This is a genomic window from Streptacidiphilus monticola, from assembly GCF_042658505.1.
Classification (GTDB): Bacteria; Actinomycetota; Actinomycetes; order Streptomycetales; family Streptomycetaceae; genus Streptacidiphilus; species Streptacidiphilus monticola.
This window is the reverse complement of record NZ_JBHSQJ010000001.1, coordinates 1-55,741: the sequence shown is the minus strand read 5'-3', so window position 1 is coordinate 55,741 and position 55,741 is coordinate 1. Positions and strand designations below refer to the sequence as shown.

General features: G+C 71.8%; 51 protein-coding genes, 1 tRNA gene and 1 riboswitch (1 of these 53 cut by a window edge). Of the genes, 33 read left to right on the top strand and 19 right to left on the bottom strand.

Annotated elements, in window-relative coordinates:
- The 7 genes in view from nuoH to nuoN are tightly spaced (at most 28 nt apart) and all read left to right on the top strand, a layout consistent with a single transcriptional unit that may run on beyond the window.
- On the top strand, positions 1-842 hold the 3' portion of the coding sequence (nuoH, locus tag ACFP3V_RS00260) for an NADH-quinone oxidoreductase subunit NuoH (protein WP_380578299.1). It extends 487 nt beyond the left edge of the window; 842 of the gene's 1,329 nt are visible here — the last part of the coding sequence; its start codon lies off the left edge, out of view; it ends in the stop codon at positions 840-842.
- Positions 835-1,398 (top strand): NADH-quinone oxidoreductase subunit NuoI, encoded by a 564-nt coding sequence (nuoI, locus tag ACFP3V_RS00255; protein ID WP_380578297.1) that lies wholly within the window; start codon positions 835-837, stop codon positions 1,396-1,398. Before nuoH ends, nuoI begins: the two co-directional genes overlap by 8 nt.
- Positions 1,395-2,231: an NADH-quinone oxidoreductase subunit J gene (locus ACFP3V_RS00250; RefSeq protein WP_380578295.1), complete on the top strand. Its 837-nt coding sequence runs from the start codon at positions 1,395-1,397 to the stop codon at positions 2,229-2,231. Before nuoI ends, ACFP3V_RS00250 begins: the two co-directional genes overlap by 4 nt.
- A complete protein-coding gene (nuoK, locus tag ACFP3V_RS00245; RefSeq protein WP_380578293.1) occupies positions 2,228-2,527 on the top strand; it encodes an NADH-quinone oxidoreductase subunit NuoK in 300 nt (99 codons plus the stop codon). Before ACFP3V_RS00250 ends, nuoK begins: the two co-directional genes overlap by 4 nt.
- 28 nt (positions 2,528-2,555) lie before the next feature.
- A complete protein-coding gene (gene nuoL / locus ACFP3V_RS00240) occupies positions 2,556-4,445 on the top strand; it encodes an NADH-quinone oxidoreductase subunit L (RefSeq protein WP_380578363.1) in 1,890 nt (629 codons plus the stop codon).
- On the top strand, positions 4,442-6,043 hold the full coding sequence (locus tag ACFP3V_RS00235; protein ID WP_380578291.1) for an NADH-quinone oxidoreductase subunit M: 1,602 nt from the start codon (positions 4,442-4,444) through the stop codon (positions 6,041-6,043). The genes nuoL and ACFP3V_RS00235 overlap by 4 nt, the downstream gene beginning before the upstream one ends.
- A 14-nt stretch (positions 6,044-6,057) precedes the next feature.
- Complete coding sequence (gene nuoN / locus ACFP3V_RS00230) at positions 6,058-7,659, top strand: NADH-quinone oxidoreductase subunit NuoN (RefSeq protein WP_380578289.1); 1,602 nt, start codon at positions 6,058-6,060, stop codon at positions 7,657-7,659.
- 202 nt (positions 7,660-7,861) lie between these two features.
- Here nuoN and ACFP3V_RS00225 read toward each other — a convergent pair whose 3' ends face one another.
- Complete coding sequence (locus ACFP3V_RS00225) at positions 7,862-8,386, bottom strand: YceI family protein (RefSeq protein ID WP_380578287.1); 525 nt, start codon at positions 8,384-8,386, stop codon at positions 7,862-7,864.
- Between the two features lie 111 nt (positions 8,387-8,497).
- Here ACFP3V_RS00225 and ACFP3V_RS00220 point away from each other — a divergent pair, with 111 nt between their 5' ends.
- From ACFP3V_RS00220 to ACFP3V_RS00200, 5 genes are all read left to right on the top strand, one after another.
- A complete protein-coding gene (locus ACFP3V_RS00220) occupies positions 8,498-9,190 on the top strand; it encodes a TetR/AcrR family transcriptional regulator (protein ID WP_380578285.1) in 693 nt (230 codons plus the stop codon).
- A 121-nt stretch (positions 9,191-9,311) separates the two neighbouring features.
- A complete protein-coding gene (locus tag ACFP3V_RS00215; protein WP_380578282.1) occupies positions 9,312-10,322 on the top strand; it encodes a polyprenyl synthetase family protein in 1,011 nt (336 codons plus the stop codon).
- A 225-nt stretch (positions 10,323-10,547) separates the two neighbouring features.
- Positions 10,548-11,210, top strand: coding sequence for a LuxR C-terminal-related transcriptional regulator (locus tag ACFP3V_RS00210; protein ID WP_380578280.1), 663 nt, complete (start codon positions 10,548-10,550; stop codon positions 11,208-11,210).
- Between the two features lie 86 nt (positions 11,211-11,296).
- Positions 11,297-13,216, top strand: a complete 1,920-nt coding sequence (locus ACFP3V_RS00205; protein ID WP_380578278.1) for a 2-oxoacid:acceptor oxidoreductase subunit alpha — start codon at positions 11,297-11,299, stop codon at positions 13,214-13,216.
- Positions 13,206-14,219 (top strand): 2-oxoacid:ferredoxin oxidoreductase subunit beta, encoded by a 1,014-nt coding sequence (locus ACFP3V_RS00200; RefSeq protein ID WP_380578276.1) that lies wholly within the window; start codon positions 13,206-13,208, stop codon positions 14,217-14,219. Before ACFP3V_RS00205 ends, ACFP3V_RS00200 begins: the two co-directional genes overlap by 11 nt.
- Before the next feature lie 148 nt (positions 14,220-14,367).
- On the opposite strand, the gene ACFP3V_RS00195 is transcribed toward ACFP3V_RS00200, so the two are convergent.
- Positions 14,368-15,330: a winged helix-turn-helix transcriptional regulator gene (locus ACFP3V_RS00195; RefSeq protein WP_380578274.1), complete on the bottom strand. Its 963-nt coding sequence runs from the start codon at positions 15,328-15,330 to the stop codon at positions 14,368-14,370.
- A gap of 125 nt (positions 15,331-15,455) precedes the next feature.
- On the opposite strand from ACFP3V_RS00195, the gene ACFP3V_RS00190 reads away from it, so the two are divergent.
- Together ACFP3V_RS00190 and rarD are read left to right on the top strand one after the other, a co-directional pair.
- Entirely contained in the window at positions 15,456-17,441 is a 1,986-nt protein-coding gene (locus tag ACFP3V_RS00190) for an APC family permease (RefSeq protein ID WP_380578272.1), read from the top strand.
- A gap of 66 nt (positions 17,442-17,507) precedes the next feature.
- A complete protein-coding gene (gene rarD / locus ACFP3V_RS00185; protein ID WP_380578270.1) occupies positions 17,508-18,440 on the top strand; it encodes an EamA family transporter RarD in 933 nt (310 codons plus the stop codon).
- A 30-nt stretch (positions 18,441-18,470) separates the two neighbouring features.
- On the opposite strand, the gene ACFP3V_RS00180 is transcribed toward rarD, so the two are convergent.
- Positions 18,471-19,772: an ABC transporter substrate-binding protein gene (locus tag ACFP3V_RS00180; RefSeq protein ID WP_380578267.1), complete on the bottom strand. Its 1,302-nt coding sequence runs from the start codon at positions 19,770-19,772 to the stop codon at positions 18,471-18,473.
- A gap of 280 nt (positions 19,773-20,052) precedes the next feature.
- Positions 20,053-21,231, bottom strand: coding sequence for a LolA family protein (locus ACFP3V_RS00175; RefSeq protein ID WP_380578265.1), 1,179 nt, complete (start codon positions 21,229-21,231; stop codon positions 20,053-20,055).
- Between the two features lie 189 nt (positions 21,232-21,420).
- Between ACFP3V_RS00175 and ACFP3V_RS00170 the strand changes: the two genes are divergently transcribed.
- Positions 21,421-24,060, top strand: a complete 2,640-nt coding sequence (locus ACFP3V_RS00170; RefSeq protein ID WP_380578262.1) for a bifunctional FO biosynthesis protein CofGH — start codon at positions 21,421-21,423, stop codon at positions 24,058-24,060.
- 112 nt (positions 24,061-24,172) lie between these two features.
- Here the strand turns inward: ACFP3V_RS00170 and ACFP3V_RS00165 are convergent, their stop codons facing one another.
- From ACFP3V_RS00165 to ACFP3V_RS00150, 4 genes are all read right to left on the bottom strand, one after another.
- Positions 24,173-24,838, bottom strand: a complete 666-nt coding sequence (locus ACFP3V_RS00165) for an MSMEG_1061 family FMN-dependent PPOX-type flavoprotein (protein WP_380578260.1) — start codon at positions 24,836-24,838, stop codon at positions 24,173-24,175.
- A 123-nt stretch (positions 24,839-24,961) separates the two neighbouring features.
- Entirely contained in the window at positions 24,962-25,168 is a 207-nt protein-coding gene (locus ACFP3V_RS00160; RefSeq protein ID WP_380578258.1) for a DUF397 domain-containing protein, read from the bottom strand.
- Positions 25,165-26,043, bottom strand: coding sequence for a helix-turn-helix domain-containing protein (locus ACFP3V_RS00155; RefSeq protein WP_380578256.1), 879 nt, complete (start codon positions 26,041-26,043; stop codon positions 25,165-25,167). Before ACFP3V_RS00155 ends, ACFP3V_RS00160 begins: the two co-directional genes overlap by 4 nt.
- 492 nt (positions 26,044-26,535) lie before the next feature.
- On the bottom strand, positions 26,536-27,222 hold the full coding sequence (locus tag ACFP3V_RS00150) for a GOLPH3/VPS74 family protein (RefSeq protein WP_380578254.1): 687 nt from the start codon (positions 27,220-27,222) through the stop codon (positions 26,536-26,538).
- Positions 27,223-28,346: 1,124 nt separating this feature from the next.
- On the opposite strand from ACFP3V_RS00150, the gene ACFP3V_RS00145 reads away from it, so the two are divergent.
- Together ACFP3V_RS00145 and ACFP3V_RS00140 are read left to right on the top strand one after the other, a co-directional pair.
- Positions 28,347-29,513, top strand: coding sequence for a D-alanyl-D-alanine carboxypeptidase (locus ACFP3V_RS00145; protein ID WP_380578360.1), 1,167 nt, complete (start codon positions 28,347-28,349; stop codon positions 29,511-29,513).
- A gap of 239 nt (positions 29,514-29,752) precedes the next feature.
- Positions 29,753-29,908: riboswitch (cyclic di-AMP (ydaO/yuaA leader) on the top strand.
- Positions 29,909-29,914: 6 nt separating this feature from the next.
- On the top strand, positions 29,915-31,108 hold the full coding sequence (locus ACFP3V_RS00140) for a transglycosylase family protein (RefSeq protein ID WP_380578251.1): 1,194 nt from the start codon (positions 29,915-29,917) through the stop codon (positions 31,106-31,108).
- A gap of 141 nt (positions 31,109-31,249) precedes the next feature.
- On the opposite strand, the gene ACFP3V_RS00135 is transcribed toward ACFP3V_RS00140, so the two are convergent.
- Together ACFP3V_RS00135 and ACFP3V_RS00130 are read right to left on the bottom strand one after the other, a co-directional pair.
- Positions 31,250-31,582, bottom strand: coding sequence for a GNAT family N-acetyltransferase (locus ACFP3V_RS00135; RefSeq protein WP_380578249.1), 333 nt, complete (start codon positions 31,580-31,582; stop codon positions 31,250-31,252).
- A 106-nt stretch (positions 31,583-31,688) separates the two neighbouring features.
- Entirely contained in the window at positions 31,689-32,750 is a 1,062-nt protein-coding gene (locus tag ACFP3V_RS00130) for a hypothetical protein (RefSeq protein ID WP_380578247.1), read from the bottom strand.
- A 417-nt stretch (positions 32,751-33,167) separates the two neighbouring features.
- On the opposite strand from ACFP3V_RS00130, the gene ACFP3V_RS00125 reads away from it, so the two are divergent.
- Positions 33,168-33,240, top strand: a tRNA-Arg gene (locus ACFP3V_RS00125).
- Positions 33,241-33,582: 342 nt separating this feature from the next.
- Here the strand turns inward: ACFP3V_RS00125 and ACFP3V_RS00120 are convergent.
- Both ACFP3V_RS00120 and ACFP3V_RS00115 read right to left on the bottom strand, forming a co-directional pair.
- A complete protein-coding gene (locus tag ACFP3V_RS00120) occupies positions 33,583-33,864 on the bottom strand; it encodes a hypothetical protein (RefSeq protein ID WP_380578245.1) in 282 nt (93 codons plus the stop codon).
- Positions 33,865-33,983: 119 nt separating this feature from the next.
- Positions 33,984-34,175, bottom strand: a complete 192-nt coding sequence (locus tag ACFP3V_RS00115; RefSeq protein ID WP_380578242.1) for a hypothetical protein — start codon at positions 34,173-34,175, stop codon at positions 33,984-33,986.
- 277 nt (positions 34,176-34,452) lie between these two features.
- On the opposite strand from ACFP3V_RS00115, the gene ACFP3V_RS00110 reads away from it, so the two are divergent.
- Entirely contained in the window at positions 34,453-35,127 is a 675-nt protein-coding gene (locus ACFP3V_RS00110; RefSeq protein ID WP_380578240.1) for a DUF4241 domain-containing protein, read from the top strand.
- 351 nt (positions 35,128-35,478) lie between these two features.
- Here ACFP3V_RS00110 and ACFP3V_RS00105 read toward each other — a convergent pair whose 3' ends face one another.
- Both ACFP3V_RS00105 and ACFP3V_RS00100 read right to left on the bottom strand, forming a co-directional pair.
- Positions 35,479-35,880: a DUF4440 domain-containing protein gene (locus tag ACFP3V_RS00105; RefSeq protein ID WP_380578238.1), complete on the bottom strand. Its 402-nt coding sequence runs from the start codon at positions 35,878-35,880 to the stop codon at positions 35,479-35,481.
- A 29-nt stretch (positions 35,881-35,909) separates the two neighbouring features.
- Positions 35,910-36,692, bottom strand: coding sequence for an alpha/beta hydrolase (locus ACFP3V_RS00100; protein ID WP_380578236.1), 783 nt, complete (start codon positions 36,690-36,692; stop codon positions 35,910-35,912).
- A gap of 99 nt (positions 36,693-36,791) precedes the next feature.
- Between ACFP3V_RS00100 and ACFP3V_RS00095 the strand changes: the two genes are divergently transcribed.
- Entirely contained in the window at positions 36,792-37,325 is a 534-nt protein-coding gene (locus ACFP3V_RS00095; protein ID WP_380578233.1) for a PadR family transcriptional regulator, read from the top strand.
- 258 nt (positions 37,326-37,583) lie between these two features.
- On the opposite strand, the gene ACFP3V_RS00090 is transcribed toward ACFP3V_RS00095, so the two are convergent.
- The gene (locus tag ACFP3V_RS00090; RefSeq protein ID WP_380578231.1) at positions 37,584-38,363 is read right to left on the bottom strand and encodes a DsbA family protein; all 780 of its coding nucleotides are present in this window, start codon (positions 38,361-38,363) and stop codon (positions 37,584-37,586) included.
- A 41-nt stretch (positions 38,364-38,404) separates the two neighbouring features.
- The gene (locus ACFP3V_RS00085; protein WP_380578229.1) at positions 38,405-39,061 is read right to left on the bottom strand and encodes a hypothetical protein; all 657 of its coding nucleotides are present in this window, start codon (positions 39,059-39,061) and stop codon (positions 38,405-38,407) included.
- A gap of 229 nt (positions 39,062-39,290) precedes the next feature.
- Between ACFP3V_RS00085 and ACFP3V_RS00080 the strand changes: the two genes are divergently transcribed.
- The 4 genes from ACFP3V_RS00080 to ACFP3V_RS00065 all read left to right on the top strand — a co-directional run bounded on the left by ACFP3V_RS00080 (position 39,291) and on the right by ACFP3V_RS00065 (position 42,296).
- Positions 39,291-39,791 (top strand): DUF1990 family protein, encoded by a 501-nt coding sequence (locus ACFP3V_RS00080; RefSeq protein ID WP_380578227.1) that lies wholly within the window; start codon positions 39,291-39,293, stop codon positions 39,789-39,791.
- A complete protein-coding gene (locus ACFP3V_RS00075) occupies positions 39,788-40,546 on the top strand; it encodes a tyrosine-protein phosphatase (RefSeq protein ID WP_380578225.1) in 759 nt (252 codons plus the stop codon). Before ACFP3V_RS00080 ends, ACFP3V_RS00075 begins: the two co-directional genes overlap by 4 nt.
- A 4-nt stretch (positions 40,547-40,550) precedes the next feature.
- Positions 40,551-41,165 carry a GNAT family N-acetyltransferase gene (locus ACFP3V_RS00070; protein WP_380578223.1) on the top strand — a complete coding sequence of 205 codons (615 nt, stop codon included), beginning with the start codon at positions 40,551-40,553 and terminating at the stop codon, positions 41,163-41,165.
- Between the two features lie 81 nt (positions 41,166-41,246).
- Positions 41,247-42,296, top strand: coding sequence for a MerR family transcriptional regulator (locus ACFP3V_RS00065; RefSeq protein ID WP_380578220.1), 1,050 nt, complete (start codon positions 41,247-41,249; stop codon positions 42,294-42,296).
- A gap of 104 nt (positions 42,297-42,400) precedes the next feature.
- Here the strand turns inward: ACFP3V_RS00065 and ACFP3V_RS00060 are convergent, their stop codons facing one another.
- Positions 42,401-43,558, bottom strand: coding sequence for an acyl-CoA dehydrogenase family protein (locus ACFP3V_RS00060; protein ID WP_380578218.1), 1,158 nt, complete (start codon positions 43,556-43,558; stop codon positions 42,401-42,403).
- 175 nt (positions 43,559-43,733) lie between these two features.
- Here ACFP3V_RS00060 and ACFP3V_RS00055 point away from each other — a divergent pair, with 175 nt between their 5' ends.
- The 6 genes from ACFP3V_RS00055 (at position 43,734) to ACFP3V_RS00030 (ending at position 51,382) form a co-directional block, all read left to right on the top strand.
- The gene (locus ACFP3V_RS00055) at positions 43,734-44,678 is read left to right on the top strand and encodes an aldose 1-epimerase family protein (RefSeq protein WP_380578216.1); all 945 of its coding nucleotides are present in this window, start codon (positions 43,734-43,736) and stop codon (positions 44,676-44,678) included.
- A 179-nt stretch (positions 44,679-44,857) separates the two neighbouring features.
- Entirely contained in the window at positions 44,858-45,562 is a 705-nt protein-coding gene (locus tag ACFP3V_RS00050; protein WP_380578214.1) for a rhomboid family intramembrane serine protease, read from the top strand.
- A 124-nt stretch (positions 45,563-45,686) separates the two neighbouring features.
- Positions 45,687-46,445, top strand: a complete 759-nt coding sequence (locus tag ACFP3V_RS00045) for a response regulator transcription factor (protein ID WP_380578212.1) — start codon at positions 45,687-45,689, stop codon at positions 46,443-46,445.
- Positions 46,442-47,929: a sensor histidine kinase gene (locus ACFP3V_RS00040; RefSeq protein WP_380578210.1), complete on the top strand. Its 1,488-nt coding sequence runs from the start codon at positions 46,442-46,444 to the stop codon at positions 47,927-47,929. The genes ACFP3V_RS00045 and ACFP3V_RS00040 overlap by 4 nt, the downstream gene beginning before the upstream one ends.
- A 113-nt stretch (positions 47,930-48,042) precedes the next feature.
- Positions 48,043-50,202: an ArnT family glycosyltransferase gene (locus ACFP3V_RS00035; RefSeq protein ID WP_380578208.1), complete on the top strand. Its 2,160-nt coding sequence runs from the start codon at positions 48,043-48,045 to the stop codon at positions 50,200-50,202.
- A gap of 67 nt (positions 50,203-50,269) precedes the next feature.
- A complete protein-coding gene (locus ACFP3V_RS00030; protein ID WP_380578206.1) occupies positions 50,270-51,382 on the top strand; it encodes a S1C family serine protease in 1,113 nt (370 codons plus the stop codon).
- Between the two features lie 34 nt (positions 51,383-51,416).
- On the opposite strand, the gene ACFP3V_RS00025 is transcribed toward ACFP3V_RS00030, so the two are convergent.
- A complete protein-coding gene (locus tag ACFP3V_RS00025; RefSeq protein WP_380578204.1) occupies positions 51,417-52,157 on the bottom strand; it encodes a sensor domain-containing protein in 741 nt (246 codons plus the stop codon).
- 259 nt (positions 52,158-52,416) lie between these two features.
- Entirely contained in the window at positions 52,417-53,595 is a 1,179-nt protein-coding gene (locus ACFP3V_RS00020; RefSeq protein WP_380578202.1) for a sensor histidine kinase, read from the bottom strand.
- Between the two features lie 218 nt (positions 53,596-53,813).
- Between ACFP3V_RS00020 and ACFP3V_RS00015 the strand changes: the two genes are divergently transcribed.
- The 3 genes from ACFP3V_RS00015 to ACFP3V_RS00005 form a co-directional block, all read left to right on the top strand.
- Positions 53,814-54,206, top strand: a complete 393-nt coding sequence (locus tag ACFP3V_RS00015; protein WP_380578200.1) for an NADH-quinone oxidoreductase subunit A — start codon at positions 53,814-53,816, stop codon at positions 54,204-54,206.
- A complete protein-coding gene (locus tag ACFP3V_RS00010; protein WP_380578198.1) occupies positions 54,197-55,030 on the top strand; it encodes an NADH-quinone oxidoreductase subunit B in 834 nt (277 codons plus the stop codon). Before ACFP3V_RS00015 ends, ACFP3V_RS00010 begins: the two co-directional genes overlap by 10 nt.
- The coding region (locus ACFP3V_RS00005) for an NADH-quinone oxidoreductase subunit C (RefSeq protein ID WP_380578196.1) at positions 55,027-55,741 on the top strand (715 nt) is incomplete at its 3' end. The genes ACFP3V_RS00010 and ACFP3V_RS00005, both read left to right, overlap by 4 nt.

Genomic DNA, 55,741 nt, shown 5'->3' with positions numbered 1-55,741 from the left:
CGCTGCTGGGCGGCCTGCGCTCGGCGGCGCAGATGGTCTCCTACGAGATCGCGATGGGCCTGTCCTTCGCGGCGGTGTTCATCTACTCCGGCTCGATGTCCACCTCCGCGATCGTGGACGCGCAGCAGCACACCTGGTTCGCCTGCCTGCTGCCGGTCAGCTTCGTGATCTACCTGGTGTCGATGGTCGGCGAGACCAACCGCGCGCCGTTCGACCTCCCGGAGGCCGAGGGCGAGCTGGTCGGCGGCTTCAACACCGAGTACTCCTCGCTGAAGTTCGCGATGTTCATGCTGGCCGAGTACATCAACATGGTCACCGTCTCGGCCGTCGCCTCCACCCTGTTCCTGGGCGGCTGGCGGGCGCCCTGGCCGATCAGCGCCTTCTGGGCGGGGGCCAACCACGGCTGGTGGCCGATGGTGTGGATCGTCGTCAAGATCCAGCTGCTGCTCTTCGTCTTCATCTGGCTGCGCGGCACCCTGCCCCGGCTCCGCTACGACCAGTTCATGAAGCTGGGCTGGAAGGTGCTGATCCCGGTCTCGCTGGTGTGGCTGGTCCTGGTCGCCACGGTCCGGGCGCTGCGCAACGAGGGCAAGGACTTCTCGCAGATCGTCCTGTGGATCGGCGGCGCGGTCGTCGCGCTGCTGCTGCTCTCGCTGCTGGTGGACGCGGTGCGGCCGAAGAAGCAGGCCGAACCTGCCCCGGCCGCCGAGGAGTTCGATCCGATGGCGGGCGGCTTCCCGGTCCCGCCGCTGCCAGGCCAGCAGCTGCCGCCGGTGCCGCGCCGCTCGGCGCGGGTGCCCAGCGCAACCGCCGCCATCACGAAGGGAGATGACGATGCCTGACATCTTGGGCCCCGCCGCAGGCTTCGGCGTGACCTTCAAGGCCATGTTCAAGAAGCGGCTCACCGAGCAGTACCCGGAGGAGAAGAAGCCCACCGCACCCCGCTTCCACGGCCGCCACCAGCTCAACCGGCACCCGGACGGGCTGGAGAAGTGCGTCGGCTGCGAGCTGTGCGCCTGGGCCTGCCCCGCCGACGCCATCTACGTCGAGGGCGCCGACAACACCGACGAGGAGCGCTACTCGCCAGGCGAGCGCTACGGCCGCGTCTACCAGATCAACTACGCCCGCTGCATCCTCTGCGGACTCTGCATCGAGGCCTGCCCGACCCGGGCGCTCACCATGACCAACGAGTACGAACTCGCGGACAGTTCCAGGCAGTCGCTCATCTTCACCAAGGAGCAGCTCCTCGCCGGACTGACCGAGGGCATGGTGGACAGCCCGCACGCGATCTACCCCGGCGCCACCGAGCAGGACTACTACGAGGGCAGGATCCTTGAGGCCGCGCCGGGGACCGAGCGTCAGGTCGCGGTCAGCAAGGGGGAGGTGGCGGCGGAATGACCTCCACCGGAGAGGCCGTCCAGTTCTGGGTGCTGGCCGTGATCGCGGTCGGCGGGGCGCTGGGCATGGTGCTCTGCCGCAAGGCCGTGCACTCCGCGCTCTGCCTGGCGGCCACCATGGTCGCGCTGGCCATCTGCTACATGGCGCAGGGCGCGGTCTTCCTCGGCATCGTGCAGATCGTCGTCTACACCGGCGCGATCATGATGCTCTTCCTGTTCGTGGTGATGCTGGTCGGCGTCACCTCCGCGGACTCCGTCAAGGAGACGCTGAAGGGTCAGCGGATCTCCGCCGTCCTCGGCGGCCTCGGCTTCGGCATCCTGCTGGTGGCCGGACTGGCCAACGCCAAGCTTCGGCACTTCACCGGGCTGGCGGCGGCCAACAAGGGCGGCAACGTCCAGGGCCTGGCCGAGCTGATCTTCACCAAGTACGTCTGGGCCTTCGAGGTCACCGGCGCGCTGCTGATCACCGCCGCGCTCGGGGCGATGGTGCTCACCCACCGGGAGGCCACCGAGGTCCGGCAGACGCAGAGGGAACTCGCCGAGCAGCGGGTCCGGTTGGGCCAGCAGGTCACCCCGCTCCCGGCGCCGGGCGTCTACGCCCGGCACAACGCCGTGGACGTCCCCGGCCTGCTGCCGGACGGCACGCCCGCCGAGATCAGCGTCAACCCGACGCTGCGGGCGCGCGGCCAGATGCGCGAGGTCGGCACCGGACTGCTGCGCCGGATGGGCGAGTTGGAGGCGAACACGGCCCGGAGACTCGGCCGCCGGACGCCGAAGCCGCGGCCGTCCGGCAAGGACGTCGAGGTCCGCAAGGGCGAGGAGGTCTCGAAGTGAACCCGGCGAACTACCTCTACCTGGCGGCGATCCTGTTCACCATCGGCGCCGTCGGCGTCCTGGTCCGGCGCAACGCCATCGTGCTGTTCATGTGCGTCGAGCTCATGCTCAACGCCGCCAACCTGGCCCTGGTCACCTTCTCCCGGCTGCACGGCAACCTGGACGGGCAGATCATCGCCTTCTTCGTGATGGTGGTCGCGGCGGCCGAGGTGGTCGTCGGCCTGGCCGTCATCGTGAGCGTCTTCCGCACCCGTCACTCGGCCTCGGTCGACGACACCAACCTCATGAAGCTGTAGCGGCGGAGGCTGACTGACCGTGCAATCACTGATCCCCGTCCTGGTCGCACTGCCGCTCCTGGGAGCCGCGGTGCTGCTGCTCGGCGGCCGGAGGCTGGACGCCTTCGGCCACTGGCTGGGCACGCTGCTGGCCTTCGCCTCCTTCGGCGTCGGGCTCGCCCTCTTCTTCGACCTGCTGGGCCGCGCCGGCGACGACCGGACCCTGTACGAGCACCTGTTCACCTGGGTGCCGGCCGGGGGCTTCCAGGCCCAGGTGAGCTTCCAGCTCGACCAGCTGTCGATGACCTTCGTCCTGCTGATCACCGGCGTCGGCTCGCTGATCCACCTGTACTCGGTGGGCTACATGGCCCACGACGAGCGGCGGCGGCGCTTCTTCGGCTACCTCAACCTGTTCCTGGCGGCCATGCTGCTGCTGGTGCTGGCGGGCAACTACCTCCTGCTGTACGCGGGTTGGGAGGGCGTCGGCCTGGCATCCTACCTGCTGATCGGCTTCTGGCAGCACAAGCCGAGCGCGGCGACGGCGGCGAAGAAGGCCTTCATCGTCAACCGCGTCGGCGACGTCGGGCTGTCCGTCGCGATCATGCTGATGTTCTCCACCTTCGGCAGCTTCGACTTCGGTCCGGTCTTCTCCTCCGCGCACACCGCCTCGCAGGCGACGCTGACCGGCATCGGGCTGATGCTGCTGCTCGGCGCCTGCGGCAAGTCGGCCCAGGTGCCGCTGCAGTCCTGGCTGGGCGACGCGATGGAGGGCCCCACCCCGGTCTCCGCCCTGATCCACGCGGCCACCATGGTGACCGCGGGCGTCTACCTGATCACCCGCTCCTCGGTCATCTTCAACCTGGCGCCGACCGCCCAGCTGGCCACGGTGGTGGTCGGCACGGTGACGCTGCTCTTCGGTGCGATCGTCGGTTGCGCCAAGGACGACATCAAGAAGGCGCTGGCCGGTTCGACCATGTCGCAGATCGGCTACATGGTGCTGGCCGCGGGCCTGGGCCCGATCGGCTACGTCTTCGCGATCATGCACCTGGTCACCCACGGCTTCTTCAAGGCCGGGCTCTTCCTCGGCGCCGGATCGGTCATGCACGGCATGAACGACGAGGTGGACATGCGGAAGTACGGCGGTCTGCGCAGGTACATGCCGCTGACCTTCGTCACCTTCGGCCTCGGCTACCTCGCCATCATCGGCTTCCCCGGACTGTCCGGTTTCTTCTCCAAGGACAAGATCATCGAGGCGGCCTTCTCCAAGGGCGGCACCGAGGGCTGGATCCTCGGCACCGCCGCTCTGATCGGCGCCGCGGTCACCGCTTTCTACATGACCCGCGTGATGCTGATGACCTTCTTCGGTGAGAAGCGCTGGCAGCCGGACGCGGAAGGCCACGAGCCGCACCCGCACGAGTCCCCGTCCGTGATGGGCGTCCCGATGGTCGTGCTGGCCGTCGGCTCGGTGCTGGCGGGCGCGCTGTTCTCGTGGAACAGCGCGTTCGTGAAGTGGCTGGCCCCGGTGACCGGCCAGGAGGAGGGCCACTCCCCGGTCGGCGGTACCACGGTGACCGTGGTGACGTTCGTGGTCATGGTCCTCGGCGTCGGCCTCGCCTGGCTGATGTACGGACGCCGCCCGGTCCCGGCCGTCCCCCCGCTCGGCTCCGCGCTCACCCGCGCCGCCCGGCGCGACCTGCTCCAGGACGACTTCAACCACGTGGTCCTGGTCGGCGGCGGCACCCACCTGACCCGGGCCCTGGTCTACCTGGAGAACAAGGGCCTGGACGGCCTGGTCAACGGCATCGCCGCGCTCGTGGGCGGTACCAGCGGCCGGGTCCGCCGCCTGCAGAACGGCTACGTCCGCTCCTACGCGCTCAGCATGTTCGCCGGCGCCCTGGTCCTGGTCGCCACCACGCTCCTGATGAGGACGGTCTCATGAGCGCCTTCCCCCTGCTCACAGTGACGGCCGCACTGCCGGCCGTCGGCGCGGTCCTCACCGCCGCGCTGCCGGCGGCGACCGACGCGCGGCGCCGGGACCGCAACAAGGCGATTCCGCTCGCCTTCGCAGCCGGTGTGCTGGTCCTGGCCTGCGTCGTCGCGGCCCGCTTCCAACCCGGCAGCGCCCCGTTCCAGTTGACGGAGCATCAGAGCTGGATCCCGGCCTTCGGCATCGGCTACTCGCTCGGCGTCGACGGGATCGCCACCGTGCTGATCCTGCTGACGGCGGTGCTCGTGCCCATCGTCATGCTGGCCTCCTGGCACGACGCCGACCCCGTGGCGGACGACACCGGCACCTTCGAGCGCAGCCGCCGCACCCAGGGCTTCTTCGCCCTGATCCTGGCGGTCGAGGCGATGGTCGTCCTCTCCTTCGAGGCCACCGACGTCTTCCTGTTCTACGTCTTCTTCGAGGCCATGCTCATCCCGATGTACTTCCTCATCGGCGGCTTCGGCGACCGGACGGCGGGGGAGGACGCGAAGCAGCGCTCCTACGCGGCGGTCAAGTTCCTGCTCTACAACCTGCTCGGCGGACTGGTGATGCTGGCGGCCGTGATCGGCCTCTACACCATCACCCACACCTTCGACCTGCCCACCATCACCGGCCAACTGGCCTCCGGCAAGCTGCACTTCAGTGGCATCGCGGAGAACGCGCTGTTCCTCGGGTTCATGTTCGCCTTCGCGGTGAAGGCCCCGCTGTGGCCGCTGCACACCTGGCTCCCCAACGCCATGGGCGAGTCCACCGCCGGAGTGGCGGTGCTGATCACGGCGGTGGTCGACAAGGTCGGTACCTTCGCGATGCTCCGCTTCTGCCTGCAGCTGTTCCCGGACGCGTCGAAGACCTTCGCGCCCGCGATCATGGTGCTGTCGGTCATCGGCATCGTCTACGGCGCGCTGCTGGCGGTGGGCCAGAAGGACATCAAGCGCCTGGTGGCCTACGCCTCGCTGTCGCACTTCGGCTTCATCATCCTGGGCATCTTCGCGCTGACCACCCAGGGCCAGTCCGGCGCTGCCCTCTACATGGTCAACCACGGCGTCTCGACGGCGGCCTGGCTGCTGGTGGCGGGCTTCCTGATGTCGCGTCGCGGCAGCCGGCTCATCGCCGACTACGGGGGGGTGCAGAAGACCGCGCCGATCCTGGCCGGCACCTTCCTGGTCGGCGGACTGGCCATCCTGTCGTTGCCGGGCCTCGGCCCCTTCGTCAGCGAGTTCCTGGTCCTGGTCGGCACCTTCACCCGTAACCCGGCGCTCGGCATCGCGGCCACCACCGGCATCGTGCTCGCGGCGCTCTACACGCTGCTGCTCTACCAGCGCACGATGACCGGCCCGGTCAAGCCCGGCAACGAGGCCGTCCGGGATCTGAGGGCCCGTGAACTCGTCGTCGTCGCCCCGCTGTTGGCGCTGCTGCTGGCGCTGGGCGTCTACCCCAAGCCGATCGCGGACATCGTCAACCCGAGCGTGCGGCACACGCTCAGCCAGGTGCACCAGACCGATCCCGCGCCGGCCCACCCCGTCACGACCGCGCTGGGAGGCAACCAGTGAGCACGCTCGCCGCAGTGAGCACCATCCCCGCGCCGCACATCGAGTACGCGCAGCTGTCGCCGATGCTGGTGGTCTTCGGCGCGGCCCTCGCGGCCGTCCTGGTCGAGGCCTTCGTGCCCCGCCGGGGACGGTACCCGGCCCAGGTGGGCGTGGCCCTGCTGGGCCTGGTCGGGGCCTTCGTCGCGGTGGTCGTCCTGGCCGCCTCCGGCTACGGCGGCACCAAGGCGCACCTCGGCGCGATGGGCTCCGTGGCCGTGGACGGGCCCGCGCTGTTCCTGCAGGGCGTCATCCTGCTGGTGGCCGTCGTCTCCGTACTCTCGTTCGCGGAGCGGCGGTTGGAGCCCCGCTCCTCCGCGGGCGCGCCGGTCGACGCCTTCGCCCCGGAGGCGGCCGCGGTCCCCGGCAGCGACTACGAGAAGCGGGCCGCCAGCGCCGGACACGAGACCACCGAGGTCTACCCGCTGACGCTGTTCGCGGTGGCCGGCATGCTGCTCTTCCCGGCGGCGGCCGACCTGCTGACGATGTTCGTGGCCCTGGAGGTCTTCTCGCTGCCGCTGTACCTGCTCTGCGCGCTGGCCCGGCGGCGCCGGCTGCTGTCGCAGGAGGCGGCGGTCAAGTACTTCCTGCTGGGCGCGTTCTCCTCGGCCTTCTTCCTGTTCGGCCTGGCCCTGGTCTACGGCTACGCCGGGACGGTCTCGCTGTCGGGCATCGCGGACGTGGTCTCCGGCAAGGCCCCGCTGACCCCGGCCCTGGCCGACACCACGGCCAACGACGCGCTGCTGTTGATCGGCCTGGCCATGCTGGGCGTCGGCCTGCTCTTCAAGGTCGGCGCGGTGCCGTTCCACGCGTGGACCCCGGACGTCTACCAGGGCGCGCCGACACCGGTCACCGGCTTCATGGCGGCGGCGACGAAGGTGGCCGCGTTCGGCGCGCTGCTGCGACTGGTCTACGTGGCCTTCCCGGGCCTGAGTTGGGACTTCCGCCCGGTGCTGTGGGGCGTGGCGATTCTGACGATGGTGGCCGGCGCGATCATCGCGGTGACGCAGACGGACGTGAAGCGGCTGCTGGCCTACTCGTCCATCGCCCACGCGGGGTTCATCCTCACCGGCGTGATCGCGATCGACAGGGCGGGCCTGTCGGCGGTGCTGTTCTACCTGGCGGCGTACTCGTTCGTCACGCTGGGCGCCTTCGCGGTGGTGACGCTGGTGCGGGACGCGGACGGCGAGGCCACCCACCTGTCCCGCTGGGCCGGCCTCGGCCGGCGGTCGCCGCTGGTGGCGGCGGTGTTCGCACTCTTCCTGCTGGCCTTCGCGGGCATCCCGCTGACGTCGGGCTTCTCCGGCAAGTTCGCCGTCTTCCAGGCGGCGGCGGGCAGCGGGGCGACGCCGCTGGTGATCGTGGGTGTGCTGAGCTCGGCGGTGGCGGCGTTCTTCTACATCCGGGTCATCGTCCTGATGTTCTTCTCCGACCCCCGCCCGGACGGCCCCACGGTGGCGGTCCCGAGCGCGTTCACGGCGACGGCGATCGCGCTCGGCGTGGTGGTCACGGTGGTGCTGGGGATCCTGCCCCAGTACTTCCTGCATCTGGCCAACCAGGCCGCACTGTTCGCCCACTGAGCAACCCCGTCAGGGGCGCGAGGATCCCCCGCCCTGCGGGCGCGAGGAACCGCGCGAGCAGCCCACACCCCCGGGGTCCGGCCCCGATTGCCGGCCGGACCTCCGCGGGTGGTGGGCCGCTCGCGCTGGGGCCCCTCCCGCCCGCAGGGCGGGGATCCTCGCGCCCCTGCGGGCGGGGGGGCTCCCAGCCCCTCTGACGGGCTCAGGCCCGCCGGAAGACGGCCGTCACCGTCAGGACGTTGTCGTTGGCCATCATCCCGAGCTGGTTGAAGCTGACCCCGAACTGCCGCCGGTCCACCGGCACTTCCGCCGTCAGCGTGATGGCGTCGCTGCCCACGCCCTCCGCGGTCGCGGTGAAGGGCAGCGGGCCGGTCGTGTCGCGGACGGTCAGCGTGCCGCGGACGGAGAACAGGCCGTTGCCCGTGGGCGTGACGCCGTTGACCCGGTAGGTGATGGCGGGGTGGTTGGCCGTGTCGAAGAAGTGCGCGGAGCGCAAGTGCTCGTCCCGCTTCGCGTTCGCCGTGTCGATCGAGGCGGCGTCGACCACGAGCTCGCCCGTCACCGTGCCGTCCGGGGCGACCGTGCCGTGGCCGGAGGTCACGCCGAAGCGGCCGGTGACCTTGACCAGACCCCAGACGCTCTTGGTCCGCAGACCTATGGAGCTGGCGTCGGCGTCCAGCGTCCAGGTGCCGACGGCGGCCTCGACCGCCTGCTGCTGCGTCGTCATGGTGGTGCCCTCTTCCAATAAGGTGAGACTGCCCTCAGGTTTGTGTGTCCACCGTAGCAGAGAAAGATGAGGGCTGCCTCAGCTTCTTTGCGGTGCTCGTAGACTCGAACCATGGCCACTCCGCAGACCCACGCCGACGAGTCCTGCACCAAGCCGCTGCGCCGCGACGCACAGCGGAACCGGGACGCGCTGCTGGAGGCGGCCGCCACCCTCTTCGCGGAGTACGGCCTGGAGGCTCCGCTGGAGCAGGTGGCCAAGCGGGCGGGGCTGGCCATCGGCACCCTCTACCGGCACTTCCCGACCCGGCTCGACCTGGTGCAGGCGCTCTTCACGGCCAAGCTCCAGGCCTGGCAGGCGGCCGCCGAACAGGCCGCCGCCCTCGACGACGCCTGGGCGGGCTTCGTCCGCTACACCGAGGCGATGTGTGAACTCCAGGCGGAGGACCGGGGGTTCAACGAGCTGGCCTCGGTGCACCTGCCGCTCTCGCCCTGCCTCGCGGCCTCCCGCAGCCGGATCTTCGACCTCGGCTGCGAGATCGTCGAGCGGGCCCAGCGGCAGGGCAGCATGCGGTCCGACGTGACGGCGGAGGACCTGGCCTTCGTCATCTGGTCGCACGGCCGGATCAGCGAGGCCACCGCCGGTATCGCCCCCGATGCCTGGCGCCGTGCGCTGCACCTGATGCTCGACGCCTTCCGCGCCGAACGGGCCCATCCGCTCCCCGTCCCGCCCCTGACGCCGGATCAGGTGGGGCAGGCGATGGCTCGAATGGGCCAGGCGGGCTCGTGTGCCGTCCGGTCAGTCTGACCTGCGGCCTCGCCGGGCCGGGTGGGCGCGGTGATCCACTCGTGACCGGATACGCTGCCCTTGATGGCAAGCGGCTTCAGGGACGAGGAGCCGCGAGACCGACAGGACAGGAGTCATCCCGGTGACCGTCGTCGGGCCCTTCGGGCTGAGCGTGCAGGACCAGGCACTGGAGGCCGAGGTCCGAGTCGGCATGGCCGCTGTCGAGGAGGCGCTCGCGGAGGCCACCAAGAGCACGGTGCCTTTCATCACGGTGGCCGCCCAGCACCTCAACGAGGCAGGGGGCAAACGCTTCCGCCCGCTGCTGGTGCTGCTGGCCTCCCAGTTCGGCGACCCCAACGCGCCGGGCATCGTCCCCTCCGCGGTCGTCGTGGAGCTCACCCACCTGGCCACGCTGTACCACGACGACGTCATGGACGACGCCGAGATGCGGCGCGGCGCGGACACCGCGAACGCCCGCTGGGACAACTCGGTGGCCATCCTCACCGGAGACTTCATCTTCTCCCGCGCCTCCCAGATCCTGGCCGGCCTCGGCCCCGAGGCGGTCCGGCTGCAGGCCGAGGCGTTCGAGCGCCTGGTAACCGGCCAGATCATGGAGACGGCCGGCCCCGGCCCCAACGAGGACCCGGTGCGCCACTACCTCGAGGTGCTCAGCGGCAAGACGAGCTCGCTGATCGCCGTCTCCTGCCACCTCGGCGCGCTGATGGCGGGCGCCGACCCGCGGGTGATCGAGCTGCTCAAGGAGTTCGGCGAGCGGATCGGCCTGGCCTTCCAACTGGCCGACGACATCCTGGACATCGCCAGCGACAGCCACGTCTCCGGCAAGAAGCCCGGAACGGACCTGCGCGAGGGCGTGCCGACGCTCCCGGTCCTGCTGCTGAAGGCGAGCGAGCCCGACCCCGACGTCCCAGGGGACCTGCGGCTGCGCGAGCTGCTCACCGGCCCGATCGAGGACGACGCGCTGCACGCGGAGGCGCTGGAGCTGATGCGCCGTCACCCGGCGCTGGCACAGGCACGGGAGGACACCCTCCGCTACGCGGAGGAAGCCCGCACTCTCCTGGCCGCCCTCCCGGCCACCCCCGCGAGGTCGGCTCTCGAAGGCCTCTGCGACGCGGTCGCCCTGCGCACGATGTAACCCCGGGCCCCGTAGGGGCCCTTCAGGGCGCGGGGCTGCAGACACGTGCGGCTCCGCCGCGGGCGCGACCAGCCCGCCACTCGCGGAGGTCCGGCCCCGTCTGCGGGTCGAACCCCCGTGGGTGGTGTGTTGCTCGCGGTGGGGGCACTCCGGCCGAAGGCTGGGGAGGGTGGGGGATCCTCGCGCCCCTGAAGGTCCCCCTGCGGGGCCCGTAGCATTCAGCCCATGTTGCGTGTGGTGATCGCGGAGGACTCCGTCCTGCTGCGGGAAGGCCTGACCCGACTGCTCAGCGACCGCGGGATGGACGTCGTGGCCGCGGTCGCGGACGGGCAGTCCCTGCTCTCCGTCGTGGACGAACTCGCCGGAACAGGGGCTCTGCCCGATGTCGTCGTCGCGGACGTGCGCATGCCCCCCACCCACACCGACGAGGGCATCCGTGCCTGTGTCGCGCTCCGCGCCACCCACCCGTCCGTAGGCACGCTGGTCCTCTCCCAGTACGTGGAGGAGCGCTACGCCACCGAGCTGCTCACCGGTTCCACCTCCGGCGTGGGCTACCTGCTCAAGGACCGCGTCGCCGACGTCCGCGAGTTCGCCGACGCGGTGACCCGGGTGGCGCAGGGCGGGACCGCGCTCGACCCGGAGGTCGTGGCGCAGCTGCTCGGCCGCAGCCGCAGGCACGACACGCTGGCCGCGCTCACCCCGCGCGAGCGGGAGGTTCTGGGGCTGATGGCCGAGGGCCGCAGCAACACCGCCATCGCCCGGCAGCTGGTGGTCTCCGACGGGGCCGTGGAGAAGCACGTCGGCAACATCTTCCTCAAGCTCGGGCTGGACCGGGGCAGCGACGGCCACCGGCGCGTTCTCGCCGTCCTGAGCTACCTCAACGCCTGATTCGTGAGTTCCCCGTCAGCGTCTGGGCACCGTCATAGGATGCAAGAAGGTGCACCAAGGGATGGTGTCGAGGAGGTCCAGCGTCAGTGACCAGTCGGGTCGAGGAGACGGGATCGGCAGTCGGGGAACCTTCGGGGAGCCCGGGGAGCAAGCAGGTCAGAAGGCTCGACCGGGTGGTCATCCGCTTCGCGGGCGACTCCGGTGACGGCATGCAGCTCACGGGCGACCGGTTCACCTCGGAGACCGCGGGGTTCGGGAACGACCTGTCCACCCTGCCGAACTTCCCCGCGGAGATCCGCGCCCCCGCCGGGACGCTGCCGGGCGTGTCGTCGTTCCAGCTGCACTTCGCGGACCACGACATCCTGACCCCCGGCGACGCGCCCAACGTGCTGGTCGCGATGAACCCGGCCGCGCTCAAGGCGAACCTGGGGGACGTCCCGCGCGGGGCGGAGATCATCGTCAACACGGACGAGTTCACCAAGCGCGCGCTGGCCAAGGTCGGCTACCAGCGCGACCCGCTGGACGACGGGACGCTGGCCGGCTACCGCGTCCACTCGGTGCCGCTGACCACGCTCACCGTGGAGGCGCTCAAGGACTCCGGGCTGGCCCGGAAGGACGCCGAGCGGGCCAAGAACATGTTCGCGCTCGGCCTGCTGAGCTGGATGTACCACCGGCCCACCGAGGGCACGGAGAAGTTCCTGCGGACCAAGTTCGCCAAGAAGCCGGAGCTGGCGGAGGCGAACGTGACCGCCTTCCGGGCGGGCTGGAACTACGGCGAGACCACGGAGTCCTTCGCGGTCTCCTACGAGGTGGCCCCCGCCACGGCCGCGTTCCCGGCGGGCCGGTACCGGAACATCTCCGGCAACCTGGCGCTCGCCTACGGCCTGGTGACGGCGGGTCAGCGGCTCGGGCTGCCGCTCTTCCTCGGCTCCTACCCGATCACCCCGGCCTCGGACATCCTGCACGAGCTGTCCAAGCACAAGAACTTCGGCGTGCGGACCTTCCAGGCCGAGGACGAGATCGCCGGCATCGGGGCGGCCCTCGGCGCGGCCTTCGGCGGGGCGCTGGGCGTCACCACGACGTCCGGGCCGGGCATCGCGCTCAAGAGCGAGACGATCGGTCTCGCCGTCTCCCTCGAACTGCCGCTGGTCGTCGTCGACATCCAGCGCGGCGGCCCCTCCACCGGCCTGCCGACCAAGACCGAGCAGGCGGACCTGCTGCAGGCCATGTTCGGCCGCAACGGAGAGGCCCCGGTGCCGATCGTCGCCCCGGCCACCCCGGCCGGATGCTTCGAGGCGGCGGTCGAGGCCGCGCGGATCGCGGTCACCTACCGCACCCCGGTCTTCCTGCTCTCCGACGGCTACCTGGCCAACGGCTCCGAGCCCTGGCGGATCCCCGAGCCGGAGGAACTCACGCCGATCCCGGTCGAGTTCGCCACCGAGCCGAACCGCCCGGACGGCTCCTTCTGGCCCTACCTGCGCGACGAGGAGACGCTGGCCCGGCCCTGGGCGGTCCCCGGCACGCCCGGCCTCGAGCACCGCATCGGCGGCATCGAGAAGCAGGACGGCACCGGCAACATCTCCTACGACCCGGCCAACCACGACCGGATGGTGAGGCTGCGTCAGGCCAAGGTCGACGGCATCGCGGTGCCGGACCTGGAGGTGGACGACCCGAGCGGCGACGCCGACCTGCTGGTGCTGGGGTGGGGTTCCACCTACGGCCCGATCGCGGCCGGCGTGCGCCGGGTCCGCACCGCGGGTGGCGCGGTGGCGCAGGCGCACCTGACCAACCTCAACCCCTTCCCGGCCAACCTGGGCGACGTGCTGCGCCGCTACCGGCGGGTGCTGGTCCCCGAGATGAACCTGGGGCAGCTCGCCCTGCTGCTGCGGGCGAAGTACCTGGTGGACGCGCGCTCGTTCACCCAGGTGAGCGGGATGCCGTTCAAGGCGGAGCAGTTGGCGACCGCCCTCACGGAGGAGCTGAAGGAGCTGACCGGTGGCCACTGAACTCACGCTCACCACCAAGGACTTCAAGTCCGACCAGGAGGTGCGCTGGTGCCCGGGCTGCGGCGACTACGCCATCCTGGCCGCGGTGCAGTCCTTCCTGCCGGAGCTGGGCATCCCGCGCGAGGACATCGTCTTCGTCTCGGGCATCGGCTGCTCGTCCCGGTTCCCGTACTACCTCAACACCTACGGGATGCACTCCATCCACGGCCGCGCCCCGGCGATCGCGACCGGCCTCGCGTCGTCGCGGCCGGAGCTGAGCGTCTGGGTGGTCACGGGTGACGGCGACGCGCTCTCGATCGGCGGCAACCACCTGATCCACGCGCTGCGGCGGAACGTGAACCTGAAGATCCTGCTGTTCAACAACCGCATCTACGGGTTGACGAAGGGTCAGTACTCGCCGACCAGCGAGGTCGGCAAGATCACCAAGTCCACGCCGATGGGGTCGCTGGACGCGCCGTTCAACCCGCTCTCGCTGGCGATCGGCGCGGAGGCGTCCTTCGTGGCGCGCACGATCGACTCGGACCGCAAGCACCTGCAGTCGGTGCTGCGGGCGGCGGCTGAGCACGAGGGCTCGGCGCTGGTGGAGATCTACCAGAACTGCAACATCTTCAACGACGGCGCGTTCGACGCCCTGAAGGACCCGAGCACGCGGGACCGGGCGCTGATCCCGCTGCAGCACGGCGAGCCGATCCGCTTCGCGGGCGACCAGGGCGTGTTCCGGGCGGAGGACGGCACGCTGTTCGTCGACGCGGTCACGGAGCGGAACGAGGACCGGGTCCTGGTCCACGACGCCCACGCGGCCGACCCGACGACGGCCTTCGCCCTGACCCGGCTGGCCGACCCGGACACCCTCCACCACACCCCGATCGGCGTCCTGCGGGACGTACGCCGCCCGGCCTACGACCGGCTGATGACCGAGCAGTTGGACCTCGCGGTCCAGCGCCAGGGCGCGGGCGACCTGTCCAGGCTGCTCGCAGGCGGGGACACCTGGGTCGTGGGCTGAGCCCGGCCTCTCGCATCTGCCCCGGCCGCGGCGGTCGCTGGTCACCGCGGCCGGGCATATGCCGTCGATGACCCCTACGTTTCCTGCCCCTTGCCTCTGAGGCAAGGGGCCCGGCCTTCGTCTTGGCGAAGCTTCCGACAGACGAAGCTCAGTGAGCGGCGGCGAGCGCGGCCCCCAGCTGGAAGAGGGTGCTCACGCCGTACTCCTTCTTGAGCGCGGAGATGTGCGCGTTGCAGGTCCGGCTGGTGATCCCGAGCCGCCGCGCGATCTGCCCCTGCTCCAGCCCCTCCCGGAGGAGGGTGACGATGGCCCGCCGGGTGCCGTCCGTGATCTCGCGGCCGGAGGGCCGGTCCATCGGCTCAGCCAGGTCCCATGTGTGCAGGAAGAGGTTGCGCACATAGGTGACGACCGGCCATGACGTCACCAGAGCCGCCGAGGGGACGGCTCCGGATGTGTCGGCGGGTACCGCCAGGAGGGCGGTGTTGTCGATGACGAAGGTGCGACTCCAGAGGTGGTCCGTGGTGCGGACCTGGGCCCCCGCGGCCGTGATCGCGTTGATGTATGCCCGGGTGCCCGGGTCATGGCGGGCGGGAGTCTGGTAGAGGGTCCGCCAGTCCACGCCGCGCTTGATGACCTCGGTGTCCTGAGCGAGGGCCGCTTCCAGGCCGTCGCGCGGACGCGCACCCCCCGGCTGGGCCAACAGTGCCTGCCGTGTGCAACTGGCCAGCAGCCGACTCACCTGCGCGTTGATCTGAGCCGGGTCACGCAGCAGCTCCACCCCCTCGGCGCCCTGCAGCCCTGGCAGGCTGAACTTCTGGAAGGCCCCTGCCAGCCGCTCGGCCGTCCGGGACACCCGTTCGGCCGCGGAGAGAGCGTCCAGCGCCTGCCGATAGAGAGCGTCGCCCCACCGGATCTGGGCGTGTCTGGGATCGACGGCGATCAGTGCCCGAGGGTCGTCGAAGGCGCCGCTCGCGTGGGTCAGCAAGCCGTAGGCGATCAGCTCGCGCAGGTGCGGCAGCTCCGGGTCGGCCTCCTCGGGTGGGAGCCGTCCGCCCCGTGCGCAGACGGCCAGGTACGCCTCCTCCGCCTCGCGGCTCAACGTCTCCTTCACCCATGCTCCCGGCCGTTAGGGACGCGCTAAGATCGCGCCCGGTTTGTGTGACAAGTCCGAATTGCCGTAAGGCGTGGCGGTATCCATGAGCTGGCTTACCACCTCGCCCCGATCGGACCCCCGTCATGCCCACCATCCTTCCGGAGAGCCTCGGCTACCGGATGAAGAAACGTCTCCTCGGAAAGCCCCTCGTCACCGAGCAGTTGAGCCACGAGAAGCTCTCCAACCCGATCGCCCTGGGCGTGCTCGCCTCCGACTGCATCTCCTCCATGGCGTACGGATCCGAGCAGATGCTCGTGGTGCTGGTCCCCTTCATCGGCCTCGCCGCGTTCACCGCGCTCATCCCGCTCACGCTGGCCATCCTCTGTGTCCTCGTGCTGCTGACCCTCTCCTACCGGGAGGTCGTCATGGCCTACACCCGGGCCGGGGGCTCCTACGTCGTGGCGCGGGAGAACTTCGGGCCGCGGGTGGCGCAGATCGCGGCCGTCGCGCTGCTGATCGACTACATCGTCACGGTCGCCGTCCAGGCGGCCGCCGGGACGGACGCGTTGGTGTCGCTGGTCCATCTGCTCTGGAGCAAGCAGGACTTCAGCCTGCTCGACGCCAACAAGCTGTGGCTCACCGTGGCCGTCGTGCTCCTCCTCTGCTGGGGCAACCTGCGCGGCATCCGCGAGGCCGGGCGGGCCTTCGCCCTGCCCGCCTACCTGTTCATGGGCGCCATGGGCCTGCTGATCGTCGTCGGCCTGGTCCGCTTCCTGGCCGGCGACCACACCCAGATCGACCCGCACCAGCCGGGCATGGTGCACCTGGGCACGCACACCGACGGCTTCTTCTACGGCGCCACCGTGCTGATCCTGCTGCGTGCCTTCGCCAACGGCGGCTCCTCGCTGACCGGTCTGGAGGCCATCTCCAACGGCGTCAGCGCCTTCCGCAACCCGCAGGGCCCGAACGCCCGCCGGACCATGGTGACGATGTCCTGCATCCTCGGCACCGGCGTGCTCGGCGTCTCCCTGCTGGCGCACATCACCCACGCCATGCCCTTCACCGGCGGCACCCCCACCGTGGTCTCGCAGGAGGCCAGTTGGGCCTTCGGCAGCAGCTGGTTCGGCACCGCCGGGCTGGTCTTCGTGCAGCTGTCGACCGCGCTGATCCTCTACACCGGGGCCAACACCTCCTTCAACGGCTTCCCCTTCCTCGCCAGCTTCGTCGCCGAGGACTCCTTCCTGCCCCGGCAGTTGACCAAGCGCGGCCACCGGCTCGCCTTCTCCAGCGGCATCGTCGTGCTGACCGTGATCTCGCTGCTGCTGCTGATCGCCACCGACGGCAGCCTGAACGCCCTGGTCGGCCTCTACGCCATCGGCGTCTTCACCGGGTTCACCATGGCCGGTGCCGGTCTGACGAAGCATCACTGGGTGCGCCGCGAGCCGAAGCGCGGGCTGAAGATCGCCATCAACGCGGCCGCCGCCGCGGTCTCCCTGCTCGTCGCGCTGATCTTCGCGGTCACCAAGTTCACCGAGGGCGCCTGGGTCGTCGTCGTGGTCTTCCCGATCGGCGTCTGGTCGCTGATCAAGGTCAACCAGCGCTACCGCGAGGAGGCCGCGGCCCTGGCCACCGCGCCCGTCTCGGCGACCCGGCCGCGCTACCGCCGCCAGATCATGTACATCCTGGTGGACCGGGTCGACCTGGCCGTGCTCAAGGCCATCGGCTACGCCCGCTCGCTGCGCCCGGCCGAGATCCGCGCCGTCCACTTCATGATCGACGAGGCGGAGGCGGACCGGCTGCGCCGCCAGTGGGAGCGCACGGAGGTGGTCGACCTGCCGCTGGAGATCGTCGCCTGCCCGGACCGGCGCATCGTCCGCTCGCTGCTGGAGCTGATCGCCCGGACGGGCGAGAACGACCCCTCGCAGATCACGCTGCTGATCCCGGAGCGCAACTACTCCCCGGTCCTCGGCCGGCTGCTGCACCGCCGCACCGCGGACACCATCGCCCGCGCGGTCGGCCGGCTGCCGAACGTGGTGGCGACGATCGTGCCGTTCGACGTCGTGGAGGCCGGCGAGGAACTCGAGGAGGCCGAGGCGGCCGGGCTGCGGCTGGAGAAGATCGACGGCTGAGCCATCATGACCGTAGTGCGATATGGGGCATGACAGCGACGGGCTGCGGTCGGTACCTTCCAGGGCATGAAGCAGCAGCGTGAGGGACTTGCCTACGGAGTGGCCGCGTACGCGATGTGGGGCTTCTTCCCGCTGTACTGGCCGCTGCTGGAACCCGCCAAGCCGGTGGAGATCCTGGCCAACCGGATGGCCTGGTCACTGCCCGCCGCGCTGCTGCTGCTGACGGCCGGACGCATCGGCTGGGGCTGGGCGCGGGAACTGCTGCGCGAACCGCGGCGGCTGCTGCTCTGCGGCGGCGCCGCCGCGGTCGTCTCGGTGAACTGGGGCGTCTACATCTGGGGCGTCAACTCCGGCCATGTCGTGGAGACCTCGCTCGGGTACTTCATCAACCCGCTGGTCACCATCGCCTTCGGCGTGCTGCTGCTGGGCGAGCGGCTGCGCCGCCCGCAGTGGGCCGCCGTGGGCGTCGGCCTGGCGGCCGTGGTGGTGCTGGCCGTCGGCTACGGGCGGCTGCCGTGGATCGCCCTCACGCTGGCCTTCAGCTTCGCCGTCTACGGGCTGATCAAGAAGCAGGTCGGACTCGGCGGTCTGGAGGGCTTCGCGGTCGAGACCCTGTTCCTGGCGCTGCCCGCGGTGGTCTACCTGCTGGCGACCGGCGGGGGCACCTTCACCGGGCACGGCACCGGGCACGGGCTGCTGCTGGCCCTGTGCGGTCCGGTCACCGCCGTGCCGCTGGTGGCCTTCGGCGCCGCCGCGGTCCGGGTGCCGCTGACGACGATGGGCCTGCTGCAGTACCTGGCTCCGGTCTTCCAGTTCCTGCTCGGCGTGGCGGTCTTCCACGAGCGGATGCCGGCGGCGCGCTGGATCGGCTTCGCCCTGGTGTGGGCGGCCCTGGTGCTGCTGACCCTGGACGGGCTGCGCCAGTCCCGCCGCGCCGTGCCCGTTTCTGGACCCGCCATGGCGGTGGCGGCGGTGCCCGCCGAGGAGGCCGCGCCCTGACGGCCTCCCCGGAGGCTTCCTGACGAATCGTTACTTCGCGTGCGCTTTGGCCGCCTTGGCCAGCGCGCCCTGCAGCTGGGCGACGTCCTGGCCGGCGACGAAGGCGGTGATCGCGGCGTCGATGGCGGAGTTCCACGCGGCCGAGGCGACGACGCCGTGGGTGAGCGAGCCGACCACCCGGTCCTTCCCCCACTCCTGCATCGACCATCGGGAGTAGGTGTCGAACAGGGTCACCTCGTCGGCGTCGAACTTCGCGCGGGGCGGGATCGCGCCCTTGACCGTGGTGAAGGAGTCCTGGCCGCGCTGGCTGCCGCACTCGGTCAGCCAGTCCACCGTGGCGTCCCGGTGCTTGGCCCCCTTGGGGAGGGTGAAGCAGTCCGAGGCGAAGACGAACAGGCCCTTGGTGCCCGGCGTCGCCGCCCAGTGGTACTGGCGCTTCGGCTGCAGCTGGAAGTCGACGGTGAACTTGGCCTCGGTCCAGTCGCCCATCACCTGGTAGGCCGCCTTGCCCTGGGCCACCAGGGCGCAGGCCTCGTCCCAGGTGTACGCGGAACCGGCCGGGACCAGGTCCAGGATCTGGCTCAGGTCGTGCAGGGCGTCGGTCACCCGGCTGTCCTCCCAGCCGTTGCCCGGACGCCACAGCGCGGCCCAGTCGTCGGCCTGCAGGTGGGCCACCAGCAGGGTCTCCATCAGGTGCTTGACCTGCCAGTTCTGATCCGGCGTCAGGCCGATGGCCAGCGGCGTCACCTGGTTGCCCTGGCGCACCCGCTTGAGCGAGGCGATGAACGCGGCGGGGTCGGCGGGCTCCAGGTCGGCCCTGTAGCGGTTGCAGACCGCGACGTTGGACCAGAGGACGTTGATGTGGTGGATGTCCACCGGCACCGAGTAGTAGCGGCCGTTGCGCTTGATCAGCTGGAGCACGGTGGGGTGGAACACCTTCTCCCAGCCCTGGCTCTCGTAGAGGAAGCCGAGGTCCTCCAGCTGGTCCGCGTCGACGTAGTCGGCGAGCATCGCGCCCGCCTGCGCCTGGAAGGTGTCCGGCGGGTTGCCCTCCTTCATCCGCTTGGCGAGCTCGGCCTTGGCGGCCGCTCCGGCGCCGCCGGCCACCGCGGCGTTGTCGAAGGCGATCTCCGGGTGCGTCAGGTGGAATTCGTTGACCAGGGAGTCCAGCGCGTCCTTCTCGCCGCCGGCGGTCCACCAGGAGAAGACCTCCAGGGTGGACGGTTTCGGCTGGTTCCCACCGGAACTGTCGCAGCCGGAGAGAAGCAGGCCCGCGCCCCCCGCTGCGGCCGCCCCGGAGGCGGCGAGGAAGGCGCGGCGGCTCAGTGTCATGGATGGATACTCCTGTCGACCCCGTACGGCGTTGCGCTCCGCCGCCCCCCGCACGAGGGCAGCAGCAGGCCGCGCCCCGGCGCCGCGCCCAATCCGGCACAGGGGCAACCCGTGTCACGCGCAATGTGTTGGAGCCACATCTGACAGTCGCATCGGCGGCACGTCAAGTGCCTTGCCACCAGGCGAGACAGGCCCGCGAGACGGCGCCGGGCGGCGGAGCTGACACCCCACTCAGGGGTGCAACTCCGCCGCCCGGAACGTCGGTTGGCGGCAGGCCCGGCTACTTCGCCAGGTTCTCCAGGAACGCCGGGGTGACCGCGCCCGCGTAGACCGTGCCCTGGTCGGTCACCAGCACATTGACGACCTTGGTGGAGACCAGGGTGCCGCCGGGGACCGCCTTGCCGAAGGACTTCACCAGCGACAGCGCGCTCGTGTCGTTCTTGCCCGCCGCGCCCGACTGCGGCGCCCACTTCACCACCGTCGTCCAGCCGCTGCCGAGCACCGTGGTGTCGTTCTGCTGCTTCAGCGTGGGGCCGGGGACCTTCTTAGCGGCGCCGGGCCTGCGGTCGGTGCCGGGCTTGTCCGCCGGGGCCTGACGCGTCGTCACCTTCGCGCCCGCCGGGGCGGTGTAGTCGAAGGTGCCCGGCGCCGGCGCCGAGAAGGAGATGCTGCTGAAGCGGACGTCCGCGATCGGGTCGCTGCCGTCCGCGGGGTTGACCTTCACCTCCAGCGGCATCCCGGTGCCGCTGTCGATGCCGATGCGCACGTCGCCGATGGTCGAGCCGTTCCCCTTGGGACGGACGATCAGCTCGTAGACCGAGCGGCCGGCCACCTTCGAGGTCCCCGACACCGAGACGTCGGAGTACTGGCCCAGCTGCTTGAGCACCTGGGCCGCCGCCTGCTGCGGCGTGGTCAGCTGCTTCTGCGCGTCGCTCTGCTGCCCGGTCCTGAGCCCGGTCAGGTGCAGCACGCTGTTCTGCTTGCTGTCGTAGGCCCAGGCCTGGGTGCCGTTGTGGATCAGGTCGACGGTGTCGCCGGAGACCGTCGTGCTGACCCGCTGACGCTCGTGCCCGTCCACGGCCACCGACACCGACTGCGGACCCGTCAGCAGCGCCAGCAGCGCCTGCTGCGCCTGGGCCGCGCCCTGCTGGTCCGCCTGGCTGCCGCCGCGCTTGGCGGCGCTGGCGGCGGCGGAAGGCAGCGCGCTCAGCGCCTGCGACGGGAGGCCGAGGTCGACGCTGGTCTTCACGGTGCCGGAGAACGTCTGCACGTCCGACTGGAGCGCCTTCTCCAGCAGCTGCTGCGCCGTCAGCGACGGCAGATCGGGACCGGCGGCCAGCGCGGGGACGCCCGCGGCCAGGCCGCCGATCACGACCACGGCGCCCGCGGCCGTCAGTATCCGGCGGCGCCGGACCTTGCGTCCGGTGTCCGGCGTCGGCGTCTCGGTGGTGTTCGACATGTGGTCCCTCCCGGCCCTGCTTCTTCCTGCAACGCCGCTTGCGCGACTCCTCTGACTGTTCCATTGAACGTCGTACAGACGTCTTCCCGCGTCGGCCGCACGGTGCAACTACGGGTACACCTCACGGAGCACACGAACCCTGAGGGGTTGTCAGGGTCTGCGCCGGTGGCTGCGGTTAGGGTTCGTTGCATGAGCAAGCAGCCGCAGCCCACCGCCACCGCCATGCGCCGGGCCCTGCACCGGGCCGAGACCGGGGCGGCCCTGGACCTCGCCGAGGCGGCGGTGCTGCTGCAGGCCAGAGGCGGTGACCTGGGCCGGCTCTGCGCGGTGGCCGCACGGCTGCGCGACGCCGGCCTGGAGGCCGCCGGGCGGCCGGGGGTGATCACCTACTCGAAGAAGGTGTTCGTCCCGCTCACCCGGCTGTGCCGGGACCGCTGCCACTACTGCACCTTCGTCACCGTGCCGGGCAGGCTGCGGGCCGCGGGGCAGGGCATGTTCCTCTCCCCTGACGAGGTGCTGGAGATCGCCCGCCAGGGCGCCGCCCTGGGCTGCAAGGAGGCCCTGTTCACGCTCGGGGACCGTCCGGAGGACCGCTGGCCGGAGGCCCGTGCCTGGCTGGACGCGCACGGCTACGACGACACCCTCGCCTACGTCCGCGCCATGTCGGTGCGGGTCCTGGAGGAGACCGGGCTGCTGCCCCACCTCAACCCCGGAGTCCTCTCCTGGACCGACTTCCAGCGGCTCAAGCCGGTGGCCCCCTCCATGGGGATGATGCTGGAGACCACCGCCGTACGCCTGTGGTCGGAGCCAGGCGGCCCCCACCACGGCTCCCCGGACAAGGAGCCGGCGGTCCGGCTCCGGGTGCTGGAGGACGCCGGCCGCTCCTCCGTCCCGTTCACCAGCGGCGTCCTCATCGGCATCGGCGAGACCTACGAGGAACGCGCCGACGCGCTGTTCGCCCTGCGCCGGGTGGCCCGGCAGTACCACGGGCTGCAGGAGGTCATCGTCCAGAACTTCCGGGCGAAGCCGGACACCGCGATGCGCGCCGTGCCGGACGCGGACCTGGAGGAGCTGGCCGCCGCCATCGCCGTCGCCCGCGTCGTGCTCGGCCCCTCCGCCCGGATCCAGGCTCCGCCGAACCTCGTGGACGGGCAGTACCGGCTGATCGTGGACGCGGGCATCGACGACTGGGGCGGCGTCTCCCCGCTGACCCCGGACCACGTCAACCCGGAGCGGCCCTGGCCAGAGATCGAGCGACTCTCCGCGCGCACCGCGGCCGCCGGGTTCGCCCTCCGCGAGCGGCTGACGGTCTACCCGGAGTACGTCCGCCAGGGCGAGCCCTGGCTCGACCCCCGGCTGCTGCCCCACGTCCGCGCCCTGGCCGACCCGGAGACCGGCTTGGCCCGCGAGGACGCCCGCCCGGTCGGCCTCCCCTGGCAGGAGCCCGAGGAGGTGTTCCACCCGAGCGGCCGCACCGAACTGCACCGCGAGATCGACACGGTCGGCCGGACCGGCGACCGGCGCGCCGACTTCGAGGACGTCTACGGCGACTGGGGCGCCCTCGCCGAGGCTGCCGAGGCCGCGCGGACGGCCCCGGTGGAACGGCTGGAGGGGGAGCTCAGGGACGCGCTGTCCGTGGCCGCGGACGACCCGCGGAAACTGACGGACGCTCAAGCCCTCGCCCTCTTCGAGGCGGACGGCCCCGCCCTCGACGCGCTGTGCGCGATCGCCGACGCCGTGCGGCGGGACACGGTGGGGGAGACGGTCACCTACTGCGTCACCCGGAACATCAACTTCACCAACGTCTGCTACACCGGCTGCCGCTTCTGCGCCTTCGCCCAGCGGCGCACCGACGCCGACGCCTACACCCTGTCGCTGGAGCAGGTGGCCGACCGGGCCGAACAGGCCTGGCAGGTGGGCGCCACCGAGGTCTGCATGCAGGGCGGCATCCACCCCGACCTGCCCGGCACGGCCTACTTCGACATCGCCCGGGAGGTGAAGCGGAGGGTCCCGGGGATCCACGTGCACGCCTTCTCGCCGATGGAGGTCGTCAACGGCGCCTCGCGGACCGGGCTGTCCGTCAGGGACTGGCTGCAGCAGGCGAAGGAGGCCGGACTCGACAGCATCCCGGGCACGGCGGCGGAGATCCTCGACGACGAGGTCCGCTGGATCCTCACCAAGGGCAAGCTGCCGGCGGCGACCTGGGTGGACGTCGTCACGACGGCGCACGAGCTGGGCATCCGCTCGTCCTCGACGATGATGTACGGCCACGTGGACCAGCCCCGGCACTGGCTGGGACACCTGCGGCTGCTCGCGGACATCCAGGAACGCACCGGCGGCTTCACGGAGTTCGTCACCCTGCCCTTCGTGCACACCAACGCCCCGGTGTACCTCGCGGGCATCTCCCGCCCCGGCCCCACCATGCGGGACAACCGCGCGGTGACGGCGATGGCGCGGCTGCTGCTGCACGGGCGGATCCCCAACATCCAGACCAGCTGGGTCAAGCTCGGCCCGGAGGGCGCGGCGGAGATGCTGCGCTCGGGGGCGAACGACCTCGGCGGCACGCTCATGGAGGAGACCATCTCCCGCATGGCGGGCAGCGCGTACGGGAGCTACCGCTCCATCCGCGACCTCGAGGCGATCGCCTCGGCGGCGGGCCGCCCGGCGGCCCAACGCACCACGCTCTACGCCGCAGTGCCCCCCGAACGCCGCGCCGCCGCCCTGGCCTCCGACGGCCACCTGCCCCAGCTCCTGCCCCTTGCGGGCCCCCCTCAGGGGCGCGAGGAACTGCGCGACCAGCCCATCACCCCGGGAGGTTCGACCCCTTGATCGGGCCCGACCTCCCCGGGCGGTGTGTCACTCGCGGCGGGGGCGCCTCCCGCCGCCCGGCCGAAGGCTGGGGGGAGGGTGGGGGAACCTCGCGCCCCTGAAGGGCCGCAAGTCACTCGTAGCGGTGCTTCAGGCTCTCCTCCTCCGCCTGGAGGACGTCCGCCAACGTCAGACCCGGCAGGTTCAGTTGGGCCAGGGTCACCTCCGCGGAGCTCGGCTGGGCGTCCGCCGCGAGCCACCGCTCCGGCTGCCAGGCCCCGCTCCGCATCAGGGACTTGGGGCAGTGCGGGTACACCTCCTCGATCTCCACCACGAGCGCGGTCACCGGGGGCTTGCCCACCGCGGTCAGCCCGCGCAGCAGTTCCGGTTTCGCCGTCACGCACGCGCGGCCGTTGACGCGCAGCGTCGTGGTCCGGCCCGGAACGATGAAGAGGAGTCCGGCGCGGCCGTTCTCCAGGATGTTGTGGACCGTGTCGAGCCGCTTGTTGCCCGTGGCGTCCGGGATCGCGAGCGTCCGCTCGTCGAGGACGGAGACGAAGCCGGCCGGGCCGCCACGCGGGGAGACGTCGCAGCGTCCGGCGGAGTCCGAGGTGGCCACCAGGACCAGGGAGGCGCAGCCGACCAGTCGCCTGGTCTGCTCGGTGAGCCGGTCGAGCTGCTTGCGGACCGCCGCCTCGCTCGGGGCGGCGTAGTGCTCCCGCAGGGTGGCCGGGTCGCGTATCGCGTCGGCGGCGAGAGCGTCGAAGAGGCTGGTCAGCGGCGTCGGCGGAGTGCTCATGCCGCTGAGGGTAGAGGAGAGCCCGCACGGGTCGCGGCCGAATTCCGGCGTGGGACCGCCGACTCCGCGAACCCGCACGGGCGTTGACGTCCTGTCAGTTCCCCCTGGACGAGCGGGCCTGCTTCAGGCGTGGATCTCGCCGGCGTTCACCGCGGCGACGAAGGCGGCCCAGGCGTCCGCCGAGAAGGACAGCGCGGGGCCCTGCGGGTCCTTGGAGTCGCGTACGGCGATCGCCTCGGGTCCGGGGACCGCGACCTCGACGCAGTTGCCGTTCGCGCCGCTGTAGCTGCTCTTGCGCCAGGCCAGAGCCGCGGTGTCGGTGTGCTTCATGAGCTGAACTCCTTCTTGGTCTTCTCCCGGATCCGAGCCCGGCTCTCGGCCGTGCTCAGCGCTGATGCCTGGAGATGTGTGTACAGCCCGGTATAGCGACGGACTTCGGCCTCCTTCTCGAGGTAGAGATCGCTCGTCACCCCTTCGAGGTAAACGACCGCCGTGTCCGCCGACTCGGGGAACTCGATGATGGAAAATGTGCCGGTCATGCCGGGATGCGCGCCCGCCTCGAAGGGCAGCACCTGGATGTTCACGTGCGGCCGTTCGGAGAGTTCAAGCAGGTGTTCCAGCTGCTCCCGCATGATCTCCTTGTTGCCGACGACGCGGGTGAGCGCCGCCTCGTCCATGACCACCCAGAGATCCAGCGGCTTGTCGCCGTCTATCCGCTCCTGCCGCCGCATCCGGACGTCGACCCGGCGGGCCACGGCCTCCGCGTCCCGGTCCGGCTCGATCCCGGCGACGGAGGCCGCCGCGTAGTCCCGGGTCTGCAGCAGACCCGGGATCAGCAGCGACTCGTAAGTCAGCATCCGGGATGCCTCGGCCTCCAAGCCGATGTACACGCTGTACGGCAGATCGCCGAAGGCGTGCCACCAACCCCGCTGCCGCGACTCCCGGGCCATCGCCATCAGGCCCTCGACCATGCCCTCGTCGGTGACCCCGTACACCGTGCACAGGTCACGCACGTCGCGCTGGCTGATGCTGCGGCGGCCGTTCTCCAGTCGGCTGATCTTCGACTGGGAGACCAGCAGCTGCTGCGCGACCTCCTCGGCCGTGAGGCCCTTCTGCTCGCGCAGCTTGCGTAGTTCGGCGCCGAGCCGGCGTCGCCGGACGGTGGGGTTGACGCTGGCGGTGGACACCGGTCCTCCGGGATTCATTCGGTATGTCCTTGCGGTCAGCAGAATGCCACTCGGACACGCCGTCATGTGATCCCAACCGGGCGGAACTTGACTAACTGGCCCGGAGGCGGAACGATTCGCCATCCCTCCCGTGGGACTGCCACCCGTCAGGCGTGACCGTCTTCCGCCAACCGTCCCATACTCGATCACCTTTTCGCAGGCGAAAGCGGTGCAGGGGCGCGGCGAACCGCGCGAGCAACACCCCACCCGAAGGGTCCGTCCCGGATCGACGGGGGTCGGACCTTCCCGGATGGGGTGTGTCGCTCGCGTGGTTCGCCGCGCCCCTGGGCGCTGATGTCGCGTCAGCTCGTGCCGCGTCAGGGACCCTTCGCCCCATGAGCCGCGTCGTCAGGCGCGGTCGGCTCCAGGGCGGCGGAGCGTCCTCGTACCGGATGTACTTGGACGTTCCACCAACGCAAGGAGATGGCGGTGCCTGGCGGCGCGGCGGGGCGAAGGTTCGTTGACGCGGAACTAGCTTGCGGCGGCGCGGAGTACAGGTCCGCGTGCCGGTGTGGGGCTGGTCCGCCGGGGGGCGGGAAGCCCGTTCTGCACATCCATCACCGCATGTGCCACCATCCCGCCGAGCGGGTCGTAGCGGATCAGGTCCCGCAGCCGGGACCGCGAGGAGCGGCCCTCGTTGCCGGGGTACAGGTGCTTGCCGAGGCCCACCGCGTGGGCCAGCGCCGCCAGCGCCGCGGTGCGCGGGTCCGGCGGCACGCCGGTCCGGATCGCGGTGTCCAGCCGTTCCTTGATGGCGGCGTTGGTGCAGTCGTCCGACGCCTGGTACCGCGTCGTCGGCAGCACTCCGCACACCTGCCCCGGCACCGCCTTCACCATGGCGCAGCGTTCCAGGTGCGCCAGGTAGGTCTGCCGGAGGCCGAGTCGCGGCCCGCCGATCCACTGCACCGCCCGCACCGCGCTGCCGCGCCTTCGCAGCAGTTCGAGTGCGTGGTCGAGGGTCGGGTCACCGGTCGGCCGTGGATTCACCACGGTGATCCGGTCCCCGTCCGGGACGATCCTTCCTGCCATGGCCAGCTCCACGAGCTGGGCCCCGGCGAGTCCGAGGTCGAGGGTCTGCGGCTGCGCCGTGGTACCCGTGGCCGGGTCCAGTGCGAGCAACAGCAGCTCCTCCGGAACTGTTCTGCGGCTCCTGCCCATCCAAGCCTCCCCGCGTGGATGCCAACAGAGTGACGCCTCTCACACCCTGCTGTCGAGAGTGCCTTGAGAGTGACACCTTGCCGTGATCTGACGCCCCGTCGGATCACCGGCCCCGGAACCGTTCTGTCGACGCCTCACGTCTGGCACTGGGGCGGCCGCCTGCGTTGGGGACGGACTGAGGAATCGCCGGTCAGCGCCGTGGTGGTCGGCCAGGCCCGGTCGGGTGCAGGACACTTGGGGCAGCGAGTTTCCACAGGCGTGCGAGGAGGTTGGGTTACGTGGGCGAGTCCCCCGAGAGGGCGGAGCGGACCGGGGACGCTCGGCAGGAGGAGACGGCCCCTGCGGCGCAGGCTCCGGCGAGGACCGGGACGGCCGAGACCGTGGAGCCGAAGCCGGAGTCCCGGGCCGGGTCGGACGGATCGGCGAAGGCGGCGGCACGGCCGTTGGCCGAGGCGGCGGCGGAGTCCGATACCGCGCCCGAGGCCGAGGCCGAGGCCGGCTCGGAGCACGAGCCCGAGCTCGGGACGGAACCCGCGGCCCCGGCGGAGTCCGACGCCGGCCGCGAACCCGGGATCGCCCGTGCCGCCGGGGCAGGGGCGGCCGCCGAGACCGCCCCCGACAACGACGCCGCGCCCGCCACCGGGGCCCGGTCCCGGGAACCGCGGTCGGCCGCGCCGCGCGTGGACTCCCCGACCACCGCGCTGCGCGTCCCGCGTGACGAGCCGACCCGCACCCTGCGCCACGTCCGGCCGTCCGAGGCGGCCGGGCAGGCCGTCGCCGAGGGCCGTGCCCATCCCGAGCCGGTGGCGACTGACCAGGCGTCAGTTCCGTCCCGGGCGGGTACCACTGCCCGTGATGAGCAGCACACCGTCGCCGTGCCGCGCCCGTCCGGCGCCTCGGTCGCCCCGCCTGCGCCCCAGGTCGCCCCGTCCGCCGCCGGCGCTGCCGCGCCACGCCCTGAGCTGGGTCCTGAGCCGGGCCCGGAACCGGGACCGGAGACCACCTCCGAGGCGATGGAGATCCTCGCGGGCCTGAGCGCCAGGCCGATGACGCCGGCGCGGATCGCGCTGCGCCGGATCCGGCTGTGGGGCACGCTGCTGCTGATCCTCGCGCTGATCGTCGCCGTGGTGCAGGTGCTGCGCCCGTTGCCGTCCCCGCAGCTCAAGCTGACGGCGGCGACCGGGTACGCCTTCGACGGCTCCGCACCGACGCTCGACTGGCCGGCCAAGGGCCAGGCCACCGCCGAGGTGGTCGGACTGGGCAGCCTCGGCCACAGCGGCTCGGACAACCCGGTGCCGATCGCCAGCGTCACCAAGGTGATGACGGCCTATCAGGTGCTCAAGGACCACCCGCTCAAGCTGGGCGAGCAGGGCCCGACCATCACCGTCGACCAGCAGGCCGTGGACGACTACACCAAGGGCGGCCCCCAGGGCGAGTCCGTGGTCAAGGTGGCGCTGAACGAGCAGATCACCGAGTACCAGGCGCTGCAGATGCTGCTGATCCCCTCGGCCAACAACATCGCCCGCCTGCTTGGCCGTTGGGATGCGGGCAGCGACGCCGCCTTCGTCCGCAAGATGCAGGCCTCGGCGCAGGCGCTGGGTATGGGCAAGACCACCTACACCGATCCGAGCGGCCTCGACGGCACCACCCGCAGCACCGCCAACGACCAGCTCAAGCTGGCCGAACAGGTGATGCAGGACCAGGTGTTCGCGCAGATCGTCGGGACCGCGTCGTTCACGCCGCCGCTGGCGTCCGGGGTCATCTACAACAACAACGCGCTGCTGCAGAAGAACGGCGTCATCGGCGTGAAGACCGGCTCCAGCACGGCCGCGCTGGGGTGCCTGATGTGGGCGGCGCAGCAGAAGGTCGGCGGTGTGACCAAGACCGTCCTCGGCGTGGTGCTCAGCCAGCCGGCGACCGCGGAGACCGGCGGCTATCTGCCGAGCGTGCTGACCAACAGCAAGAAGCTGGTCGTCAGCGCCGAGCAGGCCTTGCAGGCCCACCAGTTGGTGAAGAAGGGCCAGGTCGTCGGGTATGTCGACGACGGCCTGGGCGGGCGCGTCCCGGTCGTGGCCGACCAGGACCTGACGGTCGTCGGGTGGGGCGGGCTGTCCGTCTCCGTCGCGCTGGAGCCGGTCACGGGCGGCGTCCCGCACCGCGCCAAGGCGGGCGCCGTGGTCGGCACACTGGTGGTCGGGAACGGCGGCGCCGGTTCCCAGACGACGACCGTCTCGCTGCAGTCGGACCTCGCCGAGCCGTCGTACGGAGCGCGGCTGACCCGACTGGGCTGAGCCGCCGCGCTCGGCTGACACAGGGTTAGGTCACATAGCTGGCGACCTGATATGGGCTCTATGTCCGTATTGAGTCGCCAGCTATGTCCGTTTTCTGACCTCCCTTCAGATATGAAGGTGTGACAGATACGGTCAGCAGCTTGTGATCTTTCGGTCTGCCGACCTAGGGTCCTGGACGTTCGCTTCCAAGCGGAGCCAGCACCTCCGGAACGCCGAGTCCTGCCGTCGGGGGTGCCGGGAACTCGCACATGCACCACGGCAGGAGCGGGGGAACCAGGTAAGTCGCCGCTGCGCGCGCCTTCGTGCGCACGGCTTGGGGTGAAGACGCCATGCGCGTCCGGGCTACCTCACGGCCCGAATCCGACAGCTCACCTCGCAGGCGTGGGAGAGGAACTCCATACATGCTGTCCGGAAACGGGCGCCATCGCGCTCCCAAGTCCCGTCGCATCGCCACCCGCCTGCTCGCCACCGTCGGTGTCGCCGGCGCCGGCGTGGCCGTCCCCTTCGTCGCCGCCACCAGTGCGCACGCCGCCTCCGTGTCCACCTGGGACAAGGTCGCGCAGTGCGAGAGCACCGGCAACTGGTCCATCAACACCGGCAACGGCTACTACGGCGGCCTGCAGTTCTCGGCCTCCACCTGGGCGGCCTACGGCGGCACGCAGTACGCCTCCACCGCCGACCGGGCCACCAAGGCCCAGCAGATCGCCGTCGCCGAGAAGGTCCTGGCCTCCCAGGGTCCGGGCGCCTGGCCCGTCTGCGGCCCGCGCGCCGGCCTGTCCCAGAACAGCGGCTCGCCGGACCTGTCCAGCCTCGGCTCGTCCAGCAGCTCCACCGCGACGAAGAAGTCCACCTCCTCGTCGTCCTCGTCCTCGTCCTCGTCCTCCGCCGCCGGCTCGTCCTCGTCCTCCTCGGCGACGACCGCCGACAGCGGCCGGACCTACACCGTGAAGTCCGGCGACTGGCTGTCGACCATCGCCATCGACCAGCACGTGTCGGGGGGTTGGGAGCGTCTGTACGAGTTGAACCGCGCCACGCTGACGTCCGGTCCCGACCTGATCTACCCCGGCCAGGTCCTGAAGCTGGGCGGCACCGCCACCACCGCCACCAAGTCGTCCGCGACCTCCTCCCAGGAGTCGTCCGACTCCGAGTCGGGTTCCACCGCGAGCGCGACCACGACCTCGGCCCGGAGCACCGGTTCCACCGTGACCCAGGCTGCCAGCAGCACCGTCTCCGGCAGCATGGCCGCGGCCGTCTCCTTCGCCGAGGCCCAGGTGGGCGACGCCTACGTCTGGGGCGGCACCGGCCCGAACGGCTGGGACTGCTCCGGCCTGGTCCAGGCCGCGCTGGCCAAGGCGGGCATCTCCGCCCCCCGTACCAGCTACGCCCAGGCCGAGGCGTCCACCCAGGTCTCGCTGAGCAACCTGCAGCCGGGTGACCTGCTGTTCTGGTCCAGCAACGGTTCCGCCTCGGGCGCGTACCACGTCGCGATCTACGTCGGCAACGGCAAGTACGTCGAGGCCGCCAACCCGAGCTCGGGCGTGAAGTACATGAACATCAGCGACTGGGCCCCGGACTTCGCCGGCCGCCTCCGCTGAGGTTCCGGCCGCGTTTCCGGCTGGCATTCCGGCTGACGTCTCGTCCGACGTCCGCCTGACGTCCCGTCACCACGCGAGCGGGGAGCCCCCGTCCGTCCGATCCCTCCGGACGGGGGCTCCCCGCTCGCGCGCTGTCCGGTGTCAGCGCTTTCCGTCCCCCGTGCCGGCGGGGTCCGCCTCGCCGGTCTCCACGTCGGTGAACTCCTCGGGATGGCGGGCCATCCAGTCCTTGATGAAGGGGCAGGTCGCCTTGATCCGCAGGCCGCGCGCCCGGCCGTCCTCGATGGCGGCGCGGGCGAGCGTGCTGCCGATGCCCATGCCCTCGTAGGGCACACCCACGACGGTGTGCTGATAGATCACCCGCTGGTCGTCGCGGACATAGGAGGCGAAGCCGACCAGCTCGTCCCCGATCCGTGCCTCGAAGCGGTGGGCCTGGGGGACGTCCTGGATCGTCACGTCCGTCTCGACTGCCATCGGTGCGCCTCTTTCCTCGTTCGTCTCCTCCATGGCCCCTGCCCCATCATCGGCGTGCCCACCCGGGCCTGCCAGTGCGACAGGCCCGGGTGGGCAGGCCGATCCGTCAGTTGAGCGGAGCGGTGTCCGAGCCGCCGACGAGGCCGCTCATCATGTCCCCGAGCGAGGCGGGGTCGAACTCGACGGCACCCGCGGGCGCGCTGACCGCGGCGGCGGTGTCCTTGAAGCCGAGCACCAGCGGCAGGTGCGTGCCCGGGTGCTTGGTGTCGAACTGGCCCGCGTCCAGGGCGACGCTGCTGAGGGTGCCGCTGCTCGTGTCGATCCCCAGGGTGGCGACGGCCGGCGTCGTCGGCACCCCGGTCGGCGCCGAGGTGGGCAGGCCGCCAGGGAAGCCCGGGATCGACTTCAGCACCGGGAAGACCTGCTTCTGCACGTCAGCGAGCAGAGTGCGGGTGTTGCCGGCCTTGAGCTCGACGGTGTCGATGCCGTCCTTCGTCCCCTTGTCGGTCAGGTGGACGTCCTTCTCGAACACGCCGGTCAGCGCATCGGTCAGCTTCTTCTGCTGGGCGGCGTCCAGCGAGGGCGCTGCGCTCGGACGTGCGGCGTTGGTGCCGGAGCCGGATCCGGAGCTCTGGAGGGACTTGGAGAACGACGCGAACTTGGCGGGGTCGATGCTGACCCACTTCCCCTGGAGCAGGTTCTTCAGCGCCCCCATGCTCGGCGGCAGGGAGGCGCTCATCGACCGCAGGTCGGCCAGGTCCCCAGCCGATCCCTGGTCACTCGGCCCGATCTCGGAGAGGGCGGCGAAGTCCAGCTTCAGGTACTCCTTGCCCGACACCGCCCGCACCTCGGCCAGGACGGCCCCCGTGCCGCTGTGCACGGTGAGGTCCATGTTCAGGCTCGGGTCGAGCTTGCCGGTGTCGGCGGACGCGCTCTGCAGGGCGTCCTTCACCGGCTTGTCGGAGCTGACAGCGACGGTGATGCCGATGCCCGCCATCTGCTCGGCCTGAGCCCGCGTCAGCTTGGGGCCGCCCGAAGGGTCCTGGGCGTCCAGCGCCAGCAACTGGTCGGCGGTGGCCCTGAGCTGGAGGTCGACGGTGATGGCGTGCCCGGCTCCGAGCTTGTCGAAGGCATCGTGCACCTTCTCGGCGGTGGTCAGTTCCTTCACCGCCCCACAGGCGGTCACCGCCGCGGCGACCGCGGCGGCGAGGGTCCCTGCGGCGACGGCATGACGTGCGCGAATCGGAGGCTCCTAGGAGAGGGGGTACCAGAGGTACGAAGCAGAGCGCGCCCGCACGGATGTGCGAGCACGCTGGGGTGCCGCCTACCTTACGTAGCTCTTACCTGGGGCCGGAGTGGGGGGTGGGGGTGGGGGCGGCATCGGCGTTCGGCGTTCAGCGTCCGCGTTCGGCGTTTGCATTGCCGACCGACCCTGGGCCGGGACAGGGGCGACTCGGCCCCGATGCGCGCCGACCCGCCATGAGCAGCCACCGCCAGGGCCGCCCACGGATCCGACCGCGCCGGTGCACTGATCCGCTAGGCTGTCCCTGGCCGCCGGGCACTCCCGGACGGCACGGAACGCCCCGCCTCAGTAGCTCAGGGGATAGAGCACCGCTCTCCTAAAGCGGGTGTCGCAGGTTCGAATCCTGCCTGGGGCACAAGGCAAAACGCCCCCGGCCGCATCGGTCGGGGGCGTTTTGACGGCAGCAGTTGACGGCAAGGGTCGGTCAGTTCGAACGCTGACGGTGCTTCAACAGCCGGTCCATGCGGCTGATGGCTTCACGCTGGGTGTCCTGCGCGACGTGCGTGTAGATGTTCATCCCGGGTTCGGCGGTGTCCAGGTCCACGACGAGCAGGCGGGACGGGCCGGTGGCGAAGGCCCCTGCTTTGGTCGGTTGGCCCGCCTCCAGGCGAGATCACTGCCCTCGGCGGCGTGGACCACCCGCTCCCAGAGGGGCAGCGGCGCGACCGGCGGCTTCATGCGGCCCGCCGTAGCTCGATCACGGGAGCCAGGGCGCTCGGGCGCGGGACCTCGGTCGGGCCTGCTCGGCGGGGCCGGGGTGGCTGCTGCCGGGCGGCGGGCTGGGGACGAACTCGGTGCCGCCCTGTTCGCGCAGCCCCCTTTCGCGGGCGAGCAACCGCAGGACGGGCGGTGCTCTCGCGCTTCTCCTCGGCCATGCGGACGGCGAGCGGTCCGGCCGCGAGGACGGGGGACAGGGGGTGGAGCCGAGCAGGGCGAGGCGGTGTTCGATGCCGCGCCAGGACTCGGCGTCGATGGACATCAGGGCTCCGAGTGCTCGGGGAGGTGGCCGCGCTGGGCGGCGGTGAGGGCGTCGCGCAGGTGGGCGGCGGCCATGGGCCGGACCGCGAGCGGATCGGCGGTGCTCTGGGTCAACTCCGGTCAGTGGAGGGACGCGAGGGCGTGGGCGAGCGAGGTGACGAAGTCCGAGACGACGGGGGCGAGGCCGGACGCGGCGGCGTAGAAGCCGAAGAGGAACGCGACGATCGACCCGCCGACGGGGGCCATCCGGGCGCGGACCATGAACACGAGGGCGACGCCGAACAGCAGGGCGGCGGAGACGTTGAACACCACGGGGGAAACCTCCCGGGAGTGTGGCGGGGGGTGTCGGTGAGGGTGGCTAGGGTGTGCGCTGCGCGGTCGGCTTCCGGGGGTTCCAGCTCTGTAGGGATGTCGGCCTTCCCGGATCTGTCTGAGGGTGGCCCGGCTTCGAGCCGGGACCTAACCGACGTCCGGGCTTCGCTGAGGGGACCTGCGACACCTGCCAGCGCCGACCGCGCAGCCTGGCGATTTCGCCGCGCGGTTTGTCTGTCAGCACGATGCGATCTGTCGAGAATGCGAGTGAGGTCCGATGCCCCTTGTCGCGCCTGATGTGGAGCGCCTGTTCACCGCGGGCACTTGGTACGACTGCGGCCGGGGCCTGTCGGCCACGGTGACGAACCTTCCGGCGGCCGAACTGAGCTTGCCGACGGGGCAGGTCGCGGCCTGCGACCCGTTCGTCGGGCTCGGGGACGATGTCGAGCCGTTCGTGGAGGTGGTGGACCCGGGCACGTATCCGGTGGTTCTGTCGGTGGTCGAGGTGGCCCGGGAGGAAGACCCGTCCTTTGCGCACGAGCGCGTGGCAGCCGCCTGGTTGAAGGTCAGTGAGGAGCCCACGGTGAGGTGGTCCCTGGCTCTGACGGAGGGTCAGAGTGCCGAGTCCCTCGACGACAACGAGTTCTACGGCTATGGCGTGGACGCGGGAACCGGTTGCTTCGTGGATGCCGCCGGCACCATTCCGCTCGGTGACCTGCTGGACGAGTACGGGGAACCCCTTGCGGACGCGATGTACGGCGAGGAGTCCATGAACTGCCTGCCCGCGTCCATGACCGACGACGAAGGCCGGTACCAGTTCGTCGCGTTCCCGTCCGGGTGGGGTGACGGCTCCTATCCGACGTGGGTCGGCCATGACGAGAGCGGCGCCGTCACCGGCTTCGTCACCGAGTTCCTCATCGTTCCGCAGCCGGGCCGGGAATCGGCTGCCTAGACAGTCAGCGGGTGGCCCGGTGGCGGTTGCGTGGGCAGGCATTCCAGGCCGCGGCGGCCTGTCCGGAAACTGAGGCCGATGGTGCGGCAGCGGCGGCAGGGCTTGCCCGGCTTGGGCTTGCCGTTACGGGTCGTGCGGAGGGTCTGGCCGAGTCCGGCGCCCCTGCGGCAGGGGGCAAGCGCCTTCGAGTCCTGCCTGGCGCGCGAGCGACAGCAGCCACACAGCACCGAAGGGCGGCTCGGGGAAGCAGTCTCCTCGAGCCGGCCCTCCGCTTCCTCCGTGGCCCACTGTGTACGCCGCCCTGGGCCGATGCGCGTGCCTGCGCCAAGGCGTGCCATGTCCGCGCGGGGCTCAGGCCGGGTGGTCCTGCCAGGCCACGGCGGAGATGCGCCAGCCCTCCGGCGTGCGCACGAACTGCAGGGACTTGGTGCCGGTGCCCTCGTAGGGGCGGCCGTTGAGGAGGCCGGACTTGCGGTACTCGCTCAGGCGGGAGGCCAGGTCTCCGGAGAGCTCGGTGCGGGCGGAGGTCTCCCATTCGGAGAAGTCGACCAACCGGCCGTCCGTCAGCAGGCTTTCGCGCGGCTTGAGGAACTCGTCCACCGACAGGACGGTGAACTGAGGGCTCGTCACTACGATGACCGCCTGCGGGAGCAGCAGGCGGCGGAGGTGGGCGATGCCGGGGGCTTTGCCGCCGCGGTTGTCGAAGGCGCCGAAGAAGTCGGCGGTGACGGCGTCGATCTCGGTGAGGGACATGCGGCGGACGTTAGCGGCGGAGCGGGCCGTCAGGACAGGGACGCGGCCACCGCCGCCGCGAAGGCGTCCGGGGCGTCGAGCATCAGGTTGTGGCCGGCGTCCGGAATGGGGACCAGGTTCACGCCCGCAGCGGTGAGTTGGTCGGCTCCGATCACCGTCTCGGCGGCCGGGTGCAGGAAGGTGCGTGGCAGCGGCAGTTCGAGCAGCAGGGCGCGCAGGGGCTTCGGAAGGGTGCCGCGGGTGCGGTGGACCGCACTGCGGTGCAGGGCGGTGCGGTCGGCGAGGCGCATGGTGGACCACCAGTGCGGGCCCACCGCCTCGCGGACCTCGCGCCAGCCGCCGTCCAGGAACTCCTGCTCGCTGTAGCTCGCGATGCCGCTGCTGCCCGGGCCGGGGCGGCAGGGCTGGATCGGGTCGAGGACGGCGTCCGCGAGCACGAGCCGGGAGACCAGCCCGGGGTGACGGTGCGTCAGCGCGATGGCCACGGCACCGCCCAAGCTGTGCCCGATCACCTCCGCATCTGCGACGCCTGCGGCGGTCAGCGCGGCGGCGACGGCGTCCGCGTGGCTCTCCAGTGAGTAGTCGAAATCCTGCGGCCGGTCGCTGATCCCGTGGCCGAGCAGGTCGAGGAGGAGGGAGCGGGGACCGGCCAGCGCCGGGTGCACGGCGGTGGCGGCGAAGTAGGGGCCGGAGGAGGCGCCGAGCCCGTGCAGGTAGACGCGGGGCGGGCGGTCGCGGTCGCGGGCCGTATGGGCCGGCAGCTCGATCCAGCGGATCTGCGCGCCGGACGGCGTCACGGGGGCGTGCTGCATCAGGACTCCAAGGCGAGGGTGCGGTGGGCAGGGCAGTCATGCATCGGAAGGACTATATATCGGCATCGATGTATACGGCCAGTGCGGGAGGATGCAGGGGTGTTGGAAACGGCGATCCTGGGCTTCCTCTACGAGCAGCCCCTCCACGGCTACGAGCTCAAGCACCGCGTCGCGCAGCTGACCGGCCACGTCCGGCCGATCGCGGACGGCACGCTGTATCCCGCGATCAAGCGGCTCGAGCGGGCCGGCTGGATCGACCGGCGCACCGAGCCCGGCAGTCGGGCCGCTCCCCGGCACGTGCTGACGCTGACTCAGGAGGGGCGGGACGAGCTGCGCCGACGGCTGGCGGAGGCCGACGGGGTGGACGTCAGTGACGAGAACCGGTGGTTCACCGTGCTGGCCTTCCTCCGCCACCTCGACGACGCGGCGGCGCAGGCGGCCGTGCTGCGGCGGCGGCTGGACTTCCTGTCCCAGCCGAGCAGCTTCTTCTACGAGGGCGAACGCCCGCTGCGGGCCGAGGAGTTGACGGACCCGTTCCGGCAGGGGCTGCTACGGATCGCCCGGGCCACGACCAGGACCGAACTCGACTGGCTGCGCTCGACCTTGGCCCTGCTCGGCGCTGCCGCCGACTGACCCGCCGCTCAGGGCTCTGCTTCGCTCAGCAGGGAAACCTCGTGGGTTCTGCCTGTGCCGGACGGCACGCAGCCGCGGCGGCTTCGGGACCAGCCCCGCGCCGGTCCACGGCGGTCTCGGCCTCGCGCCGGCGGCCGCAGCCGGCCTCGGCGACAGTGAGGGGCGGACGGTCCGACGGGCCGGAGGGGCGCTGCCTGCCGGTCACCGGCCGGCACGGCGCGCATGGCCCGGGTGCGCCGGGCCATGCGCTGCAGGGCGTCAGCCGATGGTCTGCTTGACCAACTGCTCGAAGGCGGTGGGCGAGATCGGGCCCTGGTTCGAGAAGACGTTCAGCTGCTTGCCGTTGAGGGCCAGCGTCGGCGTCCCGGTGACGCCGCTGGAGTCGAAGGCGGCGGAGACGTCGGCGGCCCAGTTCTTGTAGGTGCCGGCCTTCACGGCTGCGGCGTAGGCCTGCTGGTTCAGGCCGGGGACCTTGGCGGCGAGCGCCGCCAGGGTGTTGGCGTCGGCGAAGGCGTCGGTGGTCTCCTCGGCCGGCTGGTTGGCGTAGAGGAGGTCGTGGAAGGCCTTGAACTGGGCGGTGCCCTGGTTCAGCACCGCGCCGGCCGCGGCGAGGGCGTCGGCGGAGCCGGAGCCGCCGAGGTTGCCGTCCAGGAAGGTGCCCATGTGGTACCGGATCTTGTAGGTGCCGTTGTCGGCGAGCTCCTGGATCTTCTTGCCGTCGGTGCGTTCGAGGGCGCCGCAGACGGGGCAGCGGAAGTCCTCGTACACGTCGAGGGTGGCGGTCGCCTTGGGGTTGCCGTAGACGATGACCGTCCCGTCGGCGTGGGCGGGCACGGCGGCGGCGGTGGCGCTGTTGTGCTTGGGCTTGTTGTGGTCGGTGACCAGGACGGCGATGCCGATGGCGGCGACCAGGCCGATGACGACGGTGACGACGGCGGCGATCACGCCGTTGCGGACGAGCCGGGAGCGCTGCTCGGCGGCGCGGGCGGCGGCGACGCGATCACGCGGGGAGGGCGGGGTGAACTGTTGCTGGGACATGGGTGAGGAAGCCTCTCAGGTGTGGTGGCACGGAACGGGCGTCAGGCGAACGCGAGTTGTTCCGGTGGGCCACGCCTGGAGACGGCCCGGGCGAGCAGGACGCCGGGCGCGGGCGTGTCGTCGGGGGACGGCAGCGGTGCGGCCGGGGCGACCGCGGGCTCGGCGGGGACGAGCGCCAGCAGGCTCAGAGCCGCGCGCAGCGGTGTGAGGGCCACGGCCCGGACGGCGCGGTGGACGAGGGCTTCGCCACGACGCAGCCAGAGGGAGACGACGAGCCCGGCGAGGACGTGGGCGGCGAGGAGAAGCAGGGCCTGAGTCGTCGTCAGGCCCCCGGTGGCGGCGGCGAGATGGTGGGTCGTGGTACCGCCGAGACCGCCGTTGCCGCAGAGGAGGAGCGTCGGGACGTTGCCCCCGTGGGCGGCGGGGGAGAAGCAGTCGGCCTGGCCGACGTTCCAGATGCTGTTGAGCGCGAGCTCCAGCGGGACGAGCGCCCCCGCGATCTGCCAGTAGCCGCGCTCGGCGGCGGTGGCGGCAAGGGCGAAGACGAACACCCCCGCGCCGGTGAGAGCCATGGCGCGGCCCGGGAGCGGGGTCTGCGCGTTGACGAGCAGGTGCGCGCCGGCGGAGAGGGCGAGTGTCAGCCCAGCGAACACCAGCGCGCGGAGCGCGCGCAGTGGCCACGACTGACGGATGCCCATGCCCCGAGTATGCCAGCGACCCCCGCCCTGTCAGGGGCGCGAGGATCCCACTCCCGCCCCCGGCCTTCGGCCGGGGTAGCCCCGCGGCGGGGGGTGCCCCCACCGCGACCAGCCCACCGCTCGGGAGGTCCGACCCCGTCTGCGGGACGAACCTCCCTGAGCGGTGTGCTGCTCAGGCAGTTCCTCGCGCGCCCCTGACGGGGCGTGGGGTCGCTGAGAGGATGCACGGGTGACGGTGTTCAGCTACGCGGACGTCGGGGCCACCGAGGGCGGCGCGCTTCCTCTTGGCTACCGGCATCTGCGGTACCGGGGTCGGGTCGGGAGCGGGGGCGGGGACTACCGCGCCGCCGCCGGCGCCCTGCTGTCGTGGCGGATGCACCGCCGCGTCCCCGTCCGGGTCAGGGCCGACGGCCCGGCCGTGCCCGGGCTGCGTGTGGTGGTGGGGCTCGGGCCGGTGACCGCGCCCTGCGCGGTGGTGTGGACGGTCGCGGACGCCACCCGCACGGGGTTCGCGTACGGCACCCTGACCGGCCATCCCGAGCAGGGTGAGGAGGCGTTCGTCGTGGAACTCGACGCCGACGGCTCCGTCTGGCTGTCCGTCACCGCGTTCAGTCGCCCCGCTCTTCGGTACATCCGCGCGATGGGTCCGCTGGTTCCGGCATTCCAGCGGCTGTACGTCCGTCGCTGCGCGCAGGCGCTCCGTGCGGAGGTCCGTAGGATCCGGACATGACGACCACTCAGCCGGTCCACGTCCGGGACATCCCCTTCGAGCGTCTGCACAACGTCCGTGACTTGGGCGGTTGGAGGGGCGCCGACGGTCGGGCCGTCGCCTTCGGGCTGTTGTACCGGGGCGACTCGCTCGGCAAGCTCGTGCCAGGCAGCGAGGACGAGCGGACCTTCCTCGGGCTCGGCGTGCGCACTGTCGTGGACCTGCGCTACCCCTGGGAGATCGAGCCCGCGGGGCGGGTGCCCGCCTACCCCGGGCTGGCGTACCACAACCTGAGCATCGAGCACCGTCCTTACGACCAGCCCGCGTTGGGGGCGGACGTCGATCCCGGGCCGTTCCTCGCCGAGCGGTACCGCGAGGTGGCCGAGGACGGCGTCGCCGAGATTCGGCAGGTGCTGGAGCTGGTGGCCGACCCCGGGTCCGGCCCGCTGCTCTTCCACTGCGCCTCGGGCAAGGACCGTACCGGACTGGTCGCCGCGCTCGTGCTGACGCTGCTCGGGGTCCCCGAGGCCGATGTCGTGGCCGAGTTCGCGCTGACCGAGCGGGCGCGGGAGGCGCTGATCGGCCAGTGGAGCGAGGGTCACGGCGGACAGGTGCCGGGCTGGCCCGGGTACGGGCGCACGCCCGCCGGGGTGATCACCAGGCTCTACGCGGGGCTGCGGGCGGACTACGGCTCGGTCGAGGGGTACGTCGCACAGCGCCTCGGCCTCGACGCGCAGTTCACTGCGGCGCTGCGGGAGCGACTGCTGGTGGAATGAGGCCATGGCGTTCGACGTGGTACCCGTGACGGCCGACCGGTGGGCCGAGCTGGCTGAGTTCTTCGGGCCCAGCGGGGCCTACTCCAACTGCTGGTGCGCCTTCTGGCGGTTGAGCGGAAAGGAGTTCTCGGCGGGCTGCGCCGAGCGCGGCGCCGGGAACCGTGCTCTGCTGGAGCGCCTGACCCGGGAGGGCCGGGAGCCGGGTCTGCTGGCCTACGAGGAGGGGCAGCCCGTCGGCTGGGCCGGCCTGGCCCCGCGCCCGGAGTACGCGCGGGTGCTGCGCTCGCCGACACTGAAGCCCGGTCCACAGCCTGTGGACGCCGACGACCCGGACCGGGGCGACGATCCGGACGACCCCGGAGTGTGGGCGGTGACGTGCTTCTGGATTCCGCGCCCGCAGCGCGGTCGGGGGGTCGCCACCGCGCTGCTGGCCGGGGCGGTGGCGCACGCGCGGGCGCGCGGGGCACGGGAGTTGGAGGCCTACCCGGTCGAGACGGGGGGTGCCAAAGGCGATCCGGCCTCGCTCTACACCGGCACCGCCGCCATGTTCCGGCGCGCGGGCTTCCGGGAGGTGCGCAAGCGCAAGGACACCCGCCCGGTCATGCGGCTGGCGCTGTGACCCCGGGCGCTTGACCTTCCCCCTGGGGCAGACCCGAGCGTTGCGGGTGCCGGGCGACGGGCCCGGCGGGGAGGGACCGGAATGGACGACGACGGACTGCTGACCATCGGCGCCTTCGCGCGGCTGAGCCGGCTGTCGCCGAAGGCGCTGCGGCTCTACGACGAGCTGGAGCTGCTGCGCCCCGCCCGGGTGGACCGCTGGAGCGGCTACCGGCACTACGCCCCCGAGCAGCTGCCGCAGGCCCGACTGGTGTCCTGGCTACGTCAGTTGGGCATGCCGTTGGCCCGGATCCGGGAGGTCGTGCGGCTGCCGCCGACCGCGGCGGCCGCCGAGGTGATGGTGTTCTGGGCCGAGCAGGAGCGGTCCCATCTGCACCGTCGGGATCTGGCGGATGCCCTCCTCGACGAGCTGACGGGAAGGGAGACAGCCATGAGCGCACATGAGTCGACTGTCCGATGGGCGGCCCTGTCCGACACCGGACTGGTGCGCCAGGCCAACCAGGACACGGCCTATGCGGGCCCGGGGCTGCTGGCCGTGGCGGACGGCTACGGTCCGGATGGCGGCGCGGCCGGCAGCGCGGTGGTGTCCGCGCTGCGCGAGGCGGTGGCGTCGGCCGGGGACGAGGGGCTGCCGGCCGCGCTGGCCGGCGCGGTGGCGCGGGCCGGCGCGACGGTTGCCGAACTCCCGGACTCCGGAACGACGGTGACCGCTCTGGCGTGGCGCGGTGCGCAGCTGGCTCTGGCGCACCTGGGCGACTCGCGGGCCTACCTGCTCCGGGACGGACAGCTGTTCCGGATCACCGAGGACCACTCGTACGTGCAGTCCCTCGTGGCGGAGGGCCGGCTCACGCCGGAGGAGGCGGAGGTCCACCCGCAGCGGGCGCTGCTGCTGCGCGCACTCGACGGCAGTTCCGGGACACGGGCGGAGTTGTCGTTGCGCCGCTCCGAGCCGGGCGACCGCTACCTGCTCGCCTCGGACGGCCTGGCCGCGGTCGCCGCCGAGGAGGCGATCGGCCGGGTGCTGGCCGCCGCCTCGGAGCCGGACGGGGCCGTCCGGGAGCTGGTCGCGCTCGCCCGGGCCGAGGGCGGCCCCGACAACATCGCCGTCGCCGCCGCGTTCGTGGCGGCGTAGCCGGGCGGCCGCGGTCGCGCGGACGGCGGAAGCCATCATGGAGGGCGGGGACGGCCGACCGCCGTCCCCGCCCTCCATGATGGGCCGTTCTACGTTTCTCGCCGCTACAGGCCGAGGCTCTTGGCGATCACGGTCTTCATGACCTCGCTGGTGCCGCCGTAGATCCGGAAGACCCGGTTGTCCGTGTAGAGGCGGGCGATCGGGTACTCCAGGATGTAGCCGTAGCCGCCGTGCAGCTGCAGGCAGCGGTCGACCACGCGGGAGCAGACCTCGGTGGTGAACAGCTTCGCCTTGGCGACGTCCGACGCCGTCAGGTCGCCGGTCTCGAACTGCTCCAGGGCCCGGTCGACGACCGCCTGCGCGGCGTCCACCTCGGCCTCGCAGGCGGCGAGTTCGAACTTGGTGTTCTGGAACGACGCCACCGACTGGCCGAAGACCTTGCGGTCCTTGGTGTAGGCGACGGCCAGGTCCACGGCGGCGCGGGCGGAGGCGTAGGCCCCGACGGCGATGGCCAGGCGCTCCTGGACCAGGTTGTGCGCGAGGTAGGAGAAGGCCTTGCCCTCCTCGCCGAGCAGGTTCTCCACCGGGACCTTGACGTCCACGAAGGACAGCTCGCCGGTGTCGGAGGTGCGCAGGCCGATCTTCTCCAGCTTGCGGCCGACGGAGAAGCCCTCGGAGGTGGTGTCCACGCAGAGGATGGACAGGCCGGCCCGGCGGTCCTCCGGGTTGAAGGGGGAGGTGCGGGCGATGACCAGGATCAGGTCGGCCTGGACGCCGCCGGTGATGAAGGTCTTGGCGCCGTTGAGGACGTAGTGGGTGCCGTCCTCGGAGAGTTCGGCGCGGGTGGTCATCCCGGCCAGGTCGGAGCCGGTGCCCGGCTCGGTCATGGCGATGGCGGTCATCATCTCGCCGGAGACGAACTTGGGCAGCCAGCGCTGCTTCTGCTCCTCGTTGCCGTACTCGAGCAGGTAGGGCAGGCACAGACCGGTGTGCACGCCCGCGGCCCCGAAGCTGACGCCGGCACGGGCGCACTCCTCGGTGACCACGGCCTGGTACTTGAAGCCGGTCATGCCGGCGCCGCCGTACTCCTCGGGCACCTCGATGCCGAAGACGCCCAGCTCGCCCAGCTTCAGATAGAAGTCCTTCGGGGCGTGCCCGGCCTGCTCCCACTCGGGGTAGACCGGCACGACCTCCTTGGCGATGAAGTCGCGGATGGTCTCCCGGAACGCCTCGTGGTCCTCGGTGAAAACGGTACGGCGCACGACGGCGCTCCCTCCGGCTCGGGGTCGAACGAACGTTAAGTTAATCGGCGGTAGCGATGCTGTCCAGGGCCGTGGCTGTGATGTCCGTCCGGTACGGGCCCGGGCTTCCGCTTCCGGTCCCCGAACGGTCGATAGGTCAGCGGTCCGCCTGCCTCCAGGGTGCGAGGATGCGGGCATGGCTGAAGCGAATGCGCTGTCGCCCAACGGGCCGCAGCACGTGATCGAGGCAGGCGACTACCGCGCGGTGATCAGCGGGGTGGGCGCCGGACTGCGCGGGTTGAGCCATCGGGGCCGGCCGCTGGTCGTCAAGTACCAGGCGGACCAGCCGCCTCCAGGTGGCGCCGGGCAGCTGCTCATCCCCTGGCCGAACCGGGTCCGCGACGGGCGTTACGACTGGGACGGCGAGCACCGGCAGCTGGACATCAGCGAACCGGCCACCGGCAACGCCAGCCACGGCTTCACCCGCTGGCTGCCCTGGCGGCTGGTCGCCGAGGACCACGGCGCGGGCGCCGCCTCGGTCCGCTTCGGCCTGCGGCTCTACCCGCAGCACGGGTACCCGCACATCCTGGAGCTCACGGCCCGGTACGCCCTGTCGGGAGACGGGCTGACCGTCGAGATCGCCGCGCGCAACGCCGGTGCCACGGCAGCGCCTTACGGCTTCGGCGCCCATCCGTACCTGACGCTCGGCCGGGGGCCGGGTTCGATCGGCGAGGCGGTGCTGGAGCTGCCCGCGGACAGCTGGCTCCCGGTGGACGAGCGCAAGATCCCGACCGGCAAGGAGTCCGTCGCCGGGACGCCGTACGACTTCCGCCAGCCCCGGCGGATCGCGGACGCCGTGCTGGACACGGCCTTCACCGGCCTGGGCCGGAACGCCGACGGGCGGGCCCGGGTGCGGCTGACCGAGGCCGACGGCAGCCGGGGCGTGGAGCTGTGGGTCGGTCCGGAGGTGGGCTGGCTGCAGGTGTACACCGGTGACACGCTCGACGCGGCGCACCGCAGGGGCGGGGTGGCGGTCGAGCCGATGAGCTGCCCGCCGAACGCCTTCGCCACAGGGGAGGACGTGGTGCGGCTGGAGCCGGGGGAGCGGATCGTGCACCACTGGGGCATCCGCGCGCTCTGACGGTCCGTCATCGCGTGCGTCCGGGCCGGACCGGTGGCCTGCGGCCCGGACGGTGGGCTTGCGGGCCGGCTTGGCCGCGGCCGGCCCGGTGCGGAGTTTTCCACAGGCTGCGGGCGATGAGCTTGCGCCGGCCGTCCGCGGCCGTACGCTGGGGCCGACCGCACAGGGAAGGGGGGAGCATGACGGGGAGTCAGTCCGCCGAGGAGCTGCTGGCCGAGGCACGCAAGGCCTTCTTCGTGATGTTCGGGTTCGTGGCGCTGGTCTGGGCGCTGCAGCTGGCCAACTGGGCCGACGGGTACGGGATGGACCGCTCCTTCGGCATCGTCCCGATGGAGCCCGCCCGGCTGCCGGACGTCTTCGTCGCGCCCTTCCTGCACCTCAACTGGCAGCATCTGGAGGCCAATTCGGGGCCGCTGTTCGTCTTCGGCTTCCTCGCCGCCCACCGCGGGGTCTACCGCTTCCTGGCGCTCACGGTGCTGGTCGCGGTCTGCAGCGGGCTCGCCGTCTGGTTCTTCCAGGGCTCGGGCTCGCTCACGGTCGGCGCCAGCGGCCTGGTCTTCGGGTACTTCGGCTACGTGGTGGTGCGCGGCCTGTTCGACCGGCGGCTGCTGGACATCCTGATAGGCGTGGTGATGGCCGCCTCGTTCGCCTACCTGCTGACGGTCGCCGTGCCCGGCACTCCCGGCGTCAGCTGGCTGGCGCACCTGGGCGGCCTGGTGGGCGGCGTGCTGGGCGCCTGGCTGTTGCGGGACCGGTCCGGTGGCGGCAGGAAGCGGGCGGTGGAGTCGGAGCCCGGTCCGGCCGGCGTCCCCGCGCTGCCGGAGCAGGGCGGCGGTCCGCGGGCGGACCTGCACAAGGAGTTGGGCGACCTCGGGCTGCTCTGAAAGCCTCCGCGCGGTAACCATCTGAAACCCTCGGCGCGGTACCCAGAGGAATCCCACAGGATCCACAGGGGCGTCACAGGCACGGTTCATAGATTTCTCATGGGTGCTGTGCACGGTGGTCCCCATGACTGCCACCCGCCCGATCCCCGAAGCGGCGCCCGCCGAGCTGCGCCGCCCCGACGGCAGCCCCGTGCGTGTGCTCGTCGTCGACGACGAGGCCCCTCTCGCCGATCTGCTGTCCATGGCCCTGCGCTACGAGGGCTGGAAGGCCCGGACCGCCGGCGACGGTGCCGCCGCCCTGCGGACCGCGCGGGAGTTCCGCCCCGATGCCGTGATTCTCGACGTGATGCTGCCCGACCTCAGCGGCCTCGAGGTGATGCGCCGGCTGCGGGCCGAACAGCCCGACGTCCCGGTCCTCTTCCTCACCGCGAAGGACGCGGTGGAGGACCGCATCGCCGGCCTGACGGCGGGCGGAGACGACTACGTCACCAAGCCGTTCAGCCTGGAGGAGGTCGTCGCCCGGCTGCGCGGCCTGCTGCGCCGCTCCGGGGCCGCGGCCGCCCGCAGCGAATCGCTGCTGGTCGTCGGCGATCTGACGCTGGATGAGGACAGCCGCGAGGTCCACCGCGGCGGTCAGTCCATCCGGCTCACCGCCACCGAGTTCGAGCTGCTGCGCTTCCTGATGCGCAACCCGCGCCGGGTGCTGAGCAAGCCGCAGATCCTGGACCGTGTCTGGAACTACGACTTCGGCGGCCAGGGCAATGTCGTGGAGCTCTACATCTCCTACCTCCGCCGCAAGATCGACGCGGGCCGGGCGCCGATGATCCACACCATGCGCGGCGCCGGCTACGTGCTCAAGCCGGCGGAGCCGGCCGAGGCGTGACCTCGCCCCGGGCATGGCTGCGTCGCTGGTCCACCTGGTCCCTGCGCACCCGGCTGCTGGTCACCACGACGGTGATGCTGGCGCTGGTCAGCGCCGTCATCGTGCTGGTGACCACGGTGGTCCTGCGGGCGCAGCTCAACGCGAACCTCACCGACAAGCTGGAGCAGGCCCGCTCGGCCCCGTTCATGCAGCAGGGCGCCGCCCTGGTGAACTTCCCGCAGATCAGCCCCGCGAAGGCGGTGGCCGTCGTGGTGACGGACGGTCAGGTCACCGACTCCGGGCGGACGTCGTCCGAGAACACCGGCGCGTTCAACCCGCGCAGTGCGCCCCCGACGCTGACGCAGGCCCAGCAGCAGGCGCTGCTGGCGGTCCCGGACGACGGGCGCGACCACTCCGTCTCCGTGCCTGGTCTCGGGGACTACCTGGTCACCGTGGCGCACGACCACGAGCCCAACGGCGGCGGCTCAGGCCGGTACGCGGTGATCGGCCTGTCCGAGCAGGAGACCCAGAGCATCACCAGCCAGCTGGTGCTGACCGAGACCGTGGTCGCCGTGCTCGGCGTGATCCTCACCGGCTTCCTCTCCGTCGCCGTCATCCGCATCTCGCTGCGCCCGCTGGACCGGGTGGCCGCCACCGCGGTCCGCATCTCCCGACTCCCGCTCGACAAGGGCGAGGTGGGCGAGCTGGCCCGCGTCCCCGAGGCCGACACCGACGCGCGCACCGAGTCCGGCCAGGTCGGCGCCTCGCTCAACCGCATGATCGACCACGTCTCGGCCGCACTGGCCGCCCGCCACGCCTCCGAGACGAGGGTCCGCCAGTTCGTCGCGGACGCGAGCCACGAGCTGCGCACCCCGCTGGCCTCCATCCGCGGCTACGCCGAACTCACCCGCCGCGGAAAGGAGGTCGTGCCGCCGGACACCGCCTACGCGCTCGGCCGCATCGAATCCGAGGCCGGCCGGATGACCGGCATGGTCGAGGACCTGCTGCTGCTCGCCCGCCTCGATGCCGGCCGTCCGCTGGAGCGCGAGCCGCTGGACCTGTCCCCGCTGGTCGTGGACGCGGTCCGGGACGCCCACGCGGCCGGCCCGGGGCATCGCTGGCAGGTGGACGTGCCGGACGACCCGGTCATCGTGCAGGGCGACGAGCACCGGCTGCACCAGATCCTGGTCAACCTACTGGCGAACGCCGGCAAGCACACCCCGGAGGGCACCGCGGTCACCGCCCGGGTGCGGAACCGCGCGGACGGCCGGCGGGAGATCACCGTCGCCGACAACGGCCCCGGCATCCCGGAGTCGCTGCTCCCCGTCGTCTTCGAGCGCTTCGCCCGCGGAGACGGATCGCGCTCGCGCGCGGCCGGCAGCACCGGCCTCGGTCTGGCCATCGTCTCCGCGGTGGTCCAGGCGCACGGCGGCCAGGTGAGTGTGGCGAGTTCGACGCAGGCGCCCAGCGGCACGACCTTCACGGTGCTGCTCCCAGGAGGCTGAGCACCACTCTGCGGTGGCTGTCAGGAAGCACACAGCCGCGGCACACAGAGGGGACAGACCCGCGCCCCAGGCTTTGCGGTGACTGCCTGTCCGCAGAGCAAGAAGGGTGCCCGATGACTGTCACCGTCCCCGCCCCGGCCGTGCAGGTGCCCGGCCGGCGCGAGGCATCGTGGGGGCGGCCGGCCCTCGTCGTGCTGCTGGTGCTGACCGCGGCGCTCTACCTGTGGGGCCTGAGCGCGTCCGGCTGGGCCAACTCCTTCTACTCGGCGGCCGTCCAGGCCGGGACGAAGAGCTGGAAGGCGTTCTTCTTCGGCTCCTCGGACGCCGCCAACTTCATCACCGTCGACAAGCCCCCGGCGTCACTGTGGGTGATGGAGCTGTCGACTCGCATCTTCGGCGTCAACTCCTGGGCCATCCTGGCTCCCCAGGCCCTGGAAGGGGTCGCCACCGTCGCGGTCGTCCACGCCGCGGTCCGCCGTCGGGCCGGCGAGGCGGCGGCCCTGGTCGCGGGCGCGGCCCTGGCGCTGACACCGGTCGCCACACTGATGTTCCGCTTCAACAATCCGGACGCCCTGCTGGCGCTGCTGCTCACCGCCGCCGCCTACGCCGTGCTGCGGGCGCAGGAGCGGGCGCAGACCCGCTGGCTGGTGCTGGCGGGCGCGGCGCTGGGGTTCGCCTTCCTCGCCAAGACCCTGCAGGCCTTCCTGGTGCTGCCGGCTTTCGGGCTGACCTACCTCTTCCTGGCACCAACCGGCTGGTGGCGGCGGATCCGCCAACTCCTGCTCGCGCTGGCGGTCATGGTCGTCAGCGGCGGCTGGTGGGTCGCAGCGGTGGAGCTGACACCTGCTCAGGACCGGCCCTACGTGGGCGGCAGCCAGCACAACAGCTTTCTGGAGCTGACCTTCGGCTACAACGGATTCGGCCGCCTCGACGGCTCGGAGACGGGCAGCGTCGGCGGCGGTGGCGGCCGCCTCGGAGGTGGTGGCGGCGGAATGTGGGGCCAGACCGGACTCACCCGGCTGTTCACCGGCGAGATGGGCGGCCAGATCGCCTGGCTGCTGCCGACAGCGGCGCTGCTGCTTCTCGCAGGCCTCTGGCTGACCCGGCGCGCCCCGCGCACCGACCCCTACCGGGCGGCGCTGCTGCTGTGGGGACTCGCCCTGATCGCCACGTTTCTGACGTTCAGTCTGATGAAGGGCATCTTCCACCCGTACTACAACATCGCGCTGGCGCCCTACGCCGCGGCGCTGATCGGCCTGGGCGGCGGGCTGCTCCGGCGCGAGCGGCACTCCTGGCTCAACTCCGGCCTGCTCGCCGCGGCGGTCGCGGTGACCGCCGTGACCTCCTTCGTCCTGCTGCGCCGCAGCCCCGACTTCGTCCCGTGGCTGCGCTACGCGGTGCTGGTGGTGGGCCTGTTGACGGCCCTCGCGCTGGTGGCGGCAGGACGGCTGCCGCGCCTGTTGGCGGGCGGCCTGGCCGTGCTGGGCGCCGTGGCGGGTCTCGCGGGGCCGGCGGCGTACAGCCTGCAGACGGCGTCCACCGGTCACAGCGGTTCGCTGCCTTCCGCCGGTCCCGCGGTCGCGGGCGGAGGCTTCGGCGGCCCTGGTGGCGGAGGCTTCCCCGGCGGCCGCGGCGGCTTCCCCGGCGGCGGTCAGGGCGGCTTCCCGGGTGGGGGCGCCACCGGCGGCGGCCAGGCCGGAGCCACCGGCGAGCAGCCCGGACAGGGCGTTCCGGGCGGAAACTCGGCCACGGCACCGGGTGCTCAGAACGGTCAGGCCGGCGGTGGCCGGACCGTCGGCGGTCTGAACGGTCAGGGCGGATTCCCTGGCGGCGCGGCCGAGTTCGGAGCGAACGGGGGCTTGCCGGGCGGCACCGGCCGGGGCGGTGCCGGCGGCCACCTCAACGGCAGCAACCCCGGCAGCGCGATCACCGCACTGCTCAAGGCGGACGCCTCGAAGTTCACCTGGGTCGCCGCAGCCGTCGGCTCGCAGAACGCCTCCGGCTACCAGCTGGCCACGGGGGATCCGGTGATGGCCCTCGGCGGCTTCAACGGCTCGGACCCGGCGCCCAGTCTGGCCCAGTTCCAGGCGTACGCGGCCGCCGGGAAGATCCACTACTTCATCGGCGGAGGTGGCATGGGCGGCGGGGCCGGCGGGCCCGGCGCGGGCGGCTCGACCACCTCGCAGATCTCCAGCTGGGTCGCGGCGCACTACACCGCCAAGACGGTGGACGGGGTGACGGTGTACGACCTCTCGGGCGTGGCGTCGAAGTAATCAAACCGACAAAAGTGACAATCCTTCATAAATCCCGGCACCGTGAGTTGATGGAGAAGGGCGCGTCATGGAGTCCCTGCGAAGCCGTCGTCGCTGGCTGCGACTGTCCGCGCTGGTCGCCACCCTGGGGAGTCTCCTCGGCGTGGCGGCCTGCACCTCGTCCAGCTCGAAATCCGCGTCGAGCAGCTCCAGTTCGGCGTCGAGCAGCGCCGAGTCGACCAACTCCGGCACCGTCACCGCGGGTGCCAACGACCTGCAGACCGCGTACGAGAACACCGTCAGGGCCGTGCTGCCGTCGGTCGTGCAGATCACCGCGGGCGACAGCCTCGGCTCCGGCATCGTCTACGACAACAAGGGCGACATCGTCACCAACGCGCACGTGGTCGGCAGTGCGACCAGCTTCCAGGTGACCCTGGCCAACAGCTCGACGACCGTGGACGCCTCCCTCGTCGCCAGCTATCCGGCCAACGACCTGGCCGTCATCAAGCTGAAGAGCGTGCCCTCCGGACTGAAGCCGGCCGCCTTCGGTGACAGCAGCAAGGTGGCCGTCGGCCAGATCGTCATGGCCATGGGCAACCCGCTCGGCCTCTCCAGCAGCGTCACCCAGGGCATCGTCTCGGCGGTGGGCCGGACCGTCTCCGAGTCCCGCAGCGCCGACAACCCGCAGGGCGCGACCATCCCGAACATGGTGCAGACGAGTGCGGCCATCAATCCCGGCAACAGCGGCGGCGCGCTGGTCAACCTGAACAACGAGGTCATCGGCATCAACACGCTGGCCGCGGTGGACAGCAGCCAGAGCGGTTCGTCCGCGCAGGCCCCCGGCATCGGCTTCGCGATCCCGGCGTCGTCGGTGACCCGGCTCGCCGATCAGATGATCAAGAGCGGCAAGGTCACCGACTCCGGCCGGGCCGCCCTCGGCGTCACCGTCCGCACCGTGCTGACCGGCACCAGCGCGGATCAGACCGGGGTCGGTGTGGTCAGCGTCACCAGCGGGGGCCCGGCGGCCAAGGCCGGACTTCAGGCCGGGGACATCATCACGAAGGTGGACGGCAAGGACACGCCGACCGTGAGCCAACTGTCCGAGGTGCTGGCGACACTGACGCCGGGTCAGCAGGTGCAGGTCAGCTACCTCCGCGGCGGCGCGACCAGGACGGCCACGGTGACCCTGGGCACGCTGTGAAGCGACAGCGCGGCGGGACCCGGCTCGCCCGGTGCTACGCCGAGAGCAGGCCGCGCGCCAGCGCCCGCTGGAGCGCGGCCAGCCCGCGCATCAACTGCGGTGTGAGCCACAGCAGGACGAGCCCCAGCAGGCAGGTGGCCGCGATCCGGAACGGCGAGTCGAGGTACACCGTGTGACCGCCGTTGGTGTAGAGCTGGAGCCCGGGCAGATGGGCGTAGCGGGTCAGGGTCCAGTGCCAGAGCGGGTAACTGCTGGCGGCGAGCGCGTAGCTCCAGAAGACCACGGCCACGGTGAAGCTGAGGATCCCGATCGGCAGCATGACCAGCTGGTAGAGGGCCGCCTTCCAACTGGCGGGCGAGCGCAGCATGGCCGCGATCCATGCGGGCGCACCCGGACGTCGCGGCTCCGGTGCCGCCGGGGCGGGCACCTCCGTCCCCAGCAGCGCCCGGACGCGCGCCCGCTCCATGGCGCCGAGCCCCCGCGCGCCCAGCACGGCGACGGCGAGCACGGGCAGGCCGACGACGGTGAGTACGCTGCCGATCCCGACGCTCACGGTCGCGGTGACCCAGACGAACCCGAGGATGCCGACGGGCAGGCTGAGCAGGTTGTGCAGGGTCTCTCGCCAGGTCCGCGCGGACCAGGGCGCGGCGAACGAGCCTCTCGTGGTCGGCGCGGTTGCCGTGGTCGCGGGGGTCGCGGGGGTCGCGGGGGTCGCGGGGGTCGCGGGGGTCGCGGGGGTCGCCGGGGTGGTGGGGGTGGTCGGAACGCTCGGCATGGTCGGGTTTGTCCCCTCGGTCTCTCGTGGCGTGGCGTGGCGTGGCGTGGCGCGGCGTGGCGAGGTGAGCAGCCTGCCGGACAGGTGGCAGCGATCACTGGGGCGGTTCGGTGTTCTCGGGGGTGGGTCCGGCCGGCGCCGCTGCGGCCCACCCGGCTGCTGGCCGGCGCCGCTGCGGCCTACCCGGCTGCCGAACGGCGTGGAGGCGCGGGCCCGGCCCTGGCCGCGCGGCACCGCCGAGGGTGCCTACCTCGTGTGCCTACCGCGTGTGCCAGGGCAGTTCGACGTTCACGGTCGTCGGGCCGCCGACGGGGCTGGTGATGTCGAAGACGCCGTCCACCGCCCGCACCCGCTCGGCCAGGCCGGCGATGCCGCCGCCAGGGGCCGCCGTGGCGCCGCCAACGCCGTCGTCCTGCACCTGGATCAGCACGCGGTCGCCGCTGCGCCAGACGTCCACCGTCGCCCGCTGGGCCCGGGCGTGCTTGGAGACGTTGGCCAGCAGTTCGCTGACCGTGAAGTAGGCGATGCCCTCGATGGCCGGGTCCGGCCGCTCGTCCAGATCGACGGTCACCCTGGCCCCGCCCGGGACCCGGACGCGGGCGGCCACCGCCGACAGCGCCGGGTCGAGCCCACGGTCCGTCAGGACGGCCGGGTGGATGCCCCGGGCGAGGTCGCGCAACTCCTGCAGGGCCACCTTCACCTCGCCGTGCGCGGTGTCCACCATCCGCGCCGCCGCCTCCGGATCCTCCGTCAGCTTCTCCTTCGCCAGGCCGAGATCCATGGCCACGGCCACCAGCCGCGCCTGCGCGCCGTCGTGCAGATCGCGCTCGATCCGGCGCAGGTCCGCTGCGGCGGTGTCGACGACCGAACCGCGGTCCTGCTCCAACTTCCGCACCCGCCGGGTCAGATCCCCCTGGGCGAGCAGGGTCGTGGCCAGCACCCGGTCCACCGTCGACAGGCCCCGGGTGATCCACGGCAGCAGCGGGAACAGCGTCACCAGCGCCACGAGCGTGAGCGTGAAGGTGAGCACGCCCCACGGGAGCATGAGGCAGAAGTAGAGCACCGTGCGCCAGGCGAGCCCGTCGCCCAGCACGGCGAGCGCCCGGCTCAGCACGTTGTCCCGGCGGGCGGCCACCGGCAGCGGGGCCGGGACCTCCTCGTCCAGCAGGGCCAGCAACCGCCGGCGTTCCAGGCTGCCGAGGCCGCTGCGCAGCACGAAGAGCGTGGGGGCGAGGACCCAGATGCCGACGATGGTGAAGAGCAGGCCGACGCCGGCGCTGATCCCCGCCACCGTGAGCGTGAAGCCGGCGATGCCTACGGCGAGGTTGCTCAGCAGATGACCCGCCTCGCGCAGCATCCGGCGGTCGAAGGCGGGACGGGTGCGCGGGACCGGACGGGAGCCGGTGAGCACGGGGGCGGCGGGCGTGGCTGAGGACATGCCGCAAGTCTGCCCGCCGGGCCCGGGCCGGGACATGGGGCCGGTCGGCCTCTTCGGGGTGGGGTTCTCCCTACCCCCGGGCGCCTCCGGGTGGAGGGGCCGTGCGCGGGGGTACGTCTCATGAGGTGGGTGTGGTTCACGGCTGACGTGTACGTGGACCTAGACTCACTGCCCGTACGGGAAGGTAAGAGATCCGTCCGGGACCGGAGGCGACCAGCATGGAGGCACTGGCGGGGCCTGCGCCGAGCTACTTCCACGGCTACGCCGTGGTGGGCCTGGCCGCGCTCATCGGCTGTCTCTTCGTGGGTACGGCCTTCGCGGCGAACCAGCTGCTGCGCCCCTACGCGCCCACCCAGGAGAAGCTGCTCGCCTACGAGTGCGGAGTCGATCCGGTGGGGGAGGGCTGGGCGCAGACCCAGATCCGGTACTACGTCTATGCCTTCCTCTATGTGATCTTCGCGGTCGACGCGATCTACCTGTTCCCCTGGGCCACCGTGTTCGCCCGTCCCGGCTTCGGGTCCGGGACGCTGGTGGAGATGTTCGTCTTCATCGGCTTCCTGGCGGTGGGCCTCCTCTACGCGTGGAAGAAGGGCGTCCTGGAATGGACGTGACCCCGCAGCAGCAGACGCCGTACGCGCACGGCCACGGATCCGCCGAGGGCGGGGTCGTGCCCCTCGGCATGCCCGCGGTGCGCGGCAGCGGCGAGGCGGGCGCCCCGACCGGCGCGGTCGCCGGCGGCGCCCTGGAGACACGCCGGCTCGGACCGCTGGCCCGCCTGGCACCGGACCCGATCAAGGTCGTGCTCAACTGGGGCCGCCGGTACAGCCTGTGGTGCTTCAACTTCGGTCTGGCCTGCTGCGCGATCGAGTTCATCGCGACGTCCATGGCCAAGCACGACTTCATCCGGCTCGGGGTCATCCCCTTCGCCCCCGGCCCGCGTCAGGCCGACCTGATGATCGTCTCCGGCACGGTGACGGACAAGATGGCCCCGGCCATCAAGCGGCTCTACGAGCAGATGCCGGAGCCGAAGTACGTCATCTCCTTCGGTGCGTGCTCGAACTCCGGTGGGCCGTACTGGGATTCGTATGCCGTGACCAAGGGCGTCGACCAGATCATCCCGGTCGACGTCTACGTTCCCGGCTGCCCGCCGCGGCCGGAGGCGCTGCTGCAGGGCATCCTCAAGCTCCAGGAGAAGATCGCCCGGGAGTCGCTGCCCGAGCAGTACCCCGCCGGTCGCCCGGCGGCCGACGACCGCGCCGCCGTCGCGGCGGGCGCCCTGCGGCGTGGGCTCGTCGCTGGCCCGGGCGATGGTGCGGGAGCGGCTTTGGGTGCGGGTTCGGGTGCAGGCCCGGCTCCGGGCTCGGGTGCGGCTCCGGCTCCTGGTGCGGCTCCGGGTTCGGGTGCGGCTCCGGGCGCGGGAGGTGACGCCTCGTGAGTGCGGACCCCCGTTCCGCCGAGGAGCTCGCGGCGGCGATCGGCCCTTGGGCGACCGCTGCGGAGGCCTACGACCTGGTGACGGTCGACGTCCCCGCCGAGCACTGGCTCGACGCGTTGACGGCCTGCCGTGACGGCCTCGGCCTGCGCTTCTTCGACTGGCTCAGCGCCGTGGACGAGTTGGCGGATGGTTTCTCCGTCGCCGCCCACCTCGCCGCCGTGGGCGGCGGCCCCGGCGTCCCGGTGCTGCGGCTGCTGCTGCGCACGCGGGTGCCGCGTGACGCGGCGTCACTCCCCAGCGCGGTCGACATCTTCCCGGGCGCGGCCTGGCACGAGCGGGAGACGCACGAGATGTTCGGCGTCGCCTTCACCGGCCACCCGCACCTGGTGCCGCTGCTGCTGCCTGAGGGCTTCGAGGGCCATCCGCTGCGCAAGGAGTTCGTCCTGGCCGCACGGGTCGCGAAGGCCTGGCCCGGGGCCAAGGAGCCGGGTGAGAGCGACCACGGCCCCGCCGAGGGCACGGCGCGCCGCCGCATGCTGCCGCCGGGCGTGCCGGACCCGAACGAGTGGGGTCCGCTCAAAGGCACGCTTCCGCCCGCGCCGGAGCGTCCGGCCCGGGCCGGCGCTGCCGACCGCCCGCGCCGCGCGCGGAGCGCGGCGACGGGCTCGGCGACTCAGGCGGCCGCGGATACCCCCGCCGAGGCCCCGGTCC

Excerpts from the sequence above, each read along its gene's own strand:
- nuoI (WP_380578297.1), top strand. The coding sequence starts at position 835 with ATGCCTGACATCTTGGGCCCCGCCGCAGGCTTCGGCGTGACCTTCAAG.
- ACFP3V_RS00250 (WP_380578295.1), top strand. The coding sequence starts at position 1,395 with ATGACCTCCACCGGAGAGGCCGTCCAGTTCTGGGTGCTGGCCGTGATC.
- ACFP3V_RS00235 (WP_380578291.1), top strand. The coding sequence starts at position 4,442 with ATGAGCGCCTTCCCCCTGCTCACAGTGACGGCCGCACTGCCGGCCGTC.
- ACFP3V_RS00225 (WP_380578287.1), bottom strand. The coding sequence starts at position 8,386 with ATGACGACGCAGCAGCAGGCGGTCGAGGCCGCCGTCGGCACCTGGACG.
- ACFP3V_RS00220 (WP_380578285.1), top strand. The coding sequence starts at position 8,498 with ATGGCCACTCCGCAGACCCACGCCGACGAGTCCTGCACCAAGCCGCTG.
- ACFP3V_RS00210 (WP_380578280.1), top strand. The coding sequence starts at position 10,548 with ATGTTGCGTGTGGTGATCGCGGAGGACTCCGTCCTGCTGCGGGAAGGC.
- ACFP3V_RS00190 (WP_380578272.1), top strand. The coding sequence starts at position 15,456 with ATGCCCACCATCCTTCCGGAGAGCCTCGGCTACCGGATGAAGAAACGT.
- rarD (WP_380578270.1), top strand. The coding sequence starts at position 17,508 with ATGAAGCAGCAGCGTGAGGGACTTGCCTACGGAGTGGCCGCGTACGCG.
- ACFP3V_RS00180 (WP_380578267.1), bottom strand. The coding sequence starts at position 19,772 with ATGACACTGAGCCGCCGCGCCTTCCTCGCCGCCTCCGGGGCGGCCGCA.
- ACFP3V_RS00175 (WP_380578265.1), bottom strand. The coding sequence starts at position 21,231 with ATGTCGAACACCACCGAGACGCCGACGCCGGACACCGGACGCAAGGTC.
- ACFP3V_RS00170 (WP_380578262.1), top strand. The coding sequence starts at position 21,421 with ATGAGCAAGCAGCCGCAGCCCACCGCCACCGCCATGCGCCGGGCCCTG.
- ACFP3V_RS00165 (WP_380578260.1), bottom strand. The coding sequence starts at position 24,838 with ATGAGCACTCCGCCGACGCCGCTGACCAGCCTCTTCGACGCTCTCGCC.
- ACFP3V_RS00160 (WP_380578258.1), bottom strand. The coding sequence starts at position 25,168 with ATGAAGCACACCGACACCGCGGCTCTGGCCTGGCGCAAGAGCAGCTAC.
- ACFP3V_RS00155 (WP_380578256.1), bottom strand. The coding sequence starts at position 26,043 with ATGAATCCCGGAGGACCGGTGTCCACCGCCAGCGTCAACCCCACCGTC.
- ACFP3V_RS00150 (WP_380578254.1), bottom strand. The coding sequence starts at position 27,222 with ATGGGCAGGAGCCGCAGAACAGTTCCGGAGGAGCTGCTGTTGCTCGCA.
- ACFP3V_RS00140 (WP_380578251.1), top strand. The coding sequence starts at position 29,915 with ATGCTGTCCGGAAACGGGCGCCATCGCGCTCCCAAGTCCCGTCGCATC.
- ACFP3V_RS00135 (WP_380578249.1), bottom strand. The coding sequence starts at position 31,582 with ATGGCAGTCGAGACGGACGTGACGATCCAGGACGTCCCCCAGGCCCAC.
- ACFP3V_RS00120 (WP_380578245.1), bottom strand. The coding sequence starts at position 33,864 with ATGTCCATCGACGCCGAGTCCTGGCGCGGCATCGAACACCGCCTCGCC.
- ACFP3V_RS00110 (WP_380578240.1), top strand. The coding sequence starts at position 34,453 with ATGCCCCTTGTCGCGCCTGATGTGGAGCGCCTGTTCACCGCGGGCACT.
- ACFP3V_RS00105 (WP_380578238.1), bottom strand. The coding sequence starts at position 35,880 with ATGTCCCTCACCGAGATCGACGCCGTCACCGCCGACTTCTTCGGCGCC.
- ACFP3V_RS00100 (WP_380578236.1), bottom strand. The coding sequence starts at position 36,692 with ATGCAGCACGCCCCCGTGACGCCGTCCGGCGCGCAGATCCGCTGGATC.
- ACFP3V_RS00090 (WP_380578231.1), bottom strand. The coding sequence starts at position 38,363 with ATGTCCCAGCAACAGTTCACCCCGCCCTCCCCGCGTGATCGCGTCGCC.
- ACFP3V_RS00085 (WP_380578229.1), bottom strand. The coding sequence starts at position 39,061 with ATGGGCATCCGTCAGTCGTGGCCACTGCGCGCGCTCCGCGCGCTGGTG.
- ACFP3V_RS00075 (WP_380578225.1), top strand. The coding sequence starts at position 39,788 with ATGACGACCACTCAGCCGGTCCACGTCCGGGACATCCCCTTCGAGCGT.
- ACFP3V_RS00070 (WP_380578223.1), top strand. The coding sequence starts at position 40,551 with ATGGCGTTCGACGTGGTACCCGTGACGGCCGACCGGTGGGCCGAGCTG.
- ACFP3V_RS00065 (WP_380578220.1), top strand. The coding sequence starts at position 41,247 with ATGGACGACGACGGACTGCTGACCATCGGCGCCTTCGCGCGGCTGAGC.
- ACFP3V_RS00055 (WP_380578216.1), top strand. The coding sequence starts at position 43,734 with ATGGCTGAAGCGAATGCGCTGTCGCCCAACGGGCCGCAGCACGTGATC.
- ACFP3V_RS00050 (WP_380578214.1), top strand. The coding sequence starts at position 44,858 with ATGACGGGGAGTCAGTCCGCCGAGGAGCTGCTGGCCGAGGCACGCAAG.
- ACFP3V_RS00045 (WP_380578212.1), top strand. The coding sequence starts at position 45,687 with ATGACTGCCACCCGCCCGATCCCCGAAGCGGCGCCCGCCGAGCTGCGC.
- ACFP3V_RS00035 (WP_380578208.1), top strand. The coding sequence starts at position 48,043 with ATGACTGTCACCGTCCCCGCCCCGGCCGTGCAGGTGCCCGGCCGGCGC.
- ACFP3V_RS00030 (WP_380578206.1), top strand. The coding sequence starts at position 50,270 with ATGGAGTCCCTGCGAAGCCGTCGTCGCTGGCTGCGACTGTCCGCGCTG.
- ACFP3V_RS00025 (WP_380578204.1), bottom strand. The coding sequence starts at position 52,157 with ATGCCGAGCGTTCCGACCACCCCCACCACCCCGGCGACCCCCGCGACC.
- ACFP3V_RS00020 (WP_380578202.1), bottom strand. The coding sequence starts at position 53,595 with ATGTCCTCAGCCACGCCCGCCGCCCCCGTGCTCACCGGCTCCCGTCCG.
- ACFP3V_RS00015 (WP_380578200.1), top strand. The coding sequence starts at position 53,814 with ATGGAGGCACTGGCGGGGCCTGCGCCGAGCTACTTCCACGGCTACGCC.
- ACFP3V_RS00010 (WP_380578198.1), top strand. The coding sequence starts at position 54,197 with ATGGACGTGACCCCGCAGCAGCAGACGCCGTACGCGCACGGCCACGGA.